Genomic DNA, 57,671 nt, shown 5'->3' on the forward strand with positions numbered 1-57,671 from the left:
CCGGTATCTTTTGCGCTAAAGCGATCTGACGCCATCTTCCATTGCCCCAAGTTTGCCCCAAGTTTTACCGAAAGTATCACAACCATATGCAGGTGAAAAAAGTAAAATAACAGAGGTATTTTAACAATGTTCAGCATTTCTATTTCAAACATCGACTGTTCATGTTTCTCACCAGAATTAGTGCGGTTCAGAAAATCTGACGGACGTGGACATCGGCGAAACTTCAACAGAGGTTGATTTAAATAATTCCACTCGATGGTCAATGAGCCGGCAAAATACTTCATCAGACGCATTCGGAAGGTCAAGTCACTGCGGTGGCAAGAGGGGCTTAGCGGCTGTTGCCGCAACCTCCATTAGCCCGACGGTGCATCTGATATGAATGATCGTCCTCAGCCACGACAATTAATCCAAATCGTTCGTATAGCACCTTTGCTGGGTTTGTCTTCAACACGCCAAGAGAGAGCGTCGCACCTGCGGCAGCCGCCTCGGCGATTGTGCTGGCAAGAAGCTGGCTGCCAACGCCTTGACCTTGTAGGGCTGGACTAAGTTGAATTTGAATTAGTTGCCATTGAACTCCATCGCGCAAGAGCTTGAGCAAACCAACCGGTGTCGCGCCTCGCAGCAATATTTCAGCGCAGTCAAATCGATACAGGATGCGTACGCGATGATCGGCCTCGCTCGTACCAAGGCCGGATGCAGCCAGGTGTTGATCCATCGTCTGACAGCGTAGCGTCAGCAGGAACGGGATGTCATCGAGACGGGCGGGACGGCGGAAGATATGCATGATATCGAAAAGGATGATGATGGAAGCTGAGTTTCCGCTCGATGGAAGAGCCGGGCGCCATTGCATTACGCCAACGACCGACTCGATTTGAGAGCAGAACGCCGGGACAGCGGTATCGGGGGCATGGTATCGAGTTCCAGTTCTGCCTGGATAATGCCAGTGTAACCCCGAGCAAAACGAATAGGCCACCGCTCACACGATGGAGCCATAACGTGACGGCAGGGTTGAGCTTGACGCGAGCGCTGGCACGCCCACCTGATCAATCTAGTGTGGGCGGCCAGAAGGCCTGAGCTATCAAAGTGCGCAAGCGAAATTCTCCGCCTTTTCGGGATCGCCATTACCGCGGTAGCGCGCCACTTCCGGATACGGGCAAAGCGGGCGGGTTCGGCCCGGCCATGGTGTGCCCGGCCCCGCACTGGCTTCGAGACGGTCCGGCGCGCGGCCGTGCTCAACCCAGTCCACCATCGCCGCCAGGGAATCGAACTCCGTCGTGGCCGGACCGCCCGAGCAGTGGCACATTCCCGGCACAGGAAACACCCGCGCGAACTCGCCGGCCCGGCCATGCTCGCGCCGGTTCAACTGGTCGAACCAGTCGAGCGTGTCCGCCAGGGAAAACACCGGATCGGATTCTCCGTGCGGCACCATCAGGCGGCCGTGGCGCGCCTTGAAGCGCGTCAGGTCGGTCGAGCGCGCGGAGATATCTTCCCAGGCAGAGTGCCGGAATGGCGCCGCCACCGCCTGGACCTTTGCCGCCGCGCTGTCGAAGTCAAGTCCGATCTGATAGTCGGCCAGTGCCTGTGGTCCCGGCGGCAACATCACCGGCGGCGTGCTGAACACCGAGGCCAGCGCCTGGCCGCCCAGCACCACGTTAAGCGGCGGCACCTGGCCGTCCTCCGAGCCGATCTTCCATACGCGCCACGCCGGACTGTCGATCCCGGACGGCCAGAACCAGCGGTTGTAGAGGGCCTGGCCTGCGCTGCCCAACGGCCCGCGCATCGATTCGACCAGCGCATCGATCTGCGTCGGACTCAGGCAGTCGGCCGTCGCACCGCTGGCCGGACATATTTTTCCGCGCAGCTGCGCCAGCACCTTCCGGTCGGTGCAGCGATCCAAGTCGGCGACCATGCCATCGCGCAGACCGTCGTCGGCGTCGCAGGCGTCGAGGATCGCCTCGCGCACCAGCTTGAGCTGCACACCGTTGAAGGCAGTATGCAAGCGCGACACGTCGAAGCCGGCGGCGCCGGGCGTCTGGATAACACGGCTGAAGGCGCGCGTGTCCCAGGCCTCCGCCAGGGCCGCCTTGGGCAGCGCGAAGCCCGGTGCAGAAGCGATGATGCCATCGAAGATTTCGGGATAGCGCTGGGCGAACGCCATGCCCTCCTGCCCGCCCTTGGAACAGCCGACGAAATAGTTATAGCGCGGTTTTTGTCCGTAGTACTGACGCACCAGCCAAAGGCCGGCGTCGGCGCTGCGCTTGAGCGACGCGTGGCCGTAGTCGCTGCGCGCGGCCGGATCGGAAGCAAATACCATTTGTCCGCCGCGCAGCGGGTCGTTGTTGCTGGCGTTGTCGTGGCCGGAGTCCTGGCTCAGCACCGCGTAATGCCGTTCGATGGCGGTGTCGTCGGCGCCATATAGCTTGCCGGTGGCGTCGCCGATGTCGCCGTTGCTGCCGCCGCCGCCCTGGAACAGGAAACGGTTATTCCAGTCCGACGGCAGCCGCAGGCGGAAACGAATCGCGTAACGCTGGCCGTCGGCCTGGCGCGCCGGCGTCTCGGCGATCAATTCGCAGTGGGCCGGCAATTTGGCCATGTGCGTGCCGCCCTGCTCCAGGCGGATTTCCTGGGGCTCGCCCTCGGCGTGATAGATCGCCTGCCGCACGCGGAAGGTGCTGGAGGTGCTGGACGGTGGCGCCTTGTCAGCCATCGCCAGGCAACGTTGCTCGAAGCTAGCGCCGAAGGACGGCGCGGTGGCGATGACGCCCAGGCAGGCGAGCAGCACCGCTGCGGCAGGCGGACGTTGTTTGTATCGAACGAAGCAGCGTGTCATGTTGTCATCCCGATGTGATTAACTTGATAAAAACGAAGCCGGACGGCGGGCGCCCCATTTAGCGCGGCCGCCTCCGTGCCGGCGCAAGTGCGCTTGATGGTGAGGCGTCAGGATTCGACGTGGCCGATTAAAAAAGCTACCGTCTTGGCGATGGCGCGCTGGGCCTCCGGGCTGGTGTCAGCCATCGTCTGGTGCACGTGCGGCATGCCCTCGTAGGCATCGAGCGTCACGGCGACGCCACCGGCGGCCATCGCCTGGTACAAGCGCACCGAGTCCGACAGCAAGACCTCGCGCAAGCCGCATTGCACCAGGGTTGGCGGATAGTTTTTGCTGTAGTTGCCATACACCGGCGAGGCGTACGGATTACGCCGCTCGCCTGCGCCGACATAGGCGTCACGGCTCGGCCGCAACGTCTCCGTCGAGACGATGGGATCGGCGGCGGCCAGGGTGAGCAGGGTGTCGCCCTGAAAGTCGAGATCGGACCAAGGCGACCACAGCGCGGCGGCGGCCGGCAATGGTATCTTGCTGTCGCGCATCCGCAGCAAGGCGCCCGCCAGCAGGCCGCCGCCGGCCGAGTCGCCGAAGCAGCCGATCCGGCGCGGCGCGTAGCCATCGGCATAGAGCGCGGCGAACACCTTGCCCACGTCGTCGGTGGTGCGCTCCCACTTCGCGCGTGGCGCCGTGGTGTAGTCGATCGAGACGACGCAAAAGCCCGTCGCCAGCGCCATTTGCGCTGGCGCCAGCAGCGTCGAACTGGCCGTGCCGAGCGTGTAGGCGCCACCGTGAGCGTAGACGATCAGGCAGTCCCGACGCCGCACATGCGGTGGCTCCAGCCATATCACCGGCACGCCGCCGAGCGTGCCCTTGCGCGATCGCACGCCGGTGGCGGAGACGCGCTCACGGCTCATTTCCTCGAACATCGCCGCCAGGCGCTGGCGCAAGGCGTCCCAGGCTTCCACATCGTCCGGCGACGGCAGCGCCGGTTTGGGGAAGGCCGCCAGGTCGGCGAACATCCTGGGCCAGCCTGGCGACACCGTCGGAGGCAGCGGTATCGGCCCCGGCGCCGCCGAGACGGGAGCCGCCGCCCGGGCTGCCCCGTGTGCCGCGACGGCGGCCGCCAGCGCACCGCACGCGCTTAAAAAGGCGCGCCGTGGCGCGGTGTGCACGGACCTGGAATCGGACTTGAAATTAAACTCGCTCATTCTGTTACTCCTTGACGGTAGGTATGGCGGCGCGCCCGTTTTGCGACCTCTTGTCGGGTAATTGGCCGAGCGCGGATTCCAGTACGCTTTTCATGCGCGCATAGCCCCGGTTGTTCGGATGGACGCCATCGTTCGAAAAGTCCGCGCGGAACGTGCCATCGGGCGCCGCCAGCACCGCATGGTAGTCGACGTAGACCAGGTCCTCGCTGAGCGCTAGCGCCTTGAGCCAGCGGTTCAACGCCTCGATACGCGCCGGTGTGCCGGGGCTGGGCCGCCAGGGCATGCTGGCCGCCGGCGGGATGCTCGCCAGCAGCACGGCTATCCCCTGACGCTTGGCGATCGCCACCATGGCCTCGATGTTGTCCTGATAACGCTGCGCCGAGGTGGGGCCGGTATTGCCGGCGATATCGTTAGTGCCCGCCATGAGATGGACGAAACGGGGACGCAACGCCGCCACGTCGGCGGCAAAGCGCAACAGGATCTGCGGCGAAGTCTGCCCCGCGATGCCGCGATTGAGCCAGTGGTCACCGAACACCCGGGCCGCCGACTCTGACCATAACTCGGTAATCGAGTCGCCCAGGAAGACACCGTCGATGGCGGTGCCGGCCGCCGTCACGGTGGCGTTGGCGGCGGCGTAGCGGCACAGGTCCGGCCAGTCGAGCTGGCGCCGCATTTCCTCGGCCCGCGCCCGCTGCGTCATGATCGGACCGGCGATCAGGCGCTCCAGTTCCGCAGGACGCATGGCGCCGGGCTCGATGAACATGTCGACCAGCGCGCGCGGCACGTCGGGTAGCGCCGGCAAGCCGGTGCAAGGTGCCTCGACCATGCCTTGCGTATTCGGGGATGGCGTCGCGGCGGCCGCCGGCAGCACGCAGCACAGCGCGGCGGCGACAGCGGCGGCAAGGCGCCTACGCGCCAGAATTGCGAAGTGAATCGTCATGATGATCCTTGTTAAATAATGTACCGACAAAATCGATGAAATTGCGCCGCCAGACCGGCCATGCATGCGCGCCGTCGACCACTTGCCAACTGTGCGCGACGCCGCGCGCGGCCAGCCAGTCGACGAAGCCACGGACGTCGTCGATCAAAAAATCGTCGCACCCGCAACTGACGGACAGGCGCGGCATCGCCGCCGGCGACGTCGCCTGCCGCAGGCAGGCCTCGAAATCGCCTTCGAACATGAAGATGGCGGGACTGAACGCGCCGACATGGGCGAACCGGTGCGGCGCGTTCAGACCGACGAACAGCGCCTGCGCACCGCCCATCGACAAGCCGCCGACCGCCCTGCCCCGTCGGTTGGTGTCAACCGAATAGCTACGCTCGACAACCGGCAACACCTCGTCGAGCAGACTGGCGCCCGACAGCTCGATGTTGCGCAGCGCCACCCCGGCGGGCGGCGGCGGCAAGTCGCTGGCCATGCCTGGATCGCAATGCCCGGATGGACACACCACCAGCATGGGCCGGCAACGGCCGTCGTGAATCAGCGCGTCGAGCATGACGTCGGCGCGTCCGGCGCTGAACCATGCGCCCGCTGCATCGCCCAAGCCATGCAGCAAATACAGCACCGGGTAGGCGCGGCCGGAACGCCGGTCGTAACCGGGCGGGGTATAGACGTAGAACTCGCGGTCGCCGCCGATGGTGGCAGAACGGTAACTGTGGCGCACCACCAGCCCGCGCGGCACGTCGCCATACTGCCATGGCAACGCAGCGGCGTCGGACCGGCCGGGCAGCAACACCATGCTCTCCCCCAGGCCCGTGCTGGACGGCTTGATCCACGGGTTGGCGGGATCGAGCACGGACACGCCATCGATGACGAGCCGGTAGCAATACAGGTCTGGCGGCAGCGCAGGGCTGCTACCGCGCCAGATGCCGTCGGCGGCGCGGTCCAGAGGCAGCGGCGCCGCCAGCGCGTCGAGCTCGACCCGTACCTGGCGGGCCGCCGGCGCCTCCACCCGGAAAATCAGCGAGCCGTCGCCGCCCACCTCGGGCGAACGGATGGCTGGCCGAAAGACTTTACCTAGCATGCGCTGGACTCCGTTGGTTGGATATTGTTGAATGCGCGGTCATGTTCAATAGAAGGTGTAGCCGACACGCAGGCCGAAGGTGCGCCGCGGCATGTACGACGCGATACTGAGCGCCAGGATCTGCGTGTTGCTGGTGTAGACCTGGCGGTCCTCGGCGTTATAGACGTGGGCGTTGACGTTCCAGCGCCTGTCCTGGCTTTGCCAGTCGAGGTTGAGGTCGGTCTTGCTGTAGGCCTTGCGGTAGCCGAGCAGCGGATCGGTGCTGCTCAGGCTATCGATGACCGAATGGCTGCCGCTCTGCCAATACGTCTGGATCGACGGCGTCCACTGCCCGTTGGCACCCAGCTCAACGGTATGGGCGTAGCGCAGGCGCGCGCTGACCTTGGGCGCGTTGGGTAAGCGCCGACCGCTGTTGTCGAGCGGTGCGGTGTTGATCGGCGTGGGTGCGAAGTTGTTGTACAGCGCGTCGACGGCGTTGGCGTTGTCGATGCCCGGCGCGACGCTGCCGAACTTGGCGTCGAGCAGAGTAAGGAAGCCCTGCAGATGGTCCTGGCGCGTGACCCTCCAGTCGAGCTCGGCCTCGATGCCGCGCACGCGCGCAGTGGCGGCGTTACCGGTCACGACGGTGTTGTTGCCCGACAGATTCTTGCCGATGGTGCTCACCTGCAGGTCCTTGTAATCCATGCTGAAGGCCGTCAGGTTCAGGCCCAACGTGTCGCCGCGCAGCCGGCCACGCCAGCCCGCCTCGAAGCTGGTCAGGGTCTCCGGCTTGTAGGTCAGGTACGGGGTCGCCACGTTCGGCGTGACGCCGCCGCCGCGATATCCGGTCGACACGGTGGCGTACAACATGTCGGTTTTGCTCAGGTCGAACTCGGACGTCACCTTGTAGCTGGTGTTGCGCGAGCTGGTGGTGCCGGAGGCGTTGACCGCAGGGCCGAACGGTACGCCGCACGGCAGGTTGGCCGCCAGCGCATGCATGGTCCCGTACAGGCAAGCCTGGGTATCGGTGTCGGTCAGCGCCGTGTCCCGCGTGCCTCGCAGGCCCAGGGTCATGCGCCAGACATCGGAAACGCTGTAGGTGGCCTGGCCGAAGGCCGCCCTGGAGGTGTTCTTCAACGCGTTGTTGCGCACCGCCGCGTCGAGGTTGCCATAGCCGGACGGCAGGTTGCCGGCGCCGGGAGCGAAGGCGAGGCCCAGCGGCAGCACGCTAGCCAGCGGTGCCGGCAGTGCGTTGGCGATACGTACCCCGTAGAGTCCGGTCTGCTCGTCGCGATAGTCGTACAGGCCGCCGACCAGTTTGAGGCGGTCGCTCTCGTAATTGACGTTCAACTCGTGGCTCCGGGTGATGGTCTTGTTGTCCTTGTTGTAGAGGCTGAAGATGCCGGAGTTGAGGTCGACGCCGTTGTTGACCAGCTTGGTCAAGCCGGCCAGGTAGGTCACCGTCCAATCGTCGTTGACGGCCCACACCAGCGACGAGCGCAGCCCCGTCTGGGCCAGATCCTTGCGGATGTTGGTGCCGGCGCCGCCACCGCCGATGCCGCCGACGTTGGTGTCGACCGGCACGGTGACACGCTTGCCCAGAGTGCCGGCGGCAATGCTGGCGTCGGGGAAGTAGTTATAGGCGACGCTGTGAACCGCCGCAATCGTACCCTTGTCCTCTAGCTTGCTCAACGACACATTCCATTTCAGGCTGTCGCCCAGTTGCCAGGCCGCCGCCAGGCGCACGCTTGACAGGTCGACCTCGCCGTAGCGGCTGGAGACCGCCCTGCCCGGCTCGTCACCGTCGCTGGTGCGCCGCAATACGGAGGCGCGCAGAAGCAGCGTCTCGGATACCGGTACGTTCACTACGGCGCGCGCGGTCACGTCATTGTGGTCGCCATAGCTGACGTCGCCGAACAGTTGCTGGCGCGCGGTCGGGCGCGCGGTGATTACATTGACCACGCCGACGGTGGCGTTGCGGCCGTACACCGTGCCCTGCGGGCCGCGCAGCGCCTCGATGCGGCCGACGTCGTACAGCCCGAGACTCAGCACTTGATAGTTCGGTTCGTAGATGCCGTCGACGTGGACCGCGACCGTCGAGTAACCGCCGAAGGAGGCGTTGCTGCCGATGCCGCGCATGGAGAAGCCGTTGCTGGCGACGGCCATGTTAGGCACCGACGAGGCGATGTCGGTCAGCGAAGTGATGCCTTGCGCGTCCAGCGCCTTCTGGCTGACCACGCTGACCGCGAGTGGCGCCTTCGACAGTACTTCCGAACGGCGCTGGGCGGTGATGGTCACCGCTTCGAGTGTGCCCGTGTCGGCTGCCTTGGCGGCGGCCTCCTGCGCGTGGACGCCAGCAGCGTGCATCAGCATGGCGCACGCCAGGGAAAGGGGGGTGAGTTGAAACTTCATCTGGTCTCCTTGATTTTTTAGGTTCCGAGCTTGTCCTCATACTCGATGCGCCGTCGCCTCGGTCGTACCGGGCTTTGATGACTAGCAATCTGAACGTCGCTTTTGCGCAATCGATTGCTCACTATCGCATTTCTGTGGATTGACTGCAATAACTTAATTATTTTTTGCCGAAAACTGACATTTTTAAGCGTGGAAAGCTTTTCGAATGACATTTGCGCTGCGAACGTGTATATAGACAGAGCCATTTTGCGCAATCGGTTGCTTATTCGCCGCCTGCGTGCGACGTGAAGGTTGGTGATGCCCGGTGTAAGATGCCCGGCGAGTAACCATCGCAATTTTTAAATAGTTATCGGGATTCACAATGACTGAGAAGAAGCAGCCGGACGACAGCGTGGCCTCACCTTTCCAGCGGCCGTCGCGCACACAGATGGAAGACATCGCACGGATGGCCGGTGTGTCGCGCTCGACCGTGTCTCGGGTGCTGTCCGGGACCGGGCGCATCGGTGAGGAAACCCGCAAGCGCATCACCGAACTGGCCAAAACGAGCAATTACAGCATCGACGCCAGCGCCAGGAATCTGCGCTTGAATCAAAACCGCACCATCTCGGTGGTGGTGCCGTACGACCCGGTCGAGCAATTGCCGCTGTCGGAACCGTTCTTTCTCACATTGATCGGCAGCATCGCCGACGCCCTGACCGCGTGCGGCATGGATATGCTGCTGTCGCGGGTGTCGGCCGACCGGCTCGATCTGGCGGCGGAGGCGTACAAGGGTGGGCGGTGCCTCGGCTTCATCCTGATCGGCCAGTGGGGGCATCATGACCAATTGACGGCGATGGCCGTGCAAGGCTTGCCGTTCGTGGTGTGGGGCGCACGGCTGCCCGGGCAATTGTACGGTTCGGTGGGCGGCGACGACGTGCAGGGCGGCTTCCTGGCGACCTCGCACCTGCTCGATGCGGGCGTGCGGCGCATCGCCTTCCTGGGCGACACGGCACTACCCGAGATCAGCCAGCGCCACACCGGCTATCTGCAGGCTCACCACGCGCGCGGGCTGATCCCCGCCGCCGACCTGACCCTGGCGGCCAACCAGTCGCGCGAATCGGTGGTCGCCGCGATCGCCGAGCGCTATCCCCGCGACGGTGGGTTCGACGGAATTTTCGCCTCCACCGACCCGATGGCGATGAACGCGATCGGCGCGCTGGCGGCGCTCGGCAAAAAAGTGCCGGACGACGTGCGCGTGATCGGCTACGACGACATCATCACCGCCTCCAATTTTCAGCCGCCGCTGAGCTCAGTGCGCACGCCGATGATCGACGCAGGCAAGGCGCTGGTCGATAGTCTGCTGGCGCAATTATCGGGCACGCCGCCGCGGCAGTTGCAGCTTGCATCGTCGCTGGTGATACGGGAGAGCAGCGGCAGCGGACCGCGCGCCGCAAGCTAGCCGTTCGCGGCCACTGGCATCACGATTTTCCCACGGGTTCGCCCGCCCTTGTACGCCTCCGCCGCCAGATCGATCCGGTCGCCTGACGCACCGCCCTGCCCTAGTCCTGGCGGCAGATGCCGTTCACTGCTGCCCCGGCACGCCCTTTCGTAGCAGGATGTTACCGTACTTGCGACGTTCGCCGGTGACGACGATGGCGAAGGCAGCGCGCGAGCGCGCCAGAAACTCCTGGCGGCCAATGCGGGCGATCGCCGGCGTGTCCGGCCAGCAGCGGTCGATGGCGGCGCGGAAGTCGCGCTCCAGTTCCGGGTCGCAGCGGTCGTGCGCTTCGGGCTGCATCATCGCCACCGGCGCGGCGACGTAGTCGTCCAGGCACAGCAGCGGCAGCACGCCGGCCAGCAGCTCGGCCGCCGTGCTGCCGTCGCAGCGGATCACCAGGTCGTTGTTGCTGTGGCCCGGATAGTAGGCGTCGACCACGGCGATCTCGTCGCCGTGGCCCATGCGTGCCAAGGCGTAGAGCAGCTCGGGGCTGACGCAGGGATGGATTCCAACAAGCATGTTCGTCTTCCTTATTCGCCGCTGGCGGTTTTTTTCATGTCGAAGTAGACGGCGACGATGATGATGCCGCCCTTGATCACCAGCTGGAAGTAGGAGTCGACGCCGAGGAAGGTCATGCCGTAGTTGATGATCCCCAGCGTCAGCACGCCCAGCACCATGCCGCCGGCGGTGCCGATGCCGCCGCTTTGCGAGACGCTGCCGATGGTCACGGCGGCGATGGCGTCGAGCTCCATGCCCCGTCCGGTGAGGGCGTTGGCCAGGCCGAGCCGGCTCGACAGCAATACGCCAGCGATGCCGTACAGGACGCCCGCGTACAGATACACCATCACTAGTTCCCGCTTGACGTTGATGCCCGACACCCGCGCTGCGGCAGGGTTGCCGCCGATGGCGTATAGGCTGGCGCCCTGGCGCGTGTGGGCCAGCATCAGGTACACGGCGGCGGCGGCCAGCAACGCGAACAGCGCCAGGTGGGGTATGCCGAACAGCGCGCCCTGGCCGATTTCCTTGTAGGCGTCCGTCAGGCTGCCCACCACGTTGGCACGGGTGTAGATCAGCTGGCAGCCGAAGGCCACCGACATCGTGCCCAGCGTGGCGATGAAGGGCGGGATGCGCGCCAGCGCCACCAGCAGGCCGTTGAGCAGGCCGAAGGCGGCGCCGGTCAGCACGCCGGCCACCACCGGCAACCACAGCGGGAACACGACACCCGGATACAAGGCGGCGGCGTAGTCGCTGTTCTGGGCGAACGAGGCGGCCACGCTGCTGACCAGGCACACGACCGCGCCAATGGACAGGTCGATGCCGCGGGTGATGATGATCATGCCTACACCCAGCGCGGCCAGGGCGCGCACCGACTCGGCCACGGCCAGGTTCTTGATCGATTCCGGCGACAGCGAGGCACCGTCGGTGAGCAGCGCCAGCGCCGTGGCCAGCACGACAAAGGTCAGCAGGTTGGTGCGCGCGCGCAGGTAGGCGAGCAGGCGGCGGCCCGGTGCCGGTGCCGGCGCCGGGGTGGGACGGGGCGCGGGCGCGCCGGGGGTGGCGGCCTCGTCGGCCGCCTTGGTCAGGGTATTCATGCTAAATTGTCTCCGTTTGTGGTGTGGGACGGCGCGGGGCGGCGCCGGCGTCAGCGGTATTGCGTGGCCAGGCGCATGATCTCGTGCTGGCTGGCGTGGGCGCGTTCAAGGGTGCCAGTGTGGCGGCCCTCGCACAGCACCATGACGCGGTGCGACATGGCGATCAGCTCGGGCATTTCGGACGACACCATGATGATCGACTTGCCTTGCCGCGCCAGCTCGGCCATGACCGAGTAGATCTCGAACTTGGCGCCGACGTCTATGCCGCGGGTAGGTTCATCCATGATCAGAATGTCCGGATCGGTCATCAGCCAGCGTGCGATCAGCACCTTTTGCTGGTTGCCGCCCGACAGGCTGCCGATCGGCGTCTCCATCGAGGCGCTGCGGGTGCCGAGCTGGCGGTTCAGCCGCGCCGCCTCGGCGCCAGCACGGGCGTGCTGCAGCGTGCGCCAGCGGCCCATATAGCGCCCCAGCGAGCAGATCACCGTGTTGCGGGTGATCGACAACTGCGGGAAGATGCCAGAGCCGCGGCGGTCCTCGGTGACTAGGCCCATGCGCTGGACGATGGCCTCGCCGCTGCTGCCGATGCGCACCGCCCTGCCGTCGATCTCGATGCTGCCGGAGGCCACCCGGCGCAGGCCGAACAGGGCCTCGACAAACTCGCTGCGGCCGGCGCCGATCAGGCCGCCGATACCGAGGATCTCGCCGCGGCGCAATTCCAGGCTGACCTGTTGAAAGGAGCGCGGGTCGGGCGAGCTGAGCGCGTTCACCTTCAGGCGTGTCGCGCCTGGCACACTGTCCAGCGGGGGAAAGCGCTGGCTCGACTCGCGCCCGACCATCAGTTGGATCAATTGCTCCTCGTCGATCGCGCCGGCGTCGTAGGTGCCGAGCATGCGCCCGTCGCGCATCACCGACACCTCGTCGGCGATCTGGAAAATTTCATGCATCTTGTGTGAAATGTAGACCACCGCCACGCCGCGCCGGGTCAGCTCGCCGATGATACGGAACAGCTGCTCGGCCTCCTTGTCGGTGAGCGACGAGGTCGGCTCATCCATGACCACGACGGCGGCATCGCAGGCGACCGCCTTGGCGATCTCGCACGCCTGCTGGTGTGAAATCGAGAGGTCGCCGATGATGGCGTCCGGATCGATGTCCATGCCTAGCTTGCGCATCAGCGCGGCGGTGTCCGAGCGCATCTTGCGGTGGTCCAGCAGGCGCAGCGGCCCGACCCGGCGGGTCGGCTCGCGGCCTAGCCACAGATTGCTGCGCACCGAGCGCGCCGGCGCGTTGGCCAGCTCCTGATGGATCATCGCCACCCCGGCGTCGAGGGCGTCGCGGGAATGCTGGAACTGCCGCACCTGGCCACGCAAGCGCACCTCGCCCTGATCCGGCCGATACATGCCGAACAGGCACTTCATCAGCGTCGACTTGCCGGCGCCGTTCTCCCCCATCAGCGCGTGCACCTTGCCCGGGCGCAGCCGCAGCGTGACGCCGTCGAGCGCCTGCACGCCGGGAAAGCGCTTGCTGATGTTGTTCATTTCAATAACGTAAGGCGTGCCATCCATATTCGTCCCCTCCAGTGACACAGCGCGCGGCCGGCGTCGCGGCGCGCGCTGCTGGTGCGCCTCACTTCTTCGTGAAGCTCTTGTAATTTTCCTGCGTCACGGCCTTGAAGGGCACCAGATAGACCTGCCCGATAACCGCCGCGTTATTGGCAGGGGCTTCTTCGATGGCGACGGCCAGCGGCTTGTAGCCGCGCACCGTGGCGCCGCCGACGGCACCCTTGGTGGCCATCAGGTAGGCAAGTTCAAAGGCCGTCGCCGACTGTTCGCCGGCGTCCTGCAGCACGGTGGCGTAGAGTTTTTTCTCGGCCATCGAGCGCAGCGCCACCGGGGTGGCGTCAACGCCGATCACTGGTACCTTCAGCGAGGTGCCATCGCCGTCGACGTCCACGCCCGGCCGAGCAGGGTCATCGACATACTTGGCGGTGACCAGCGATTCGACCGCGCCCAGCGCCATCGAATCGTTATTGGCCAGCACCAGGTTGAACTTGCCGCGGTAGGCATTGAGCCAGGCGTCCATCTTTTGCTGCGCCTCCTCCGGCTGCCAGTTGGCGGTGTCCTTGGCCAGCACATTGACCTTGTAGCCCTTCTGCTGCAGCGACGCCAGCACCGCCTGGGTGCGGTAGATTTGCGCCGGGTGCCCCAACTGGCCGAGCAGCATCAGCAGGTTGATCGACTTGCCGGGGCCCAGCTTGGCGGGAAACTTCTTGAAGTAGTCGTCGACGATGGCTGCCTGAATCTGCCCAGCCACCGATTCGGGCGAGGATGCGAGGAAGAAGTTGCGCCCCGTCTTGAGCGCCTTCACCGTCGGCGCCGTGTTGGAAAATGCAGCGCCACCGCCCTTGGCCGCGATCGCCTGGGCGATCTGGTCGCTGCCTTCGGTCACCACCGGCACCACCACGAAATACTTGACTCCCTGGCTAAGCAAGGTGTTGAGCTGGTCGAGTTGGGTCGCCATGTCGCCGTGGGCGTCCATCAGTTTCAGCTCGGCACCTTTGGCGGCAGCGATCTTTTTCAGGTTGCTGCCGTAGTCACCGAGGAACTGGTCGTCGAGGTTGCGAATCAGGGCGCCGATCACCGGCTGGCCTGCCGCGGCGTTGCCGCCGAGCACGGCCATTCCGGCCAGCGCCAGGGCGCTAAACAATGTTTTCATCTGTCTTGTCTCCATGTAGGTAGTACTGGTCCGCCAAGTCGGCTGGTGCGGAGGCCGCGTCTGCGCGCGGTGCAATAAAACGGGCTCGCCGCGGTGCCGGCGGCCTTCCTCATTTCAAGCTCCGAATAGATAGTACGATACATACAAGCGCTTGCGCAAGCGCTTGCGCGGTGAAAAAACTACTATTTTTTGACACTTTGCAATTTCCCCCGTCTCTACGCGCAAGCGCTTGCGCCTGGCCGTGCTATCCTGCACGACTGAACACAAAACAATGGAAGGGCTGCTCTTTGGCTAACATGAACGACGTCGCCCGGGTTGCCGGCGTATCCGTGTCCACCGTTTCCCACGTCATCAACGGGACCCGGCGGGTCGACCCGGAGACCGAGCAGGTGGTGCGTCTGGCCATCGCCTCGGCCGGCTACATCCCCAACTCGCTGGCGCGCTCGCTAGCGCGCTCGACCACGAGCACGATAGGCGTGGCCATCTCGACGTTCGCCAACCACTATTTTTCGGAAATCGTCCGGGCCATCGACACCGCCTGCGGCAAGGCCGGCCTGATGATGCTGTTTGCAGACACCCACGACGACCCCGAGCAGGAACTGCGCGTGGTCCAGGCCTTCCACCAGCGCCGGGTCGACGGCATCCTGATGGCACCGACCAATGACGGCGCGCTGCGCTCGCTGAAGTATTTGGAGGCCAACCAGATCCCGGCGGTGCTGGTCGACCATCTGCTGCCGACACCATTCGACCAGGTCGGCGTCGAGAACACCGAGGCGATGCAGTCGCTGGTGGCGCACCTGATCGGACACGGCCACACCCGCATCGGCTACCTGTCCGGGGCGCAGTGGAACTCGACCAGTGGCGAGCGGCTGGCGGGCTACCGCAGGGCGCTGGCGGCGGCCGGCGTGGCCATTGACGAGCGCCTGGTGGCGTGCGGCGAATCGAGCGTCGAACCGGCGCGCCTGGCCGTGCACGCGCTGCTGGCCCTGCCCGACCGGCCCAGCGCCATCGTCTCCGGCAACAACCTGATGACGCTTGGCGCGATGCGCGCGCTGAAGGAGGCTGGCGTGGCGATACCGGGGGAAATAGCTTTCGCCGGTTTCGATGACCTCGACTGGGCCGACCTGTTCAGCCCCAGCCTGACCGTCACCGCCCAGCCACTGGAAGACATCGGTGCGCGCGCGGTGAGCTTGCTGATCCGGCGCATCAGGGAGCCGGATGCGGCGCGCAGCGTGGTTCGCATGCCCGCGACCATGCGCATCCGCCGCTCCTGCGGCTGTCCTTAGGGTGCGGCTGTAGCGGGACGGCGGCAGGCATCAGCACGCCGGCATCGCCCGTACGCTCATCGCACAACTCCGATGTGCGACTGATGGACGAGGTCTTTTCCGCGCTCGGCCTGTTGAGCCTGCGCTACGCCGACGCCGAGCATGTACTGCGCCAGGACGTCTTCGGTCAGCAACGGCCGCCCCACCTGCCGCTGACCGCGCGCATCCGTCAACAGCTAGAGCAGGAGCCCACCGGTACCGCGCCGGAGGAGCCATTCGTCGAATTGATGGAGGGTGTCTTCAGGACCGACGAGACCAAGCGCGTGCGCGAGGTGGCGGTCGACCGGGGACGCTACGGCGAGGTCCAGGAATAGATTCCACACCGACCGGTTCGAACTGCCGGACCCAGAGGAGGAATAGCCCGGCGCCGGCGCAAAAAAATCACCCCTCCCCCCGCCGCGGTGGTAATGCCGTTCACTTAAGCAGGTTTTCGTAGAATGCGAGTGGCGTAGTGTTATGGTGTTGTCTTAACGACCCGGTCGAATTTTCGATCGGGCCGTTCGTCATTCAGAATGCTAGCCGTCAAGTCGGTGGAGATCTGCGATGACTTGTCTGTTGCTCGACGATATTTGGCGCGTGGTGCAAGAGCGAAGCTCAAACGGTTAGGATATTAGCTTATCGATTTTCACTATACGCATATGTATCGACTACACGACATCTTGGCTGAACTCGACGCTTCATTCGTCACCATTGAAGCAGGAAATATTCTGCTAAAGAACGAGGCCAAGAACAGCTTCTGGAAAGAGGAGCTCCGTGCGTTTGCCATTTGCCGTTTTCCAGTGACAGAACAGCTTTACCGTGAGATGACTGGAGGTGAACTCTGCCCCGATACCGCAACCTGCCCGGTGGTCGATGTCTCCTGGCTCGACGCGATCGCTTTTTGCAATCACCTATCGCACCTTGCCGGCTTGGCGCCCTGTTATGACATCGATGGCGAAAGCGTAACTTGGGACCCGACCGCTCAGGGCTACCGACTGCCTACAGAGGCTGAATGGGAGTATGCCTGCAGGGCAGGCAGCCAGGAAGTGCGTTACGGTGACCTCGACACTATCGGCTGGCATGCGGGAAATTCCAGTGGCAGCCGGCATCCGGTCGGAGAAAAAGTGGAGAATGCACTGGACCTCCATGACATGATCGGTAACGTCTGGGAGTGGTGCTGGGATCGCTTTGACCCGGAGGTCTACGGAGAATATCGTGTATTTCGCGGCGGCGGCTGGCTCGATGTCCCCAACGCCTGCCGCGCCTCATGTCGGCGCAAAAGCCATCCTACCTACCGTATCGACGACCTGGGCTTTCGGATTGTAAGGAGTTGCATTCAGTGAGGTGGGATGAGGCCGAACGCGAACAGGACGGCGTCGCGACCGGCAACACAGCACTATAGGCGACCTCTCACCCGTCGAGCTACGCAATGGCTCGCAATGCTCGCCACGCGAATAATGACCCACGCGCCCCTATGCCGGATAGAATTGGCTTTCACAACAGATGCCGGTCAGCTCTTGCATATGTGCCAACTCCAGGCCATGATGCGGCTCGACCAGGAGCCGCCCCGCTGTCCAGTACCAGACTATGAGCACCCAGGAAGGTCACGCGTCAGTGCTGCTTGCTTACCTTCGGTGATTTCGGAGCGTACGCTATAAAATCTTCTGTGAGCGATATCACCAATATCAGACTGGAGAGCATACCAGGTGGTGCGGCCGGATCGGTACCGCGTTTGGCGGCACGGCACCCACCCAGTTCGCCAGCGACCCTGTGGGATCGCGATTCGCTGCGCGGCTTCTTCCAGCTTTAGCCCTTGGGCCAGCACCAGTTGATTGCCTAGGCCCGCAACTTCGGTGTATATGTCGTTGATTTCATGTTTTCACTCCCTTTCACAAGCCTATCAAATGACAGTGTCCGACAATGCCAGGCTCGCTCAATAGTGAGGCGTCTCGCGGCCGGAGACGCCATGCGGTGTCTACATTGGCACAGTCCTTCAGAGGCGGTACAGACTGCCGGAGCCAACGCAGTCCACCGGCGTGCCGTCCGTGCAGCCGGCCATCGGCAAACCCTGCGCCCATCCTGCTGCCAGGGCATGCACGTCACGCAAGGGATCGGACGCCTTGGCGCGCTCATTGCGAATGCGGCAGGTTTCAGGATCAGTGGCAAACAGACCGCGCGCGAAAACTCGACCCTGCTCGGCCAGCTTCGCGGTCTTCGGCCCGCGGATCTCCGCGAAGCGCAGCAAGGCTTCATCGAGGCAGCCGTCCGTCCCAACCAGACACCTTGCCAGATGCCAGGCGTCTTCCAGCGCCTGACAGGCGCCCTGGCCAGATGTCGGCAACGGCGCGTGCGCCGCATCCCCCACGAGCAGCACATTCGCCCGGCTCCACGTGTGCAGCGGCTCCAAGTCGTGCACGGCAATCAGTCGGATGGCATGCACCGGTGTCGCCTGGATGATGCGGGTGACAGGCTCCGGCCATCCCGCGAACATATCCTCAATCTCCTTACGCATATCCGCTGCGGGCGCCGCCCCCGGCAATGGCCGTGCCTGCGCCGCCGCCCAGTAGACCAAATCCGGCCGGACCGCCACGCAACCGAAGCGATCACCCGCCCCCCAATAATCCTGAATCGCGATATCGCCCACTAATGCACTCTCCCCCTGCGCCACACCCACCCAGTTCACAAAGCCCTGATAAACTGGTGTGTTGTCCCCCGCGACGAACCTGCGTGCCACCGAGTCCATGCGACCATCGGCGCCGATCAGCAGATCTGGACGAATGCTTACCCCGTTTTCGAACCGCGCCACGGCTTTACCGCTAGCCTCGAGGTCGATCGCCACCGCCCGATGCCCGAATTCTACCGGGATCCCGGCCTGTGCCGCATGATCCAGCAGTACCGCCTGCAAGTCCCTGCGCAAAATCGTATGGGTCGGATGTCCCATGATCTGGTCTAGCAGCGCAATATCGATGCCCCCCAAAGAATTGCCCGCAGCATCCTGACGGTGCATTGCCACCGGCCGGCCTCCCACTGCAGCTATGTCTTGCAGCAACCCTAGTTCCTCTAGCACAAAGCCAGCGTTGGGCCAGAGCGTAACGCCGGCCCCCATAGTCGCAGGCCCCGCCCGGCGCTCATATACCCGGGGACTGTACCCCTGCTTGCTCAAGGCCAGCGCCACGCTCAACCCTGCAATACCGCCGCCAAGTATTCCGATTTCCATGCTGAAGCTCTCCTATTCAATTCGTCCCGACGCGCCGCCGACGGCGATCCATCGGACGAGACGGCATCTTAAATTCCGCCACTGTGGAGTACTAGTATGTGAAAATGGGCAGCTTTCATACCTTAATCGGGATAATAATGCGCAATGCCCTCGACCTCAATACAGTCCGTGTCTACGTGGCGGTCGTCGATGAGCAAAGCTTTGCCGGCGCGGCACGCCTGCTGACCCTGCCATCTTCCAACGTCAGCCGCCACGTCGCCTCGCTGGAACGCGTGCTGGGCGTCCGCTTGCTGGAACGCAGCACCCGCCACCTGCGCATGACAGAAGCTGGCAGGCTACTCTACGAACGCGCAAAACCCTTGCTCGGCGCCTTGCTCTCCACCGCGGAAGAGCTTGGCGCAGTGCAACGCGAACTGCGTGGTCCCCTAAGGATGTGCATGCCAGGCGAAGCGCCAAGGCTGCTAGCTCCTATCCTGGCCGAATTCTGTAGCCTCCATCCCGGCGTCGAACTGGAATGCGACACGCGCCTGACCGGTCTGGAAGCTCTCCGAGAAGACATGGACCTGTCCATCGTCTTCCATCGTGGGCGCCAGGATGACAGTACCTTCATCACCCGCGAACTCGCTACGCTGCCCAGCATCGTCGTCGCGGCGCCCGCCCTGCTAGCCAAAACTGGAATACCGCGTCACGTGCGCGAACTTAGGTCATTGCCTTGCATTACCACCTTGAGCGCGTTAAAGGGCCAGCCCTGGCAGTTTCTCGACGCCGCAGGCGAAATCGTGAAGGTATCTGTGCGTAGCCGCTATCGTGTTAACAGCGGAGAACTGGCATTGGCGGGCGCGCGGCAAGGCATCGGCTTCGCGATCGTGGCGGCCTATCCATGCCAGGAAGATCTTGCCGCGGGCCGATTGCAGGAAGTGCCGCTGGACCTGTGCCCTGCGCCGCTGCAATTGCTTGGCGTGTACAGCCATCGGCATTCCGTGACTGCACGGGTTCGGGCTTTACTGGAATTGATACAGGTGCGGTTGGAGGGAGTCGGGAGCGGCGCAAGATGAAAATCGAATTGAGGAACGCGCCCGAATAGCCGAATGTCTGCTCCGGGGCCGCGGTTTCCATCGTTGGCATATTCCGCCCCAACGCTTGATCATGCCTGCGCTCTTTGTAGTCAAGTCCTCGATTGAATGGCTGACTGTCAACTTTTGGCCGACAACCGAAGCACTACGAATCCCTCCAAACTGATTCGAACTCTCGATGGGAGATCGCAATGTATCCTGGCTCTGATAAATCGAGTGGAATTCCTGCTATCCCGCCAAATTCGTCACCCTCATGCTCGGCACTATAGCAAAGCAGCATGCCAGAAACATACTGCTCAATTTGTCGGGTAACCCATCCGGCGCTATCGACTTCAAAGTACCACCACGATGTTCCCCATGAATCGTACTGATCACCCCGATTCTCATTCCAGTGTCTCTTAGCGTAGGTGCTCATATTTGGATCGAATCAAGCAGGGTGAGAAGCGTCCGCTTTAGACCGGTTACGCCGTTCATGCGCAACAGATTCTGACCTGAAGCGGTCATAGAACTACCGAAGCAGGCGGATCAATGAAGTGAATTCACAGCGTCTTGGATATCGTTGATCAACAAGGCGAGATCAGACTGATCGCCGTACATGTCGAGTTCGCGAGTGCCAATCAATCCCATGGACAGCGGCCCTGGCGCTGGGTCGGAAGAATATCCAGACACAAATCCTGCGCACCAACCTAGTTGTCGTAGGATAGATTGCCCAGGCGGCCAGCCTTTCGCTTCCAGAGGCTGAAACTGCTGAATAGCTGATTGAATCTTCCGCAAGAGCATTGCTTTGTCTTCCAATGTTTCTTGCTCGCACGAGTGACCGCTTGTGGCCGTATGCTGTCGTCGCCGGGAGCGCAAGAGCGGTTGAGTCGAGCCAATCAATCGGGAACCCAAATTTTTTTCGGCATGGCTCGCACGTAAAGAAAAAGTAGGCCTAAGCAGACCCAAAAGCCATTTCTATAGATGCTCTCTTCCGGAAAAGTGAAGTTCAACATCACACATAACAAAATCAAACTTGCGATCAACGACGCTCCAACGAAGGCAAGTCGTCGTGCATTATGCTCAGTCATCATCTTCTCCCGGGGCACTTCGTTCAGTGCAGTATATGCGAAAGCGTGAATACCCAGTCTATCGCCTCGGCCACTTCGGGCGGAGCGGTGTGGGCGTTCTCGGTTGGTTTGCATGCCGCCGAGTTGCTCGGTTCGTTACAATGGGGATGAAACGGCCGGTCGAAATTGCCTTGGCGTCACGCCTATCACTTTGCGCATCAGGCGCCTGAGTGCCGTCGTATCGACATAGCCCACGCGTTCAGCCACTTGCTCAACCGTCAACTTGCTCGTTTCGAGCAGCATGCGTGCCTTGTTGAGCCGTACGCTCTGCAGCAATGCCGACGTACTGCGCCCCGTGGCGACTCTGACGTGCCGCGAGAGCGTACGCTCGGACATGCAAAATTCCGCCGCCAACGCTGCAACGCCGGGCGGATTGGGTAAGGCGGACTCGAAACGTTCCACCAGTTTCGCGATCAGTGTATTGCCATTGGCAAACATGGCGGGAACGATGAATTGTGCCTGGGATTGCCGGCCATCGATTAACAGCGCGCGCGATACGGCGTCGGCAAGCGCCGGGCTGAACTGGGTGCTCAACAGGTGCAGCATCAAATCGGTCTGGGCGAGCGCCGCTCCGGCGGTCACGAGCGTTCCATCGCGTATCACCATGCGGTCGGCATCGACCGCGCAGTGCGGCTCCAGTTGCTGCAATAGCGGCGCCAGCCACCATGAGGTGGTGGCCCGTCGTCCCGCCAGGAGACCGGCGGATTGCAGCAAAAAAACGGCCCAGCACGACGCAGCCACGGTACCGCCCGCTTGCCCATGCGCTTGCAAGGCCTGCATGGCGCGCAGCGCATCGGGCCGCGCCAGGCGCTCCGCGATGGCGGGCGGACTCTCCAGGCCAAGGCCGGGAATGACCCAGGTGGAAGCATCCGGACGAGCGGTTTTCGGCAAAATTGTGGCGTCGATGGTCATGCCATGGTTAAGCTGGACGGCGCCCTGCGGGGTGACCACGCGCCATCGCGGTGTGGCGCAAGCGACCGTTGCGGCCAGCGACGCCGCGGCCGATAAAATATCGAGAGTCAGCGCGACACTCGACGCAAAAGCGCCTGGCAAGACAAGAACCGTGAAATCATTCATTGGCTGAAAAAGCTCGAAATATGTCAAAACAGACACTGTCATTCTGAATCAATCGAGGTTGTAATACAAGCTCCGATTCATACACAGAAAAGCCGACCATGCCTAACATTCTCGTCAAGATACCGAAAGGTGTATTTCCAACCGAACATCGCGCCGCCTTGGTAAAAAAGCTGAACGACGCCGCCGCCGCCGCGGAGCAAATTCCCGACGACCCGCGGAAGCGGTCGATGTGCTGGGTGATCCTCGACGAAGTGGAGCCAGGATCGTGGACCTGCGGCGCAAACGACATGAGCGCACGATTGCTGCCCTGCCTTGCTGTCATCTACGTTCCGGCTGGCGTCCTGGACGACGCGTCCCAGACCATGTATGTCGATTTGGTCCACGCGGCGTTCAAGCAGTCTCTGCCATCGACCGAGAAACGCCAGTTGGCGACGTCCGTCATACTGCATCATGTGGCCGATGGCAGCTGGGGTGTCAACGGCGCCAACTGGCGGCTTCCCGACTTCGCGCAGGCAGCAGGCTATGCGCACCTTCAGGCATTGCTTCCCCGCGCCTGACGCGGTCAAAAGGCGGCCTGACTGCGCCGACACCATCCTGACGGCAGCTAGCTGCCTCAGCGCGTGCCGGCTATCTGCCAGACATGCAATACTATCCACCCGATCGATCACGGTTCACTCAAGATGCGTTTACTTTCCTTGTCCGGCAGCTTGCGCGCTGCATCGTCCAACACGCACACACTCATCGCAGCTGGCCTGCTGGCTCCGCCAGGCGTCGTCATCGAACATTACGATGCGATTGGCGAGCTGCCTCACTTTACTCCGGATCTCGATGCCAACCTTCCGCAGAGCATCGTTGACTTGCGCAGCCGCGTATGTCAGGCGGACGGCCTCCTGATTGCCTGCCCCGAATACGCGCGCGGGATACCAGGGTCTTTCAAGAACATGCTCGATTGGCTCGTAGGCAGCCCGGATTTTCCGGGCAAGCCCGTCGCGCTGTTCAATACCTCGCCCAGAGCATCCGCTGCGCAAGCCGCCTTGAAGTTGGTCCTGGAAACGATGTCGGCAACGATCATCCACGATGCTTGCGCCACGCTTCACTTGCCGGGCAAGCAGGCAGACCCGCTTACCATCGCACATGATCCCGTGAGCGGCGCAATACTGCGGCATGCGATTCAGGCACTCGTAGAACATCTCGAGGTCGAGGCGGCGCCAACTTGTAGTCCACTGGCAGAGCAATAATACGCCACGTCAATTTTTCACTTTTGATGGGTAGATCTCATACTGCCTGCATTCACGCGTCAACTTCGTTGGCGTCCACTTCAGGTTCGACAGACGGGGGGGGAACAAGTATGAAAAAGACCGAACAGCGTTCCACGATGCAGACTATCCAATATGGAGCGTCCGCCGACCAGCAAGGGGATCTGTACCTTCCCGCAACACCACGGCCGCCCGTTGTTTGCCTGCTGCACGGTGGGTTTTGGCGGATGCCTTATGGTCGTGATCAGATGAACGCCATCGCCAACGACTTGGTAGCCCACGGTCTTGCCGTCTGGAATATGGAATACCGTCGGCTGGGTGCGCCTCAGACCGCATGGCCAGTAACAATGGACGATGTTGCCGCTGGCATCGGCCACCTGGCGGACCTTTGTACCGGAGGTATTGACGTCGATCTTGACCGCGTCATCGTGGTCGGCCACTCTGCCGGTGGCCATCTCGCATTGTGGGCGGCCGGGCGCAGTCACGCTCGAAACACCTCATTGGCAGGCGTTCGTATACAGGCTGTCGTCGGGTTGGCACCTGTTGCTGACCTTGCCGAGGCTTACGTCCGAAAGGTTGGCGGTGAAGTAGTGGTAGAACTGCTTGGTGGCACCCCGGCTCAGTATCCGGACCGACTTCGTGCAGCATCGCCGATGGAGATGCTCCCCTTGCGCGTCAGACAGTTCATTCTTCATGGTATCGCCGATGGTGTGGTCCCCATCGACCTTTCACTAGGCTATGTAAGGGCGGCAGAGGCAGCAGGTGACACTGTAGAGCTCATTGAATTGCCGGGTACGGGTCACATGGAATACCTCGATCCAGACAGCGAGGCCCATGCGATCCTTCGTCGTTGGCTACTGGAGTCCATGAGCGAGGCCGGATCGCGGGTAAGCGCTGTCGAACAACAGCTTGCAGCGGACGGTGCCCACGCCTCCACAGAGCAGGAGCATTAGGCCTCCTCTACGGATTTCCCGCCACTCTAGATTTATCCCCTGCGCTCGGAAGGGAAACGACGCAGCTTTGTGTTAGACCCTACGACCCACAGTTTTCGTTTGACGCCGTCTCTTTTGCCAACCCGTCAAGGTGGAACTATTCGGCAAGAGGACCGTGGACGCCATATTGGCCGCCATGGTACACGCCGCGCTGCTGAGGTAACGCGATTCCTTCTCTTTGCGGCTCGCTGATCAGCGTCCGCTCGAATTCGGCGAACACCCCATACCCAAGTTTAACGTACTTTAGAATCCGAATGCCGAGACGCGCCCTGCCTAAATTGCTCGGTTATGCGGCGTGGCGAGGCAGTATCATGCCTCACCTTTCAGGACGAAATCGACTGCAGCGAGTGCATGTAGTTGGGTGCTGTCGAGCAAGGACAGGTCGCTGTGCTCCTGCTGTAGCAGCAGGCTGATTTCCGTGCAGCCGAGGACGACGGCTTGTGCGCCGCGCGCGGCCAGCGCATCGATAGCGCGCAGGAAGACGGCACGTGAGCAAGTTCGCACAATGCCGGCGCACAGTTCGGTATAAATGATGCCGTGCAAGGCAGTTTGCTGTGCCTCGGGTGGTACGAGGACTTCCAGGCCGTGCCGTTCCAACCGATCGCGCAGAAAGCGTTGCTGCATGGTGAACGCGGTGCCGAGCAGGCCGACCGTACACAATCCTAGCGCCTGTGCTGCGCTGCCAACGGGATCGGCGATGTGCAGGAATGGCAATGGCGATGCCGAAGCAATTTCGTCGGCGAGCACATGCATTGTGTTGGTGCACAGCACGATGCCATCGGCGCCCCCAGCATGCAGACGTACCGTCGCATCGCGCAGGATGCTCCCGGCATCTTGCCAGCGGCCTGCATGCTGCGCTTGCGCGACGGGGCCGAAATCAACGCTGTATAGCAACACGGGCGCAGAGCGAAGCGGCCCCAGGCGGGCGCGCACGCCCTGATTGATGATGCGGTAATATTCAGCACTGGATTCCCAGCTCATGCCGCCGATCAATCCGATTGTTCGCATATGCTTTCCTGACGTGTGTGGTAGATGTACTACTGTGAGCCCGGCTAGTATCTCCATTACCAACATTTTTATCTATCAGGAAATTTCACATGGCAGGGCCACTTATCAAGGAGAGTACAGGCGGCGCAATGCCTGTCGTCACGCACGCAGCAGGCGGACTGTGCCTGCAGCTTTTGCCGGGCGCACCTTACAGCGCGCGCGATCCGGTGCAATCACAAAGCATGGGAGTGTCGCTGCAGCGTCAGCGGGGCGTGCATGCGATAGGTTCCGACCGGCGCGTCGATTTCGATACATGGCCTGGCGTGCTCGCTTGCACGCCAGCCGGGATTGATGTTTTTTCCGAATCTGCGCAAGGTGGCGAGTACCTCGTCCTGCGCTGGCGTGGCGCCGCGTTGACCGACGCGCCGGAGGCGAATCCTCTTGAGAGGCGCGTGGAAACGGCCGGACACCGGCAGGCTCTCGCTCTGGCGCTACGCCTGCGACGGCTAATGCTGGATACACAGGCGGACCCACTGGCGCTGGAACACTCGGCGTTGGCATTACTGTCGCTGCGTCCGGTATGCAAAGAGGCACCCCGAGACACGGCGCGGGTCGACATGGCGCGGGTGTTAGAGCGGATCGCTTGCCAGTTCGGCCAGGGACTGACGCTGGAACAGCTGGCCGCAGATGAAGGCTTGCCGGTCCTGCGTTTCCTGCGCGACTTTACTCAGGCGACAGGCATGACGCCGCATGCATACATTGTGGAAACGCGCGTGCAGGCGGCGCGGAGCATGCTACAGGAGGCGGATAGGCCGCTGGCGGACATTGCCTGCGCCAGCGGCTTTGCACATCAGTCGCACATGGGCAGTGCCATGCGCGCGTCCCTGGGCATGACGCCAACCCAGTATCGCCAGTTGCTGGGGACTTAAATATCTGCAAGCGGTTCGTCCACCGCCTGTGGCAGGAACCCCTCCAGATAATTTATCGCCACGACTGACGGGTCAACGGGAACTAGAAGTTTCATGACTAGCGCATGCTTCAATTTCGATTTGATGCTGCCGAGTGCCATATGGGACTGATCGTGATAGCCAATCCACAGGCAGCGCGTTACAAATCCAGAGTCCCATTGAGCGCCTCAAGCAAGTGATGGGCGGTCAGTAATAGCGCGGTATGCAGCTCTAGCGCTTCACGTTGGCATTCTGCTGCAATTGCTTCAGATCAGTACAGGCGATGCTCTGCAACTCTTCAAGGGTTCTTCGCCAGGACTGTACCGGCAGTACACAGCGTCAAGTTGACATCGGCAATATTGGAATCGGCATACGGCTGCGCTTCAACTGGAAATCCAACCCCCATTGCTGCGGCAATGATTTGCATGTCGTGATCGCTGATGGGAAAAACGCCAAACCGAAATTGATAACCCCAGTTTCGTTTACCAGCAGCGAACTCTAACATGCCAAGGAGTGGTTGGATCGATACCTCGTGAGCGGGAAGCCATACTACATCTCGGCGAAATGGGCAAAATCCTCCACCCATATTAAGCTGGTATGGGTCTCCAATTTTTACGATGCCGATTGCAGTGAACGCTTGGAGTTTGTTTTTGCCGCGGAATTCAAGTGTAGGCGAATAATAGACGACGCGGTCACCAGGTTTCAAACGTCGTAGCGGCGCTGCTTTGCCATGACACACCTGCATGAATCCCCCCTCCCGCCCGACCCGTACATGCTCAGCTGATGCCACAGCAACCCAGTTTCGACTCACGATGCTGACGGTGCAAATACGCGCAGGCGATGACCATCCGGATCGGACGCAACAAAGGTATAGCCGAAATCCATCTTGGTCGGTGCTTGAGCGATGACAAGTCCACGCCGCACCCAATCGCTATACAGAATATGAACTGCATTGTTGTCGGCAACTGAGAAAGCCAACTCTCCAGCACCACAGGTCGCTGTAGCTGCAGGCACTACAGTGTGCTTCGACCATAGTCCAAGCAGGGCACCCGATTTCAAGGCGAACAGGGCAAAGGTGGGTGACAATTCGAGAGCAGATTTTCCCAGCAACTCGGCGTAAAAGTCGGCGCTAGCCACAGGGCTGTCGACGTATAGGATAATAAAGTTTGGATCGGTCATGCCAGTGCTCCTTGATAGTCGATGGATCGATTTGAACAGGAATGGATTCCTGTTCAACACGACGTCATCCTAAAGGTTGCTACTGACAGTTTCTGTCAGCATCGGTGAAATGTTGCCAACGAATAGAGCATCAGAATGCGCGACCGCTGATGTGTGATGTAGCTCCGCCAGACTAATAAAATGGCTGGGGGACTTGGCGATTCGCTGTCTGCTCTGGTGTAGTAACTCAGACTTGCCCCGACACTGCACGGCAGAGGAACGGCGGCTTCCGCCCCACAAGAGACATACGATTTTCTCCATATGTAACGTTCAGCGCCGACTTAAACGACTGGTCAAGTGGCTGTACTGAATTGCATGCCAGGCGAATCTTCCTGCCGTGAGGAAAATCCAAGTTTTTCGTAGAATATCGACTTGCCTCTGGCGCTGAAAAGCTGGACATCCGAAGTTCCAGCGTCGCGACAATCGTGAAGAATTTACCTGACCAAAGCCGCTCCAATTCCTTGATATTGAAATTCGGGGGTGAACAAACGTCCCATTGATAAACGCGTGCAAGCGACCATCCGAAATGACACGCACAAAACCAATAGGTTGGCTACCAAAATAGGCAGAGCGCGAACAGCAGGAGTCGTTAAGTGAATCTTGATAAAACGTAGTCCCCCGTGCTCTCCCCGCCCTGTCAGTCGTGTCGCACAGTACCTTAATGCCCAGTCCCGTTTGATCATAAACACGCTTGACGAATAGATCAGGCTTCTTTTTCTGCCATTCTTTGAGCGCCTGGATGGGTGTTTTTGCACGATGGTCCAATGAGGAATGTGGTGGTTGTAAAGCTTTAAATAGTTGAGCAAGGTCGCCTCCAGATCGGCCCGGCTGTCGAATCGGGTCTGCTGCAATAGCTCCCTGATACGGCCGTTGAATCGTTCGACAATGCCACTCGTTTGCGGATGTCGGAGTGGTGCCAGAGACAGTCGATGTGCTGCAACCGGTGGGACGATTTCGATGGCAAGCCGCCGATCAACTCGTCCAGCACGGCTCTGGCGCGGAACAGGGCCATGTTGCGACGAGCAATACGATCATACGGAAGTAAACAGCCACCCTCGTAGGGCGGTCATGCTGCAACAAGGGCAATGGCACACAGTAACGCCAGTGTGGACAATTTGCGCAAAATGGGGTGACTTTAAAAACCATTCATCCAAATTCCACAGATTCTCCATGATGCATCGCTATAGTCCATCGCTGATCCACCTCTCGTCAGAGTGTTCGTCCCATATGCAAGCCATGACAGTCATCGAGAGGCACGATGCATTCTGGATGCACCGGACAGTACCTGAGAAATAGAGAAGACATGAAATCAGAAGCGATCACCGCATCGGAATCCCTAGACGAAACCACCCCCTTCACACTGAAGAAAATTTTCTCAATTGCCGTTTTGGCCCATGTGACCATCTGGATCATATTGCCGTTATTATTTCAACGCAATATTGCGCTCGACATGGCGGAGGGTTTGGCCTGGGGGAAAGAATGGCAACTTGGCTATGAGAAAGATCCACCATTATTTCCGTGGGTGATACAGACCATTACCTCCTGGTCAAATAGAGGGATATGGATAAGCTATCTTGCAGGACAATTGTGCGTTGCCACTGTTTTCTTTGCTGTGTGGCAACTTGGGCGGCGGGTTGCCACTGAAATGCAGGCACTGGTCGGTGCGTTGTTACTGGAAGGCATTTATTATCTCAGCCTTCCTGTTTTGGAATTGAATGACATCGTATTGCAGATGCCATTTTCCGCCCTGTTTGCCTGGTTTCTACATAAGGCGATCCAGGATAATCAGCTGAGATACTGGATGCTGGCAGGACTGGTTTCCAGCTTGGGCTTGTTGTCGCGCTATTCCATGGGGGCCTATATTGTACCCATCGCGATATTTGTTCTTATTCACCCAACTTCCCGCGGCCGTCTACGCTCGAAAGGACCGTGGCTGTTGATATTGATATCCGCACTGGTGTTTTTTCCACATTTATGCTGGATCATTGAAAGCGACTTTATTTCAATAAAATATGTCGGGAACCGGGCGCCTGAAATTTCACATGCATTTACTTTTATCAAAGAATACTTTTCATTCATCGGTGCGCAGTTTTTGGCACTGTTACCCATGCTGCTAGTGGCATCATTTTTGTGGAGGTGGCGCTCGTCCCGTATTTGGTTAAGGGCACGATGGAACGACTTTGACTTTTGCTATATTGCTGTTCTAGCTCTGGGACCGGCTATTTTTTCCTTGTTGCTGTCATTGCTTGCACAGCGACCATTGCGGGCCATGTGGGGTGCACCGCTGTGGTTTTTTATTGGAATTTTTATCGTTATTATTTTTCAGCCAATTTTGACAAAAAAACGTTTTCGCCATTTTATCCGTGCCTGGATTGTGCTACTGATATTTCCCGCATCGTTCTTTGTCGCCGAGAAAATTTATGGAACTGATATTACCGGGAATGAGCAGGCCGTTAACTTTCCTGGTGAAAATTTTGGCAATTCGATAAATAACAGGTGGAGCGCGATGACGAAAAAACCATTGAAATATGTGGTAGGAAGTACATGGAATGCAGGAAATGTCGCATTTTACGCAAAGGACCGCCCTTCCGTCATTTTCTCTCATGCCGATCTCCATGTAAGCCCCTGGGCAAAAGCCGAGGAAATCAAAAGGGCCGGAGCTGTCATCGTGTGGAATATGCGCGAGGAAGGTTTTGCGCTGCCGCACTATCTTGCCAGCAGATTTCCAGATGCAATTGTTCAACCAGCGGTGACTGTGAAAGGAAAACGTTACCATCATTTTGGAGTCGCCTACATTTTGCCACAGTGACCTCTGACAGGCTTGCGTACGCTGACCAGCTGGCAGGGTTCGTCCTTGACCTCCTTGCATGATGGTCAGAGTGCGGAATTTGCTGTCGCTGGCAAGTTGGCCAGCGACAAAGAGCGTAGCGTACAGGCCCGCCGTAGAGTGCGGCTGCAGTGTTCGATAATGTACCGCACTACTTCGCGCTTCAGTGCGGGCCGCCCCCACTTTTCAAGGTGCGCAAGCAAAATTCTCTGCCTTCTCGGGATCGCCATTGCCGCGATAGCGCGCCACTTGCGGATAGGGGCAAAGCGGGCGGGTTCGGCCCGGCCATGGTGTGCCCGGCCCCGCACTGGCTTCGAGACGGTCCGGCGCGCGGCCGTGCTCAACCCAGTCCACCATCGCCGCCAGGGAATCGAACTCCGTCGTGGCCGGACCGCCCGAGCAATGGCACATTCCCGGCACAGGAAACACCCGCGCGAACTCGCCGGCCCGGCCATGCTCGCGCCGGTTCAACTGGTCGAACCAGTCGAGCGTGTCCGCCAGGGAAAACACCGGATCGGATTCTCCGTGCGGCACCATCAGGCGGCCGTGGCGCGCCTTGAAGCGCGTCAGGTCGGTCGAGCGCGCGGAGATATCTTCCCAGGCAGAATGCCGGAATGGCGCCACCACCGCCTGAACCTTTGCCGCAGCACTGTCGAAGTCAAGTCCCATCTGAAAGTCCGCCAGCGCCTGCGGTCCCGGCGGCAACATCACGGGCAGCGTGCTGAACACCGAGGCCAGCGCCTGGCCGCCCAGCACCACGTTAAGCGGCGGCACCTGGCCATCCTCCGAGCCGATCTTCCATACGCGCCACGCCGGACTGTCGATCCCGGATGGCCAGAACCAGCGGTTGTAGAGCGCCTGGCCGGCGCTGCCCAACGGCCCGCGCATCGATTCGACCAGCGCGTCGATCTGCGTCAGGCTCAGGCAGCCGGCCGTCGCGCCGCCGGCCGGACAGATCTTTCCGCGCAGCTGCGCCAGCACCTTCGGATCGGTGCAGCGGTCCACGTCGGCGACCATGCCGTCGCGCAGGCCATCGTCGGCGTCGCAGGCGTCGAGGATCGCTTCGTGCACCAGCTTGAGCTGCACACCGTTGAAGGCGGTGTGCAAACGCGATACGTCGAAGCCGGCGGCGCCGGGCGTCTGGATAACACGGCTGAAGGCGCGCGTGTCCCAAGCCTCCGCCAGGGCGGCCTTGGGCAGCGCGAAGCCCGGCGCGGAAGCGATGATGCCGTCGAAGATTTCAGGGTAGCGCTGGGCGAACGCCATGCCCTCCTGCCCGCCCTTGGAACAGCCGACGAAATAGTTATAGCGCGGTTTTTGTCCGTAGTACTAGCGCACCAGCCAAAGGCCGGCGTCGGCGCTGCGCTTGAGCGACGCGTGGCCGTAGTCGCTGCGCGCGATCGGTTCGAAACCGAACACCATTGGTCCGCCGCGCAGCGGGTCGTCGTCGTAGCCAAGGACAGCGGTAGCACGGCCTTGGTCAATTAGGAAACTAGCAGATAAGGCCGGCGCAACCTTCACGCTTTGGTCGGTACCATATTTTTTAAGGATGCGCTGGAAGTTCGCTTTGGATGTTGGCACGCCATGCCTTGGGCGTCATTTCGAAATGTTTCTGGAATGTTCGAATGAAGTAGCTCTGCGTGGCAAAGCCGCAGGCCCAAGCTACTTCCTTGCCGGCCAAGGTGCTTTCGCGCAATAGTCGTGCTGCGCGCACCATGCGCTGGCGGTTGATATAGGCTGTCAGATGCTCACTGGTGCTCTGACGGAATATATACGACAAATAATCGGCGGTGCAGCCCAATTGCTCGGCCAAATTGCGTACGCTCAACTGCTGATCACTCAGTTTTTTTTGGACTAACACGCGCGCATGCGTCACCAGCGAAGGTTCCGCTTGAGTATCGCTTGGTGTACCGTCCAGCGCTAGCAGTACACCAGCGACAGCGGTTACGACCAAAGCCCTGATCTGGGTCGCAACCAAGGCCTGCTCGTCTCCCTCCACAAGGTTACCGGCTTGGACCGAGCTGCCCAGCAAGGCTGCATCGTTTAACCAGTCATGTATGCGTTGCACCTGCACATGGCGGGACGCTGCTAGATACGCTATGCTCGACGTCCCTTGCGTCACTTCTTGTGCAACATGGCAAGTCAGCAGGGAGTCGTCCGCATAGATCACGATGTTACTGAACGCCGAACCGTCATCGCCCCCGCCGACGCGCTCGGCGTGCAGCAGTTTAGGCGGCAACAGCAGCGCTTCACCAGGCCCTAATAATAACTCGGCATGTGGAAAATGGAACCGTGTCCAGCCCGACACTTGCAAGAACAATTCCGACGCCAGATGAAAGTGCCCCTCGCCACGCACAGCCCAATCACGGGCCGGACCGGGCCAGCGGAGCGACAGCGTGCCAGCGGCCAAGTGTCCGAGGAAATTTTTTAAGTGCTGACGCATGTATTGCGCCTGCTCGGGCGCAACCATGGGTGTCCCGAAGTATTCGAAGCCGGGTCTGGTGGGTTTTAAATGTTGATTCATGTTTCTTAGCATTTCTTGCGGTTTTTTGGCAGCGATTCAGATTGAAGGCGCATTCGACTTGCGGCTATGATCTATTCCGCCAACCCGTGCCACGAGTTTTCTTTCCCTGCCAGGGTACCCACCGCTGAGCATAAACCACCGGAGAATCATTCTTCCAAAAAATCAAGATTCATGTCATTTCCACGGAGGAATTTCAATGCGCGCGAGCGTCCTGCGCAGTCGGGGTCGTGATTGCACTCGGGGTTCATTTTACCCCTGCTGTGAAGCGCGGCTCAAATTCTGAGCGCACCATGCATTCCATAGACGCGATGATCATGCCGCCCAACGCTTGGCCGAACAGCACGCCCAGGTTCGCCGCCGAGATGTACTGGTTGGTGGCGAAACGAAAACTTGCGGCTCGCCATAGGCACCCGACTGCACTATCGGGTGAAGTAGCAGCGTGCGTGCGTGCGCGGGAGTGGACGACGGTGACCGCTGCGCATGAGACGGCGTTATGCCGTCAATTTCCATTGGCGGCGCTCCCGACGGGGTATGACGATCAGGTGCCGGCCATGAGTTTCTTTTCCAATATGGCGGACACGCCCAGGAAAGCCGGGTATTCGGCAGTGATGACATAAGTGGCAATCTGCGCCGTACGATCTTCGGCACCAGGAGAGCTTCTGCAGACTGGCCGGCCCGATCAGCCAATGCGCGATACATCAATTGCAGCCTGATGCCAGACAACAAGCGCTCCCTGGAAACGTGCGTATATCAGGCCGATTGGACTTGCGATTGGGTTTGAATGGTCTTGATTTAACCTAATTGCAGAAGGAAATGGACTAGCAAAGGGCTCACCCGCGTTCGGGTGAGCCCTCCTGTCATGTCGATCAGAACCAAACCTCTACTTGGGTAGCGAAACTGATACCTCTCGTGGCGGTGCCAAACACTCCAGTTGAGGACAAGGTGGAACCGGGTGCTGACGCTGCCTGCGCTGCGTGATTCCATTTGGCATAGGTCACGATGGCGCGCAACTCCGGCCGATCCCAGAAGCCCCTGCCTGTGCTTAACACTGGCCCAAATGAAATCTTCGTCAATTCCATCGCGCGGCCAACTTGCTGCGTCAACCGATCATGGCCTATATCCAGGACCAACTTGACGTTGTCAGCCAAAGAATAGGTCGGACGGGTGCCAATTGACGTCCAGGTCGTGCTCCCGCCAGGTTGTTGGTTGCGTTGATAGATGAAGTTCAGCGAGCCGGTGAAATTTGAATCAAGTCTCCATATCAGTTGATCGGCGATACGTGCTTGCGTGGTGGCCGATCCGGCCATGATGCGTCCCACCTGTCCAGGCTTTTGCGCGCCGGCGCCAGCCCCGTACTGTAGCCAAAGCGTGTTGTCGCCTCCGAAAATTTGAGCCTGCTTATGCGCTATCGAAAGAGAATATCCACCCGTCGCATTGGGGAGCATCGAGTTCGCGGTGATGAGGGTCGCATCGAAATTCACAAAGCCATTCGCATTCACCGGCACATCGTGATACAGGAATTGGTGACGTGTCGCCGACGAGCTGCCGGTGACGACCGTCGTGCTACCAGGATCCAGGTTATCGTCGCGCATGAATGCGTAGCTGAATTTCCCTGGCCCTACCGGGATACCATCTATACCGGCACCGACACCATCCATGCCGACCATTTGTGTATCGATCACATGGACATCCGGGCGGTTGTAATAGCGTTTGCCGACCCAGACAGTTCCGCCATGCATGAAGTCCAAGTTTTTGGCTTCCACCATCATTTGGGTCAACCCCCAATTTTTCCCATTACCAACCGAATCGGCAGCATAGTAATTGCTCATTACCGTCGCGACAAAGCTGGTGCCATTAGCGGATCTCGCTAGCTCTTTAGCGTAGCCGAATTCGCCATAGGTGTCGCATTCGTTCCCAAAGCGGTATTTTGGGACGCCGGGCAGGCCGAAGCAGGCCTGTCCACCAACATGTTCCGAATTGGCGCCGACGCCGGCGCGAAAGTAGCCAAAATACTGACCCGTAGTATCATCGGCCCAAACTTGATTCACTGCGAGAAGCATCATAGCTGTGACCGGCAGGATCTTGAAAAAGCACTTATTCACGTCTGTCTCCAAATTATTTTTCTGATGACTATTTAAGGATGCTGAGTACCGCTCCCGGCCTTGCATGGGGTACAACTTAAAAACCTCTGTTCCTGCAACAGCTGTTGAACGCGTTGCAGAACGGCGCTTTAAAAGCGCGCAGGTTCCCAACGGGCAGCACTGCTGCTGCCCGACGTCGGGTACACTCTTCAGCGTTTTTTAGAATATGGCGGTGTCAGGCGCCACTATTTGGAAGGCGGTCTCCGTAGACCGCGCGCATCAGCTCAATGCGGCGGACTGCAAACGCCTGCTCGCGCGGCCATCGGCGTCGAACAAGTGGGCGTTACCGGCCGGTGCGGCCAGACAGATTGGGCTGCCTGCCAAGCCGTGGAAGGTGCCGGCATGTTTGACCACGACGGGTGCGGACATGTCCGGCAGGTCGACATACAGGTAGCTGAGCTCGCCCATATGTTCAACGTGTCGAACCCTACCCTTCAGGTTTCCTGTATCGTCGACCATCAGGTGTTCCGGACGGATGCCAAAACTGACCGGCTCCCCGTGCGCCAAGCCATTCCCGGTCACCTGCGCTGCCAGTCGAGCGCCTCCGGGCAGCGCCAGCGTCACGCCGTCCGAGCCGACCTCCTGTACTGTAGCGGGCAGGAAATTCATGGCTGGTGAGCCGATGAAGCCAGCTACAAAGCGGTTGACCGGATGATGGTATAACTCCAGCGGCGAGCCGACCTGGGCGACGCTGCCATCTTCGACCATTGCACGGCCGGCGTTGAGCAGCACAATCTTATCGGCCAGGGTCATCGCCTCGACCTGGTCGTGAGTGACATAAATCATGCTGGAGGTCCCGATGTCAGTGTGAAGCTTGGCGATTTCCAATCGGGTTTGCACGCGCAGCGCGGCATCGAGGTTCGATAGCGGTTCGTCAAACAAGAAGATTTGCGGCTGGCGCACGATGGCGCGGCCGATGGCCACCCGTTGGCGTTGGCCGCCCGACAATTCTTTGGGCAGGCGCTTAAGCAACGGTTCCAGTTGCAGGATACGAGCCGCTTCACGGACTTTCTTGTCAACCGTATCGCTGCTCGTCTTGAGGACTTTCAGGCCAAACGCCATGTTGTCGTAGACGTTCATGTGCGGATACAGGGCATAGCTCTGAAATACCATCGCCACCCCGCGCTCGGTGGGCGCCTTTTCATTCATGCGCTTACCGCCCAGCAGCAATTCGCCTTCCGATATGTCTTCCAGTCCTGCCACCATGCGCAGCAGAGTCGATTTTCCGCAGCCGGATGGGCCTACAAAAACACAAAACTCGCCTTGCTTGATAGTTAAATTGACATCGCGAATGACATCCGGACTAGCGCCGTAGCGCTTGTGGATACCTTTGAAAATTAAGTCAGCCATGACATTCTTCTTCCTGTAGACCGGGATGAAATCCCAGCAATTTTTCGACGCGACTGGGGAGGCCCAGCCGACTTGCATCCCAGCCAGTTCGCTGTTTTCTTTTTTTCGGGCAGTAATGTTTGATGCCTAGCCCTTCACCGCACCCGATGTCAATCCCGAGACAATTTTCCGCTGAAGGCCCAGCACCATCAGGATCAGAGGTAACGTCACCAGTACCGATGCCGCCATCAGCTTGCCCCAAGGGAGCTCCTGTGAACTGGTGCCACCGCCGATCAGCGAAATTGCCACCGGCACGGTACGCCCGATATCCGTGGTTACAAAAGTGAGCGCAAACAGAAATTCGTTCCAGGCTGCGACAAAGGCGAGCAAACCAGTCGATACCAGCGCCGGCCACAACAGCGGCATGAAGACATCTTTGATGATGCGCCATGAGGTACAACCGTCCATGATGGCCGCTTCTTCCAATTCCTTCGGCAGATCGCGCATAAAGGTTGTCAATACCCAGACCGTGAACGGCAGGGTGAACAACATGTAAGGCAGCACCAACCCCAGAGACTTGTTATACAGACCGAGTGTCTGCATCATTTCATACATGCCCGCCAGCACCGCCACCTGCGGAAACATCGACACCGCCAGGATTGCTAGCAGCAACATGCTGCGCCCACGGAATTTGACACGCCCCAGTGCGAACGCCGCGGTCACTCCCAGAAACAGCGACACCGCCACAACCGACACCGCGACCATGATCGAGTTGAGGATGCTTTGGCCGAAGTTCTGGGTGCCGTCAAAAATTGAAGCGTAGTTCTTGATGCTAAAACCGCTGTCCACCACTTCGGTCACGTCATACAGCGCGCTACCACTCAGGAATGAGGTCAGAATTGCGTAAAACAGGGGAAACAGCGAAAACACCACTATTGCTCCCACCAGCATCCAGAACGCGATGCGCCATCCCAAATTTCTTATCACGATTATTCTCCTTAATCGTTGGCATTACTTCTGCTGAATTTCATATAAATCAACGTGCATAAGGCAATGATCAAAAACAGCACGGTTGAAGCGGCTGACCCCTGGCCTACATAGCCGTTTGCTATCATGCTTTCGCGCACGAAGCCAGACATGCTGATGGTGCTTTCATTGGTGCCGGTCAGGACGTAGATCACATCGAATACCCGCAAAGCATCGAGCAGGCGGAAAATAATGGCGACCATCAGCGCAGGTTTGATCAGCGGCAGGGTGACTTTGAAAAACACCCTGACTGGATGAATACCGTCGACCTGGGCCGCTTCGTAGCAATCCTTGGGCAGCATTTGCAACGCCGCCAATATCAGCAAGGACATGAAGGGTGTCGTTTTCCAGATATCAACCAACAGCACGGCGAACATCGGAAAATCGGTGGTGAAGGCGATTTTGTCGAAATGCATGAATGCCAGCACGGAGTTGATGACCCCATATTGCTGTTGAAGCATCCAGTCCCACATCTTGGCTGACACAATGGTCGGAATTGCCCACGGCACCAGCACTGCTGTGCGCACCAGCCCGCGACCTTTGAACTGAACATTCAGTACCAGTGCCACCACCGTTCCGAACACAGTTTCCAGTGTTACTGAACAGAGTGCGAAAAACAGGGTGTTCTTTATTGCCCCGGCCCAAGCCGGATCGATCAGATTGCCGCGAGTGAAGAACAGGCCGTAGTCGCCGAAATAATTCTCCAGGCCGACAAACTTGACGTCTGCGCCGCTCAGTCGATCGAGGCTAGCGTTCGTCAGGCTGAGCCAAATGCTGCGCCCCAAAGGCTCCACCGCGACTAGTGCCAGAATAATCAACATCGGCGTTAAAAAAATCCAGGCACTGCGAACGCGTTGTTTGGTGAGAGCGCTTTGCCGTATTTTCCCCGGGGCCGCACTGGCGACGTGCTGGGGCATGCTAATTGGTATGGAATTCATGGGATGTCTCCTCCCTTTTTGGATTAAGGTGATCAGACCAATCGAATCACATGGTCTGCTTGATCAAGCTACGTCAGGTTTTCCTACCACTTATCGCCGCGGCGGATATGCGCCAAGTCGCCGCTCAGCTTTTTGACGCTGTCCGTGCCCTTGTTCTTACCTGACAATGTGGCGTAAGCGGCATTCCAGAACGCGCCTGAGGCTTCGTTATATTTTTCGCCGGTAACGGTCGATGGACGCGCCACTGTGTGAGTGAACACTTCATACAGCGATGAGGCGAACGGCACTGCCTTCAGCACCTCAGCATCGCTATACAACTCAGGAATGGTTGGGTTGTATGAGCCCTGGATGGCACGCCGCTTTTGCCCTTCCTTACTGGTCAGGTACAGCAGCAGATCGGCCGCTTCAGCCGGATGCTTCGAATACTTCGAGATTGCCAACGACCAGCCACCAAGGGATGCCGCACTCTGGCCATCAACCCCACCTTTCGGCAAGGCGGCCACACCGACTTTCCCTTTCACCTTGCTGTCGTCTTTTTGCGCCAGCGACCAGGCATAAGGCCAGTTGCGCATGAATATCGAATTGCCGTTCTGAAATACACCGCGCGCTTCTTCCTCGGTGTAGCTCAACACGTTCCTGGGCGAAATTGTGCCGATCCAACTGGCGGCCATATCCAGTGCCTTGACGGCTTGCGGGTTGTCGATAGTGATTTTGCCGTTGCCTTCGATAACACTGCCGCCTTTATAGCTCGACACCCATTCCAACGCATTGCAGGTTAAGCCCTCATAGGTCTTGCCTTGGAATACATAGCCTTGCATTTCCTTGTTGCCAGCTTTGCGCTCAGCGTCCTGGATTTTTTGTGCGGTGGCGCGCATTTCTTCCCAAGTTGCCGGGACTGGCTTCTTATATTTGTCGAGCAGGTCCTTGCGGTAGTACAGTAAGCCCGCATCGATGTACCAAGGCATCGCCAGCAATTTTCCATTGATCGTGTTATTGGCAACGATAGCGGGGAAATGATTTTTTTCACTCCCCTTGGTATATGGCTTCAGGTCCATCAAATGTTGCTTGATCACGCCTGGCCATATGACGTCCACCATGAGGACATCGATTTCGCTCGATTTCGCACCAAATTGTTGACGCAGCAATGCCAACGTGTCGGTGGTGGAATTTGGGGTATTGAACAGCTTTACGGTGTTGCCGGTTTTGGCCGACCATTCATTGATTAACTTTTTAAATATTTCAAAATCCTGTCCTGCCGAGCCGCTGGTAATGGTGATCTCGGCAGCTGCGGCCGTTTCCACGCCACCGACAAACAACAGGGCCGCTACAGCAGCACCGAACACGTGGCGTTTCAATATTTTTTTCAAGGCAATCATCAGGTGTCTCCTTAGGCTTCAGCCTACTGTATTTTTAAATACCCAAGCCGCATCTCTCCTGCGACGCAGGTGAAAACTCTCAGCAAAAAAAATTTAATAAAGCAAAATGGTTAAAAATAAAATCTGAGAATGTTTTTTATAAAAAAGAAATCATACTAATAGTAAAAATTTCGCATTTTGCCCGGCCCGATCTCAGATTGAAGTAATACAAAACCCGACCCACAAAGTAAGAAAATAACGAGAGAAATTACGCTTTTGCATGACATAGATGATAGCCACCAAGGCGGCGCCTCTCAATCTGAATCACTGCAACAAAACCGCAAAACATACTAAAAAACCCGGGTAGCCATCTACAGCCCATCGCAGCTCTTCGCGCAGACCGGGTTATTGCACAACAACGCTTTACCCGCGCCCTGCGTCACATACATAAGCGATAGCAAACGATTCGTATGGCTGCAGGCTGAGGTGGTCGGTCCAGCTGTCACGCTGGGCATAGTTACTGATCAAGCCTTGCCCGGCAATGCCGTGCAGCATTGCCGGCAGATCCAGTTCGACGTGTTCGCCGGAGAAGTTGTTGACGACAACCAGCTGTTGGCTTCCCAAGCTGCGCCGGTAGGCGAATACCTGCGGGTGCTGCTCCAGCAATGGCAGGTATTGTCCGTAAACCATGACGTCCCAGTGCTTGCGCAGCTCGATCAGCTTCTGGTAGTGGAAGAAGACCGAATCGGGTTGTTCCAACGCGGCCGCGACGTTGATCTCAGGGTAGTTGGGATTCAGCTTTAGCCATGGCGTGCCAGTACTGAAGCCGGCGTTGTGTGTGCTGTTCCAGTGCATTGGGGTGCGTGCATTGTCCCGTCCGTTGGCGTGGATGCCGGCCATCATCGTCTCCGGTGACACGCCGGCGGCCGTGCGTTCGTGGTAGAGGTTGAGCGATTCGATGTCGCGATAGTCGTCGATGGAATCGAAACGTACATTGGTCATGCCTATTTCCTCGCCTTGATAGACGTAGGGGGTGCCCTTGAGAAAATGTAGCGCGGTGGCCAGCATCTTGGCCGACTCGACCCGGTAACGGCCGGGGTCGCCGTATTTGGATACGGCGCGCGGCAGGTCGTGGTTATCCCAGAACAGCGAGTTCCAGCCGGCATCGGCCAGCTCGGTCTGCCACTTACTGATGATCTGCTTGAATTCGATCAGATCGAACGGCCGCGGCTTCCATTTCCCCTCCTTGGTATCGTGGGTCATTGTGATGTGCTCAAACTGGAAGACCATCGACAGTTCCTGGCGCGCCGGGTCGGAATACAGCTTGGCGGTCTCCGGGGTGGCGCTCCAAGTCTCGCCCACCGTCAATACATCGCGTGCCGCCAAGGTCGCTTGGTGCATTTGCTGCAGCAGCGCGTGCAATTGTGAGCCGTTGGCGATAACCTGCTGGTCGACCTGTTTGCCGATGAGATCGATCACATCCATGCGGAAGCCGCCGATGCCCTTGTCCAGCCACCAGTTCATCATACGATGCACCTCTTCCTGCACCAGGGGATTTTCCCAGTTCAGGTCCGGCTGTCGTTTCGAGAACAGATGGAAGTAATATTCACCGCTGGCGGCATCGTATTCCCATGCACTGCCACCAAAAAACGAACGTTGCTGGTCGGGCGGGGAGCCATCGGCGCTTGCATTGCGCCAGATGTAGTAGTCACGGTAGGGGCTATCCTTGGATTTCTTCGCCTCGACGAACCAAGCGTGCTCGTCAGAGGTGTGGTTGACCACAAGATCCATCAGGATACGGATGTCGCGCTTGGCCGCCTCTGCGATCAACTGCTCCATCTCGGCCAAGGTGCCGAATTCAGCGGCGATATCCTGATAGTCGGAGATGTCATAGCCGTTATCGTCCATCGGCGACCGGTACACTGGCGACAGCCAGATCAGGTTGATTCCCAGATGTTGCAGGTAGTCCAGTCTGCTGATGATGCCGGCCAGATCACCGACCCCATCGTGATTGCTGTCTTGAAAACTACGTGGGTAAATTTGATACACGACGGCGTTATGCCACCATTTCTTATCCGACATGATTATCTTTCTCGCTTATTGATTGGCGGCACTGTCTTGCAACGTGCCAAGGGATCGCCATCGGGTGCAAATAGGCAGCCAAGTTGGATCGCACTGTCGCTCCAACACCTAATTGACTGTTCGGCACTAGCGTGGCGGAGTACCCGGCCCCTTGCATTCAAGCTTGCATTTCATTCGGGCAATGATAAAAATCATGGTTTTAGACACGTTCGTTCTCAGGTAACATTTAGCGCCAAACGGTGACAAGCGCGGACGGATAGAGCAAGCAGATACAATGGTTTTGACGGACCGGATTGAAAGATGATAGATGCCACGCAAATCCTACTCAATCCGAATCGCTGCTATAAAACCGTTAAAAATGCTAAAAAACATGGATTTATGGCCGAAAGCCGTCGCCCCCTTCATTCAAAACACCCGCTCTCCTCTGGAGGAGCCGGATCAATCGCAGTACATACGCCATCATCTGAAGGAATTTCTGGAGTGTATGGTTAGCGGCACTCTGCCGTTACACTTAACTGTGCGGCCATAACGCTCAGACGCAGGTGTACTAATGCTGACTTGGCGGAATTGTTGCTTATTTGGGAAAAGTGATAATTGAATAGAAACTAACCAATCTTATTAATTAGCATCGTAAGAATATTCCTACATCTTAATGGAGGCCCAGATGCTAAACATCTTGTCCGCTACGACATTCATGTACTTTGCCACAACGATGGTTCAAGGCGCGGCATTTTCTCAAGAAGTGGAAAGTCGCCGCCAACAATCTTAAGCGGGCCAACTGAGACCTCTGAAGCTGTTGTAGGAACACCATCCCTACTAGGTATGCAGGAGGCTTCGGCCACACAGAATGCTGCGCCAGTTCAACCGCAGTTGGGGGCAACACCGGCAAGTGGTAGCGTAACAAGTGATGCAGGCCATTCAAAGCTATCACCACAAGCAGTGAAAACCGATGTGGCGCGAGACCAGCTATCTATCACCGTCATTAAAAATGCCGGCAAGGGATCGCTAAACATCGCGGAGAGACAGGAAGTTGAGTCAAAAGTGATCGTCTTTTACCGCGAAGTGCAAAAGGACTGTTGGAGCAAGCTCATCGAGCTAAAAACAGAAAGTTCAAGCAGCACAAAGAAACAAGCTTATTTCAATGCAATCGGAGCTTTCGTAGCACTGATAGGCGGGGTCATCGCGTATGCGCCGGCAAAGACTGTATTGATGGGGATCGGCATATCCTCTGCTGGCGGTTCTAATTCTGTGATAGGCGAACTCTCGAATAGAGAGGGCACAAATAAAACACTGTCACAGCAAAACATTGACGACTTAACTGCGCAGTACTCCAGGTCGATTACAGAATATAAGAGCATTGTTAAGGATGAAGACTCGACGGGAGCAAAACGCCTTGACGCACTCATCGATGCACAGTCTGGCTGTATGGGGCTACTGACGGCTATGAAAGCTCGGGGATCATGAAGCTACCGCTTCGTGAATTTCGCTTTTTCTCGTTCAGTGCGCTTACGTTATGCATACGGCCATTGGTCGTTTAGAAGTGATCCAGGAGCTTACCTGGATGTTTAGTTTCGTGTGATCATATTCCTCGTCGTAGCATAGCCCTGTTCCGTGCCAGAGCCGTGCTTGACGAGTTGATCGGCGGTTTTCCACTGAGATCGCCCCACTGGTCGCAGCACATCGCATAAACCAATCCATGATCTCACGCCTTCATCCCCAAGCTCGCGCCACCCCAAATATCCGCCTGGAAATCTAGGACTACGGCCTGTCCGACCGCGAGGCCGCCAAGATTTTCAATATCAGCCGCGCTACGGCCGCCCAGTGACTCAAGCGGGACGATATACAAGACCGTTCACACCGGGCTCTACGCTGCATACCCCGCTTAGCGCGACTCAGGAAGCCATCCTGCGCCAGTCGCTCTATCTGCCACTCGACGACCTGCTGTAATTACTAGGCAATACATGCATTCCGACGTCTCGCGCTCGGGCATTGCCCGGTTGCTCAAACGCGAAGGCAGGGCCCGCCTGGAAGACGTCATTACCAAGGCCGAGGGAGAAACTATCTGGACCAAGAAGACCTTCAAGGACTACGAGCCCGGCTTTGTAGCGGTACCCGAACACTAAAGATCTGGTTGTGCTGAATTGAGACGTGCCTATTACGGCTGCAGTTGGTGGCCAACTATGCAGCCCGTCACTTTGAGCATCGATAGTGCTTGAAACACTACATTTAGTAGGCCGCGAGAAAAAGTGTCAAAAATTACGGGGTTGAGACCGTTGGAATTGCCGACAAACACTACATCTAGTAGGTCGCAGTGAAGAAAAACTGCAATTTCTAATCGTCCAACTCAGCGCGCCCGATACCTCGTTCAGTATTTTCAAATCCGCTGAGCAATCGCTGGTCAGTTCTTACGGCCTACTGAGGAGGCTGCATAGTCGCCATCCTCACAACTTTAAATACGGATTCCATCAAGGGTTTGATGCGCCTCTAACCATGATTTTACCCACAGCGGCTGGCGGCCTCGACCGCTCCACTGCTGCTCTCGATTGTCAGGGTTGCGATACAGAGCAGCCACAACTTTTTTCTCTCCCTTTGCTGCATTTTTTGGTACGCCTGCGATCAACTGGGTCAGCGGCACGCCGACCCGCTGTGCAATCGCCAGCATTTCCGCACGGGCTCTTTCCAGCTCGTCTTTTTGTCGGGTCTTGATTTCTTGAATTGCTTGCGCTTCGAGCTTTTTTAACTCGGCCAGTGATAATGATGAGATATCCATACGAATTCCTTGAAAGTAGGACAAATTTTGGGTGACACCTATATGTGACTTGAGCACGCATGCCAAGTGAAAGCCATTCTAAAACAATTCATACATGCTTTTGCAATCTTCTTTCTCCTTGTACCATCGAAACACCTTGTTTAAAGGGGTAATTTCGACTGGAGCTATGCAACTGGCCCGACAACAATAGTGGAAATCACCGTTGCCACTAAAGCCGAAATATGGAACCACGATACCCTTCTTTGGCATCGACCTGGCTTCGGGCCATGCTTCAAGGACAGACCTATGACCGGATCGCAGAGCAGTTTCGTGTCACTAAGTCGACGGTGTCCAAATCGGTTACCGATTTAGCGCGAGATCTACAATCCGTTGTAGGTGTGATCGGCATCGACGAAGACAGTGCCCCCACCGCCCACGTGATCCGAGCGCATGCACAAGATTACCTAGAGGCATTGGAACATTTCGTGCCGCTGGCGAAACCTGCGGCCACAACCTCACCTCCGATCATTGCCCATACGCACATTGAGCGGCTGGTGCTGCACACGGCACGGCATAGTCGCTGCAAACAGCGCGATATCGCCCTTCTCCTCATGCTTATCCATACCGGGGCACGTCCGAATGAGATCGCCAGGATGACCGTTGCCGACTACATCGATGCATCGGGCCAGCGCCGCTCACCACTATATCTGCCAGCGCATGCCGCGGCGAATGGCATAGCACGTCCGCTTCTGCTTCGCGATGCAACAGCGTTGTACTGGCTCGACGCGTATTTGGCGTGGCGTCTGGCTGCTGGATATGGTGTCAGCGATCCGAGCGAATATCGAGGACTCCAGGGTGAAAGTAGCCTATTTCTCAGACGGACCGGTGAGTCGTTTAGTTCGTCATCAACGAAAGCCACTGCCGAAAAAGGGTTACATGATGTCCTGCAGCGTATCTTCCGCTACGCCAATCAGCCTGGTCTGGGCGTGCTGGGCGCGCGCCGTTCTGTGGCGCATCGGTTGCAAACCGAGGGCTGCACACATGAGGAGATTGCGTTTTATCTCGGGACGCGGACCGGTAGCGTGCGTCGTCTGTTGTCGAAGAGTACCCAGAAGCCATCACATTCGCGTATGGCGTCCCTACCTTTCCGCACCTGAACGCATTCAGTCTTGCCGTTGGCTGGACCAACTACGTGCGTTCGCGCCACGGGAAAAAGTCTGGACGAGGATAACGGGGTTGACTCACTAATGGTCGATGAGAGGATGGTTCATAGCTCATTTTCACGTAAAGGAGACCATCATGGACAAGGAAATCGTCAATCGCTCGCTTGCGCAAGGCGCTCCGCCAACGGTCCTGGGTGAACGGCCGGCCCGCATTCCCACTGGCGGCACTATCCGCGCCGGCATCAAAGTGCTGACCAAGGCGGCAGCGAGCAATCCGCAAGCGAAAGCGATCTACGAGCAGGGGCTGGCCTCAAACTGTTCGTTTGAGGAGATCGGACAAAAGATTGCCGAGGCATTCCCGGATATCAAGACACCGCTGGTTCCCAAAAATGTGGCGTGGTTCACCGTGCGGCCCAATGACTTTCCCAACCCGGCCCTGGCAGCGCAGATTTTGGCGGCCTTTGGCGAGGATCGCGGCGACGGCGTCATCCGGCTGTATCGTTTTCCGGTTATTTTCCCGGCCGACACCTGGCAATTGGTCATGCCACATGAACTGGCCGCCTGGGCACGCAATGACAAGCGCTACTGGAGCGAATATGCGTCGGATGGCCATACGCGCTACTGCAAAATGTATGCGCCCGTCCGTTTTGATGAGCGCAGCCAACGCGTGGTTCGCACCTTTGGCGGGCGCCCAGTGCAGCTACGACCAGAAAACAATGGCGTCTGCGATCCAGAAAACTGCCCGGAATTTCAGAACCGGCAATGCAACCTGACCGGGAAGTTCATTTTCTACATTCCCGGCATTGCCTCGATCGATGCTTTCGTCCTGCACACGAACAGTTTTTATGCCATGAGCCGCGCCATCGAGCGCTTTGAAACCATCTCGTTCATGCGCGGTGGCCGCCTCGCCGGCTTCCTCGATCAGCACCGCACGCCCTTCTATTTCAGTAAAAAGCTACGCGATGTCTCCCATATCGATCCCAAAACCGGGCAATCCGTGCGCAGCGCACACTGGATCATCGAACTGGAAGCACCAATCGATGTCTCTTCCCTCCTGATCCAGCATGACGATGAAAGCGCTTTACACCTGGCCGATCAGGCCGCCCATATCCTGCAGGGGCAAAAGGAACAACAAGACATTGCCTCAGTGCAGCTCCGCCCCGATGAGGCACTTGAGGTGCCACTGGAGCAACCGGCACAGAGTGAAGCATCCATGCAGCAGAAAGCGGCCACTGACGCCACGGCATTGGCGCCACCTCAGCAGGCCAACAACTGCGGCGAAGATGACGCAATCCGCACCCTGTTTGACCTGGCAGCGGCCTATGGTGTAGACCAGGATCAGTTTGGCCTCTTTGCTGACCGCCAGTGGGGAGCGGGCTGGCGACGCAACCCGAACGGCCGTCAACGCGTGCTGGCGGAACTGGAACGCTATCAGAATGATCCGGAAGGCTTCTGTGAAAAGGTCAACGCCCGCCTGCGCGCGTCGGACACGCCGTCATCCCGGCCACGCGCTCCAACAGCGCCAGCCAAGGGAGAATAGAAATGCGCATCGCTCATTTTTCGGATTTGCACTATGCAGTATCGACCTTGCCCGAGGTCGATACGTGCTTCACCTATGCCGTAGACCAGGCAATCGAAAAACAGGCGGAGGTCGCCGTTATTACGGGCGACACCACCGATCATGCCCTGGATGCCCATTCGCCGGCGTTGATGGCGCTCGCGCGCCAGATCCGGCGCCTGGCCGATCATTGCCCAGTCCTGATGCTGCAAGGGACGTTTTCACACGAACCGCCCGGTACGCTGGATCTGTTTTCCCTGCTAGGTGGACGTTATCCCATACACGTGGCCAACCGCTTGCAGCAGGTCATCCTCAACAGCCGGCGTGAATGGATGGCCTCCACACACTCGCGCTTCAATGGCAATGACTGGTGCGACACGGACTGCGCCCTCCTCTGCTCGTGCGTTCCGACCATGAACAAGGCGAATTTGGCTGCCAGTGTCGGTGCGGACCAAGCCGGACAGGCCATGGGGCACTATCTGGCCGACCTCCTGGCCGGCTACGCGCCAGGCAATCTGCTGGCGCGCCAGCGGGGCATACCCACCATCGCGCTCTCCCACGGTACCGTGATTGGCTGTATGACAGAGCATGGGGTGCCGATGGCGGGAATGGACCATGAATTTACCGCAGGGGTACTCTTTCAGGCACAGGCCAATGCATTCATGTTGGGGCATATTCACCTGCATCAGGCGTGGGACCTCAATGGACAGGTGATCGCCTACCCTGGCTCCGTCGGACGCTTGCATTACGGCGAACAAGGCAATAAGGGTTTCCTGATGTGGGAAGTCACCGCCGACAGCGCTAGCTGCGAACTCGTCGCAACGCCGGCTCGCCGCACGCTGGAGCTGGCGTTTGCCGGGGCGCCGGAGATGGATGCACTGCACCAATACGTCGCTAGCCACCCCATCGACGGTGCCTGGGTGCGTATCCGCTGGCAGTGCCTTGAAGAGGAACGCGCCACCATCGACCGCGAAGCGATCACGGCACTGTTTCGTGGCGCGGCAGGCATCAAGCTTGAAGGCCGTGTGATTCCGATCACCCGTGCCAGAGCGGAGGGAATGGCACGCTGCCATCAACTTGAAGAGCAAGTACGTACCTGGGCACACCAGGTCGATAGGCCAGCCGCACCTCTATTGGCTTGTTTGGCCCAGTTAGCTATCCACTCACCCGCCGACATTGCTATGGCTGCGCTGTCAACAGAAACAGTTGCTGGCGACGCTTAGACCAGCGGATGCAATGCTTTGCGAAACGGGGCTGTGCAGCCTTGAGGTGCGCATGCTCTGCCTCATACTAAAGATCAACAGACACTTTGATCAGGAGAGATCACCATGCGCCCCCTTTCCCTCACCTTAACGGGCTTCATCGGCATTCGGGATGGGATGAACAGAGAGACATTGACGCTCGATTTCGAGCGCCTCACGGCCGGCGCCCAGCTGGTGGCCATCGTCGGCCCGAACGGACGCGGCAAAACCACCGTATTAGACAATATGACGCCCTATGCGACCATGCCGTCCAAGGCAGGGGCTGACGGCCTTGGCAACTTTTCCTACTATGACGAGGTGTATTTGCCGCTCAACCGCAAGGAACTCCTGTGGGAAATGTGGGGACAGCGATACCGCACCCAGATCATCATTCGCCTCAACGGCAAACGCAGAAGCGAGGCCTACCTGCACCAGCTCTGCGCTGACACATGGCAGCCAGTGCAACTCCCAGACGGTACCGTGTCCGATGGCCGGATGGAGTCGTACCAACGCTGCGTCGAGGATATCGTCGGACCAGCCGCCACTTTTTTTTCTACGGCATTTTCAGCACAAAACAGGCGCCAACTGGCCCATTACCGCAACGCGGAAATCAAAGTACTATTGGCTGACCTGCTTGGACTGGAGCGCGTGCGTACAAAGGGTCTACAGGCTGCGGAGACGGCGAAACTGCTGCGCTGCGGGCTTTGCGGATTGCAGCAGGAGCGGCGCCTACTACAGCAACAGATCGATGATCATCACGCGCTTTCACGGCAATTGGCCATGCCCGACGGTGCGCTGGATACCCTACAATGCCGTAGGCAGGCAGCACTGGCAGCGCTGGATGAGGCCAAAAACTACCTGGCAACACTCAAGGCGAAACAAGCCGTCGCTGCAACCTACGTGAACCAGCGCCAGCAGCTTAATCAAACACTTCAGTATCTGAGCGATCGCGTGCTGGCAGCCAATCAGCAGATGGACGAGCGCGAACATGACCTCATCGCGGCTCGCGAGTCCATGACCCAACACATCCTGCAACGGCGGCAAACCCATGCACAGGAGCATCAGGCGGCAACACGCAGGCATGCGAGGCTGCTGTTGCTCACCGCCGATCACCTGCGCGTGACCCGCGCCGTTCGGCGGCTGCCGATCCTGGCCCGCCTCGTGGAATACCGCAGCAATCAGGCCGCAACCTGCCGCCAATCCCATGATCGGTATATGCAGGTAACATCACAGCGTGCGCTGGCCCTGCAAAAGATCGATGGGATCAACAGAGAAATCGGTGAGGCGGTGTGTCAAACCCGAGCATTGCACCAGCGCCTCTCGCTCACCTCACTCGTTCCCTGCGCGGGAACCGCGCTACAGGGACAATGCCAGCTCCTCGAACACGCCCGTTCAGCACGCCCCATCATTCCACAGTACGAACACTCCCTGCGCCGACTGGAACACGCACGGCGCCAGCAAGCCGAGGTGCTGTCGCAGCTGGACGCGCACATTGCTGCGATGCCGGCCACGGCAGAACGTTTACTAAGGGCAGAGCGCCGCCTGGATCGAACTCGCGCAAAATGCTCAGTCAATCAACAGGTCGCTGCACGCGCCGGCGAGATCGAACAGGCACGCACCAGCATCGATGACGTGACGCAGCGCATTCACCTGCTCGCGCAGACAGTCGACGACGAAACAGAAGTCGAAAAGCAGGAAAAAGCACGCATCGACAGGGAATTGGCAGCTATTACAGGCGAGCGCGCCCGGGTCGCACGGAGTGCGGGCCTGGAACGCGAGTGTATCGAACAGCAACTCTCCGCTCTTCCGATGCCGTTCGATCCGCTTCGCCTCGTGCAGGCCGATCAGGAAATCGCTCACTTCATGGACCAGTTCGCAGATTGCGAAGCACAACTGCACGAAGCGACCGGGCGGCAGCACCGCCTTATTGAACTTCAACGCCAGCTGCTGGGGCAACGTCAAACGCTGGCATTGCTGGATGCCCGGATCGCTCATATTGAAGAGCAGACAACAATCTGGTCTCTGTTCGCCACATGCCTGGGGAACGACGGGGTCATCGCCCTGGCCATCGACGACGCGGGGCCCGCCCTGTCCATGCTCACGAATGATTTATTGATGGCGTGCTATGGGCCACGCTTTACGGTATCGATTCGCACGCTGCTCGAATCGGTCAAAGGACAATCCAGGGAAGGATTTGACGTCATCGTGCACGACGCCAACACCGGCTTCGCCAAGAGCGCTTCCAAGATGAGCGGAGGCGAACGCGTCTGGATCAACGAATGCCTCACGCGCGCCATGGCCTTGTATCTGGCCCAGTCCAACTGCCGGCGCAGCGAAACGCTTTTCTCGGACGAAGCAGATGGCGCCTTTGATGCCGAACATAAACGCATGTTCCTTGCCATGAAGCGACAGGTCATACAACTGGGTGGCTATCAACAAGAGTTTTTTATCTCACACACGCCAGAGCTGGCCGCATTGGCTGACGCCACCATCGATCTCCTCTAGTCTCTTGCCTGCACACCGGGCACCATCACGCCGCCCGGCAACCAGCCTGCCAGCGTGGTTTCATTTTCAAGAAATACGGCATCTCACCGGCAGGCAATTCTTGTGCAACGCCTACTGCCAATCGCCGTCAACTCTCACGCCCACTCGACTTCACTGCACTAGAATACGTCGGGAAATTTTACAGCTCGGCGTTTTATTCGTCTCACAACTATATAAACCGTTGATTAGTCGAGGAAAACTCGGGCGGCACGCAAATTGCTGAGTTCTGCTGCTGCCAGACGATGTCATGCGTTGTCGTCTCCTTTCCACTTCTCGGACGAGGTACCTGTGAAAAGATTGCACATCCTGTCACGCCACATCGGGCATGGCTTGCTGCTCCTGGCATTGTCTGCGGGTATCCTCATCCCCGCGCCAGCTGCAGTCATCAATGTATCAACCACCAGCGCCCATGTTAGCGTCGGACAATCGTTCAACGTGCTGTTCGACGTACGAGGCCTCTCCAGTGCCGCCAATGACTCATTGAGTGGCTTTGACCTGGATATCGTCTTCGATCCGCTCACCGTGCGCTTGCTCAATGCCAGCTTCTTCGATCCCGCCAGTGGCACCAACCAGCTCGCATTCAGTGAAGCCGGGAGCTTCGGCTTTATTGGCCAAACCGCAATATCGGGCGGTGTCATTGACCTGTTCGGCATTTCTGGTAACAGTGCCGGGTTACTTGACGCCCGCCAGAACGATGTTTTTCGCTTTGTAACCCTGACCTTCGAGACGCTGGCAAGCAGCCCAGGCACTTTCATCGGCGTCAATCTTGCCGATCCGGCACTGCTGTTTACCGACAGCGGTGCTGGCGGGCTGCCCATTGCCTTCGATAACAGCAGCGTTGGGATAGCGATCGGTCCCACGGCGGTTCCAGCACCATCCAGTTTTGCCCTCTGCATGGCTGGGATGATTGCCATCCTAGCAACAATAAGGCGCATCCGTGTGGCCATCCTGCGGGCAGGCGGGATCAGCATCGCTCTGCTCACTTCGCTCGCCATGCCTGCGCAGGCGCAGGCGCAGACCAGCACCAGCACCAGCACCAATACAACGCAACAACAAACGACACCGGTCAACCAGGAAGCCATCGATGGCGTCATCACGGCCATCCAAGGCCAGCGGCTCCAGGTACGCCTGAACAGTGGGAAATTAGTGTGGATGACAAGTACGACTTCCTTATCCTCTTCCCATGTCGGAAAGCGGCTCACTGGTATCGCTGTCCCTGCCGGCGATGGTCTCGTGCTCACCCAGGCCAGGTTCTTCAACTGAGCGATCTACTTCAACGGAGACAGCAATGCGATCCAACCTGACCATGTTAGTACTGAGTTTGTCGCTCGGGCTTTCCGGCCGTTCCTCGCTCGCTCAGAACAGCTCGCCATTCCCACCGCCAACGGAAACACTGGGCACCTATGTCGTCAATAGCGGTCCAGGACTTGATACCGGCTGCACCTTTCGGGGAGCGGGACCACTGCGCATTACCATTCCAGTGCCCAAGCTGATCAACGATCGGGAATTGAACGCCGATGGCACCTTGCGCGACCCGTCCCGATTGGTTGCCAACGGCGTGGTCTCGGCCCAGGCAACCATACGCTTTCCCGTGTACGACATTGATGACCAGGCCGCTCCCGGAGGCGGTATCGCACCGGAGGTTGACCGCGTGTCGTTCAATGCACGATTTAAAAAAGTACTGGCCGGATTTAACAATACTTGGACGGACGACACGATCTTTGTCCCGATCGAGGAAATCAAATTTGGGCAAAACAACACGCTGCAGATCGATATCGATACTGCGAACGCCGGTGGAGGAGAATACTGGTGCATGGCGGTCGACTGGGTATCGATCGAATTCGAAGCCACGCCCCCGTATATCCTGCAACACGGTATCAGCGCCAATCTGTCCACGTGGGACGAAGCCAGTGCAGCTGGTGTGCTCCGAGCACTCAATGAGCGCGGCGTGCTCTTTACGCGCTTCTCACTTGGCGCCGGCGCGGCAGGCAATGGCTCCGCCGCGGCCAACGCTATCGAACTGAACAATCTCATCACCACCTTTCTGGCGCCATTGAAGGCAGATAAGGTCCATGTGATCGCCCACAGCAAGGGAGGACTGGATACACAAGCGCTGCAGGCGCTTGGACCGGAATTTACCCTCGTTTCGTTGTCGACGTTATCCACTCCGCATTTAGGAAGCGTCGCGGCCGATCTGTCCGTCGTTCAGAAGACCGCTGCAGATGAGAAACGCAATAGTGGCGCGGATCCTGATGGCTACGTTGCACAATACGTCGATACCTGGACCTTTGGCAAGGGACCTCAGTTTCCAGGCTTGTCCGACTTGACGACGTATGCCGCGACCGCCGCACTGAGTACCGGCCAGCGCGACAATATTCCCAACACCTACACCATTGGCGCCGACGCTGACCTCAATCATGACAATCTGTTGACATTCAATGAGTCGACGCCATTATTTCCCTATGAGCAGGTGCACTATGCAGCGATCCGCACCTGGCAAGTACTGCGTGACTTTACCTCTGCGCACATGACGTTATCCACCATCCCGGGCAAATACTGGGGTACCAGAACCGTCCTGACCTATGTCGCGGTCGTCGCTCCGGCACCACAGCTGAACGACATTGTCGTCACGGAAGATTCCGCCAATCCCGGCTACGGCACGCCGGTAATCAACGTGGGCGCTAACCATTCCACCGTCAAGAGCGGCGCGAACATCGAGCGCATTCTGGACCTCACCATCCCGCTTAAATAACCTGGAGCTGCAATGAAGACGATCATACAAGCGTTGGTGCATGCAATGCGATGCCGGACAGGTACCTGGCACCTATGGGGGGTATCGTTCCTGCTTGCCGCAAGCATGTCACTGTCGTATGCCCAGAATGTCCCGGTCGCACTCAATCTGCCCACCAGCGTAAGTGGCGATATCGTTCCCGGCATGACTGCGCTCGATTTGCCATTTGTCGTACAGGGCGCGGATGGTTTGGCGCTCGATGTCATCGTGCCTGTCAACGGTGCCAGAATGAGTCTGATTGACCCCACCGGCGCCGCCGTACTGGTTCCCAATGATTCCCGCCTCACGTACCATCCTGGCAGCCAACTCACACCACCCTTGCCCGGTGGCGTCTTCACCCTAGCCGAACTTCCCGCCCCGTCAAACGGCACCTGGATTCTACGCCTGACATTCCCGGCCGCGCACAACAGAACCGTGGCCATGGCAACGGTGCGCGCCCGCTCGCGCTACCAGGTCGGCATCGCAATCGAACGTACGACCTTGCTGGCCGGCGAGGATGTCGCCATTGGCATGATCGCACTCGATAACGGCACACCAATCCGCGGTCTGCTCTCCTCAATCAGTGTTGGCCAGGGCACGCCGGGCCAAGCCATTGCCGCGCACGACAATGGACAGCAGCCTGACGGGCTCGCCGACGATGGGGTCTACACCATCGACTATACCTTTGCCACTGCCGGTACCTACGATATTCTTGGTTCAGTTGAAATCCAGACACCGGAAGGGCCGATACAGCGTACGGCAGTTTCGCAGGTTCGCGTCATCAATCCACTGCTCAGTGCGGGCAGCAGTGCCTTTAACGTCGTGCGTAGTGCTGGCAACTGCGTCAGCGGACTGCAAGTATCGCAAAATTTCAATGTGCTGGAAGCAGCCACGTATGCCACCTTGATACGGCTACGCGCGCCGAACGGCAAAACCATCGACATCCGTAAATCCAGACTGCTCCCACTAGGGGCCGCCAGCGTCACGGCGCTGTTCGATGCCAAAACAATTCGACAAACGCTGGCCAGCGACGGCCCGTACAGCGTCGCGCTAATTGAAAGCCTGCGGGTCGGCGCATCCGAATTGACCCTGGGTTTTCGCAAGCGCGATGCCGGGATCTTCAATGTCACGCTGGAGGATCTGTGCACGGAACCAATTGTCTTGCAACAGCAGCTGACCATGACACCAGTCATCGAGCAAGGCTACATTGCGTCGTTCGACGTCGCCTTCCCGATACAAGTGAGTTCTCCCGGCTTTTATCAGATATCCTTCAAAGTTGTGGGACAACATGGAGAAGATATCGCCCTCTTCAATGCTTCGCGCTCGCTTGCAGCTGGCGTCAACACGGTTGTCGTCAACATTCGCTCCGAGAAATTCCTTGCCGTTGATGGGCCGTACCGGGCGCTCTCGCTCGTCGTGGTAGGGGGAGGCAATAGCGCGCGGCTCACGTCGATAGGAACCAGCGACACCTATTCCCGCTGGCAATTTTTGCCTAGTAAAAATGGCGATCTCAATAACGATGGCAGCGTTGACGGTGCCGACATGGCATTGGTGACACAGTATCGGGGATTGCGGGCCGCTATTCCCGGCGATCGCAGGGATATCAACCGCGATGGCATCATTGATATCAGGGATGCAAGGGCGCTCCAGACCTTGCGCTAAGCGTGCACTTATTAGCTTCTGGACGTGCCATCGCTTGACGGCCGGTGCCTGGACGATCAGGGATGGTGAGCGACCTGCAGCTCACCATCCCCAATACGTCCCCAATACGCCTATGCGCCACCACCGCTGCAGGTATCTTGTGCAAATGATTTTCCCAGTCTACCTACATGCTCAAGACGCACCCGCAAATCGTGTGACAAGGTGAGCCACCCTGTTTCGCCGCTCGCACATCCGCCTTTGACGAAGCTGATTTCTCCAACACATACCATCTACGGTTTTGGCACAATCACACGTCCATCCGCCATGAGCACGGCATAACCGCATTTCGGCTGCCGTCTTGGCGAGACGGATACCTTCCAGCCACAGTTCCTGCAGCGACTCATTGAATAGAAACACCAGCGGCATTTCCTCCCTTCCGTCGAAGTAGTCTTCGTAGCCTAAGTGCAGAGCTGCCCGAAATGCTTCCAGGTGCACAAGCTCACCGCTACCGGGTCGCCATTTTTCAGTTGCTTCGATATATTTCTGAACTACGGCCAGGCCGTGCACCTCATCAGCACCGTCCATCATCGCCTCCATGGTGTTCTACCGCTTCGGCAGGGTCCTGCTGACGCTTCCTTCGCAATTCCATCAACTGTTCAACACTGTCGCGTATCGCTGCCTGCGCAAAACCCATCAACCAGGCGTCCCGCAAGCCGACCTCCCTATTAAACAAGCGCGGTACTTTCTCATTGCCGCGCTTGTAATCGTCATACCCCATCTCCTCAGCGCGATATAACATCACGCTCATCAGCTCGTGCCGCCGCCGTTCATCGCAACGGATGTCCAGTGCACGGCAATACTCGTAATAAATCAAACCAATCGTTATATTGATCATTTCGTTCATGACAATGCTCCTTAGTGCAAATGCCCTACCCCGCCGCCCGTGGAACCTCCATGTACATAGCAAAGATCCTTTGCTGAGCACAGGTGTCCGGTCGCCAGGTCGCAAAAACAAATGCACGTCCTGTTTGTTCGAATAAACTGCGCGCCGTCCCGGGTCACAACGCGCGTACCCGGAGACAACGCCTCTAACTGCTCAATGAGCGGATCGACCTCTCCAGCTGCGTTGGCGCGTGTTGCCCCACTCCTCTTCCAGTGTGAATATTGATGTTTCATGATGTCCTCCATACTTGAGGGAATTGAATAATCCTGGGCAATCGATGCCAGCACACTGCACGACCCTGGACCATGCCAGCCTTATCCATGCTGGCGACTTGAAATCTGCTCGATGGATGCCTATCCTGAGCAACTGGCATATACGGAAAACGATCTGTGCTGGATGACGGATCTGATGAGGGCCGCAATCGGAAAAAATATGTTGCAACTTGGCGTACATATCCGCCTGACGTCGAGAGACGTCGAGCGCCTGCGCTACATCACCGGCTTCGAACCTGTCGGGATCAGAAGGCTCGCCGATCTCGACGCCTACGTCGAGCAATGCAAACAGCATTTACAGGGACGAGCTGACGAAACGCGGCTACTGCATAAGCTCATCGACGAGACGGTGGCATCGTGCAGCACGTCGGCCTGCTCAATACTTCACCGATAGCCAGTGTGCTGGTATTCCGTCCCGGCATCAGACGGTGCCTTGGACCAGAATCCCGGCACCATCAGCAACACCACATATCCGCGAAGGGCGACGTGGTCGTCGCCCTCCCAAACGCGATCGTGCATTACCTCGCTCTTGCACTAGCGCGCTTTTCCGAACGCTGAGATACATCGATACTGGCCTGTTGCCCAGTGTCAGTCGCAGCTTGTTCACGCATTGGACGAGCAATTTCTGACGGCGATACCCCCTGACCCGAATCCACCGGATTGGCATCTCCAGTGGTCAACCTGCGTAGCTGAGCGCCAGCCCTGTCCTCGCGTTCCGGCAAACAGGCCAGGAAGATGGTTCCTGTCGACCTGAACAGCCTTGTAGCAAAGCCAAGGGGAGCAGCGATCGCTATATGGATTGCCCAACGGATCCCAGCGCCCATCTTTCGAAGGCGCAACTGGCGCGCTTTTTCCCTTCGCAGCACATGTTTGCAGCGCAGGTACAGGCCACTATGCTGAAATCGCAATTCACTGCTCTTTTCCAGATGTGCCACCAACTCCGCGGCAATTATCGGATCTGCCGCGCGCCGATATAGACTCGCCCAAACCCGTTCTTCTTCAACTTCGACCAAGGAGCGCCGACGCTTTCCGGTCCTCATCTCTCCATCGTTTTGCATGATGTCCTCCACCATAAACAAAAGGGAACGCCAGCATCCCATCGGATGCTGGTGCTCCCTCATCGACACACGCCTCGCTCCTTTAACAAGCAAACGAGACAA

The 57,671-nt window shown here is 58.8% G+C and carries 47 protein-coding genes and 3 pseudogenes; 21 read left to right on the plus strand and 29 right to left on the minus strand.

Features of this window, described 5'->3' with window-relative positions:
* Positions 1-328 precede the first annotated feature (328 nt).
* The 6 genes from FJQ89_RS06560 to FJQ89_RS06585 form a co-directional block, all read right to left on the minus strand.
* Positions 329-784: a GNAT family N-acetyltransferase gene (locus FJQ89_RS06560; protein ID WP_141169552.1), complete on the minus strand. Its 456-nt coding sequence runs from the start codon at positions 782-784 to the stop codon at positions 329-331.
* Positions 785-1,078: 294 nt separating this feature from the next.
* Positions 1,079-2,830 (minus strand): tannase/feruloyl esterase family alpha/beta hydrolase, encoded by a 1,752-nt coding sequence (locus FJQ89_RS06565; RefSeq protein WP_141169553.1) that lies wholly within the window; start codon positions 2,828-2,830, stop codon positions 1,079-1,081.
* 107 nt (positions 2,831-2,937) lie between these two features.
* Positions 2,938-3,864 carry an alpha/beta hydrolase fold domain-containing protein gene (locus FJQ89_RS06570; protein ID WP_168208381.1) on the minus strand — a complete coding sequence of 309 codons (927 nt, stop codon included), beginning with the start codon at positions 3,862-3,864 and terminating at the stop codon, positions 2,938-2,940.
* Positions 3,865-4,036: 172 nt separating this feature from the next.
* Positions 4,037-4,972, minus strand: a complete 936-nt coding sequence (locus FJQ89_RS06575) for a GDSL-type esterase/lipase family protein (RefSeq protein WP_168208382.1) — start codon at positions 4,970-4,972, stop codon at positions 4,037-4,039.
* Positions 4,941-6,056, minus strand: coding sequence for an alpha/beta hydrolase (locus FJQ89_RS06580; protein ID WP_141169556.1), 1,116 nt, complete (start codon positions 6,054-6,056; stop codon positions 4,941-4,943). Before FJQ89_RS06580 ends, FJQ89_RS06575 begins: the two co-directional genes overlap by 32 nt.
* Before the next feature lie 45 nt (positions 6,057-6,101).
* Positions 6,102-8,447, minus strand: a complete 2,346-nt coding sequence (locus FJQ89_RS06585) for a TonB-dependent receptor (protein ID WP_141169557.1) — start codon at positions 8,445-8,447, stop codon at positions 6,102-6,104.
* 361 nt (positions 8,448-8,808) lie between these two features.
* Here FJQ89_RS06585 and FJQ89_RS06590 point away from each other — a divergent pair, with 361 nt between their 5' ends.
* Entirely contained in the window at positions 8,809-9,885 is a 1,077-nt protein-coding gene (locus tag FJQ89_RS06590) for a LacI family DNA-binding transcriptional regulator (RefSeq protein WP_243136447.1), read from the plus strand.
* Between the two features lie 123 nt (positions 9,886-10,008).
* Here the strand turns inward: FJQ89_RS06590 and FJQ89_RS06595 are convergent, their stop codons facing one another.
* From FJQ89_RS06595 to FJQ89_RS06610, 4 genes are all read right to left on the minus strand, one after another.
* Positions 10,009-10,443: an RbsD/FucU family protein gene (locus tag FJQ89_RS06595; RefSeq protein WP_092710474.1), complete on the minus strand. Its 435-nt coding sequence runs from the start codon at positions 10,441-10,443 to the stop codon at positions 10,009-10,011.
* Between the two features lie 11 nt (positions 10,444-10,454).
* Entirely contained in the window at positions 10,455-11,516 is a 1,062-nt protein-coding gene (locus FJQ89_RS06600) for an ABC transporter permease (RefSeq protein ID WP_141169558.1), read from the minus strand.
* A gap of 50 nt (positions 11,517-11,566) precedes the next feature.
* A complete protein-coding gene (locus FJQ89_RS06605; RefSeq protein ID WP_141169559.1) occupies positions 11,567-13,081 on the minus strand; it encodes a sugar ABC transporter ATP-binding protein in 1,515 nt (504 codons plus the stop codon).
* Between the two features lie 61 nt (positions 13,082-13,142).
* Positions 13,143-14,231, minus strand: coding sequence for a substrate-binding domain-containing protein (locus FJQ89_RS06610; protein WP_205704579.1), 1,089 nt, complete (start codon positions 14,229-14,231; stop codon positions 13,143-13,145).
* 296 nt (positions 14,232-14,527) lie between these two features.
* Here FJQ89_RS06610 and FJQ89_RS06615 point away from each other — a divergent pair, with 296 nt between their 5' ends.
* The 3 genes from FJQ89_RS06615 to FJQ89_RS06625 all read left to right on the plus strand — a co-directional run bounded on the left by FJQ89_RS06615 (position 14,528) and on the right by FJQ89_RS06625 (position 16,878).
* Positions 14,528-15,517 carry a LacI family DNA-binding transcriptional regulator gene (locus FJQ89_RS06615; RefSeq protein WP_141169561.1) on the plus strand — a complete coding sequence of 330 codons (990 nt, stop codon included), beginning with the start codon at positions 14,528-14,530 and terminating at the stop codon, positions 15,515-15,517.
* A gap of 83 nt (positions 15,518-15,600) precedes the next feature.
* Positions 15,601-15,870 (plus strand): AAA-associated domain-containing protein, encoded by a 270-nt coding sequence (locus tag FJQ89_RS06620; protein WP_141169562.1) that lies wholly within the window; start codon positions 15,601-15,603, stop codon positions 15,868-15,870.
* 345 nt (positions 15,871-16,215) lie between these two features.
* Entirely contained in the window at positions 16,216-16,878 is a 663-nt protein-coding gene (locus FJQ89_RS06625) for a formylglycine-generating enzyme family protein (RefSeq protein ID WP_243136448.1), read from the plus strand.
* Between the two features lie 650 nt (positions 16,879-17,528).
* Here the strand turns inward: FJQ89_RS06625 and FJQ89_RS06630 are convergent.
* Complete coding sequence (locus FJQ89_RS06630) at positions 17,529-18,752, minus strand: FAD-dependent monooxygenase (RefSeq protein WP_141169564.1); 1,224 nt, start codon at positions 18,750-18,752, stop codon at positions 17,529-17,531.
* 137 nt (positions 18,753-18,889) lie between these two features.
* On the opposite strand from FJQ89_RS06630, the gene FJQ89_RS06635 reads away from it, so the two are divergent.
* Positions 18,890-19,807 carry a LysR family transcriptional regulator gene (locus FJQ89_RS06635; protein ID WP_141169565.1) on the plus strand — a complete coding sequence of 306 codons (918 nt, stop codon included), beginning with the start codon at positions 18,890-18,892 and terminating at the stop codon, positions 19,805-19,807.
* A 1,220-nt stretch (positions 19,808-21,027) separates the two neighbouring features.
* Here the strand turns inward: FJQ89_RS06635 and FJQ89_RS06640 are convergent.
* Positions 21,028-22,050, minus strand: coding sequence for a GlxA family transcriptional regulator (locus FJQ89_RS06640; RefSeq protein WP_341474480.1), 1,023 nt, complete (start codon positions 22,048-22,050; stop codon positions 21,028-21,030).
* 56 nt (positions 22,051-22,106) lie between these two features.
* Here FJQ89_RS06640 and FJQ89_RS06645 point away from each other — a divergent pair, with 56 nt between their 5' ends.
* The 3 genes from FJQ89_RS06645 (at position 22,107) to FJQ89_RS06655 (ending at position 24,217) form a co-directional block, all read left to right on the plus strand.
* Positions 22,107-22,565, plus strand: coding sequence for a tautomerase family protein (locus tag FJQ89_RS06645; RefSeq protein ID WP_141169566.1), 459 nt, complete (start codon positions 22,107-22,109; stop codon positions 22,563-22,565).
* 123 nt (positions 22,566-22,688) lie between these two features.
* The gene (locus FJQ89_RS06650) at positions 22,689-23,246 is read left to right on the plus strand and encodes an NADPH-dependent FMN reductase (RefSeq protein ID WP_141169567.1); all 558 of its coding nucleotides are present in this window, start codon (positions 22,689-22,691) and stop codon (positions 23,244-23,246) included.
* A 110-nt stretch (positions 23,247-23,356) separates the two neighbouring features.
* Entirely contained in the window at positions 23,357-24,217 is an 861-nt protein-coding gene (locus FJQ89_RS06655) for an alpha/beta hydrolase family protein (protein WP_168208383.1), read from the plus strand.
* 348 nt (positions 24,218-24,565) lie between these two features.
* Here the strand turns inward: FJQ89_RS06655 and FJQ89_RS06665 are convergent, their stop codons facing one another.
* The gene (locus FJQ89_RS06665; RefSeq protein ID WP_141169569.1) at positions 24,566-25,264 is read right to left on the minus strand and encodes an aspartate/glutamate racemase family protein; all 699 of its coding nucleotides are present in this window, start codon (positions 25,262-25,264) and stop codon (positions 24,566-24,568) included.
* A gap of 89 nt (positions 25,265-25,353) precedes the next feature.
* Here FJQ89_RS06665 and FJQ89_RS06670 point away from each other — a divergent pair, with 89 nt between their 5' ends.
* On the plus strand, positions 25,354-26,172 hold the full coding sequence (locus tag FJQ89_RS06670; RefSeq protein ID WP_141169570.1) for a helix-turn-helix domain-containing protein: 819 nt from the start codon (positions 25,354-25,356) through the stop codon (positions 26,170-26,172).
* Between the two features lie 316 nt (positions 26,173-26,488).
* On the opposite strand, the gene FJQ89_RS06675 is transcribed toward FJQ89_RS06670, so the two are convergent.
* The 3 genes and pseudogenes from FJQ89_RS06675 to FJQ89_RS06685 form a co-directional block, all read right to left on the minus strand.
* Positions 26,489-27,001, minus strand: coding sequence for an EVE domain-containing protein (locus FJQ89_RS06675; RefSeq protein ID WP_141169571.1), 513 nt, complete (start codon positions 26,999-27,001; stop codon positions 26,489-26,491).
* Positions 26,998-27,369: a VOC family protein gene (locus FJQ89_RS06680; protein ID WP_141169572.1), complete on the minus strand. Its 372-nt coding sequence runs from the start codon at positions 27,367-27,369 to the stop codon at positions 26,998-27,000. Before FJQ89_RS06680 ends, FJQ89_RS06675 begins: the two co-directional genes overlap by 4 nt.
* Positions 27,370-28,068: 699 nt before the next feature.
* Positions 28,069-28,328, minus strand: a pseudogene (locus tag FJQ89_RS06685) (integrase core domain-containing protein); the annotation flags it as partial.
* Positions 28,329-28,711: 383 nt separating this feature from the next.
* Between FJQ89_RS06685 and FJQ89_RS06690 the strand changes: the two are divergent.
* A complete protein-coding gene (locus FJQ89_RS06690; RefSeq protein WP_168208384.1) occupies positions 28,712-30,217 on the plus strand; it encodes a glycosyltransferase family 39 protein in 1,506 nt (501 codons plus the stop codon).
* 204 nt (positions 30,218-30,421) lie between these two features.
* Here FJQ89_RS06690 and FJQ89_RS06695 read toward each other — a convergent pair.
* The 3 genes and pseudogenes from FJQ89_RS06695 to FJQ89_RS06705 form a co-directional block, all read right to left on the minus strand.
* A pseudogene (locus FJQ89_RS06695) lies at positions 30,422-31,504 on the minus strand (tannase/feruloyl esterase family alpha/beta hydrolase); the annotation flags it as partial.
* A 60-nt stretch (positions 31,505-31,564) separates the two neighbouring features.
* Positions 31,565-31,816 carry a hypothetical protein gene (locus FJQ89_RS06700; protein ID WP_141169575.1) on the minus strand — a complete coding sequence of 84 codons (252 nt, stop codon included), beginning with the start codon at positions 31,814-31,816 and terminating at the stop codon, positions 31,565-31,567.
* On the minus strand, positions 31,779-32,759 hold the full coding sequence (locus tag FJQ89_RS06705) for a helix-turn-helix transcriptional regulator (protein WP_205704581.1): 981 nt from the start codon (positions 32,757-32,759) through the stop codon (positions 31,779-31,781). Before FJQ89_RS06705 ends, FJQ89_RS06700 begins: the two co-directional genes overlap by 38 nt.
* A 290-nt stretch (positions 32,760-33,049) precedes the next feature.
* Between FJQ89_RS06705 and FJQ89_RS06710 the strand changes: the two genes are divergently transcribed.
* The gene (locus FJQ89_RS06710) at positions 33,050-33,376 is read left to right on the plus strand and encodes a hypothetical protein (protein ID WP_141169576.1); all 327 of its coding nucleotides are present in this window, start codon (positions 33,050-33,052) and stop codon (positions 33,374-33,376) included.
* 249 nt (positions 33,377-33,625) lie between these two features.
* Here the strand turns inward: FJQ89_RS06710 and FJQ89_RS06715 are convergent, their stop codons facing one another.
* From FJQ89_RS06715 to FJQ89_RS06740, 6 genes are all read right to left on the minus strand, one after another.
* Positions 33,626-34,861, minus strand: coding sequence for a maltoporin (locus FJQ89_RS06715; RefSeq protein WP_243136449.1), 1,236 nt, complete (start codon positions 34,859-34,861; stop codon positions 33,626-33,628).
* Positions 34,862-35,119: 258 nt separating this feature from the next.
* A complete protein-coding gene (locus FJQ89_RS06720; RefSeq protein WP_141169577.1) occupies positions 35,120-36,250 on the minus strand; it encodes an ABC transporter ATP-binding protein in 1,131 nt (376 codons plus the stop codon).
* 126 nt (positions 36,251-36,376) lie between these two features.
* Positions 36,377-37,216: a carbohydrate ABC transporter permease gene (locus FJQ89_RS06725; protein WP_243136450.1), complete on the minus strand. Its 840-nt coding sequence runs from the start codon at positions 37,214-37,216 to the stop codon at positions 36,377-36,379.
* A gap of 11 nt (positions 37,217-37,227) precedes the next feature.
* Entirely contained in the window at positions 37,228-38,193 is a 966-nt protein-coding gene (locus FJQ89_RS06730; protein WP_141169578.1) for a carbohydrate ABC transporter permease, read from the minus strand.
* 83 nt (positions 38,194-38,276) lie between these two features.
* Positions 38,277-39,569 (minus strand): ABC transporter substrate-binding protein, encoded by a 1,293-nt coding sequence (locus FJQ89_RS06735; protein WP_205704582.1) that lies wholly within the window; start codon positions 39,567-39,569, stop codon positions 38,277-38,279.
* A 402-nt stretch (positions 39,570-39,971) separates the two neighbouring features.
* Entirely contained in the window at positions 39,972-41,630 is a 1,659-nt protein-coding gene (locus tag FJQ89_RS06740; RefSeq protein WP_168208385.1) for a glycoside hydrolase family 13 protein, read from the minus strand.
* An 822-nt stretch (positions 41,631-42,452) separates the two neighbouring features.
* Between FJQ89_RS06740 and FJQ89_RS06745 the strand changes: the two genes are divergently transcribed.
* Both FJQ89_RS06745 and FJQ89_RS28700 read left to right on the plus strand, forming a co-directional pair.
* Complete coding sequence (locus FJQ89_RS06745; RefSeq protein ID WP_141169580.1) at positions 42,453-43,094, plus strand: hypothetical protein; 642 nt, start codon at positions 42,453-42,455, stop codon at positions 43,092-43,094.
* 232 nt (positions 43,095-43,326) lie between these two features.
* A pseudogene (locus tag FJQ89_RS28700) lies at positions 43,327-43,741 on the plus strand (IS481 family transposase); the annotation flags it as partial.
* A 338-nt stretch (positions 43,742-44,079) separates the two neighbouring features.
* Here FJQ89_RS28700 and FJQ89_RS06755 read toward each other — a convergent pair.
* Complete coding sequence (locus FJQ89_RS06755) at positions 44,080-44,400, minus strand: H-NS histone family protein (RefSeq protein ID WP_243136452.1); 321 nt, start codon at positions 44,398-44,400, stop codon at positions 44,080-44,082.
* A gap of 266 nt (positions 44,401-44,666) precedes the next feature.
* On the opposite strand from FJQ89_RS06755, the gene FJQ89_RS06760 reads away from it, so the two are divergent.
* The 7 genes from FJQ89_RS06760 to FJQ89_RS06790 all read left to right on the plus strand — a co-directional run bounded on the left by FJQ89_RS06760 (position 44,667) and on the right by FJQ89_RS06790 (position 55,317).
* Positions 44,667-45,536 carry a site-specific integrase gene (locus tag FJQ89_RS06760; RefSeq protein WP_141169581.1) on the plus strand — a complete coding sequence of 290 codons (870 nt, stop codon included), beginning with the start codon at positions 44,667-44,669 and terminating at the stop codon, positions 45,534-45,536.
* Positions 45,537-45,678: 142 nt separating this feature from the next.
* Positions 45,679-47,082, plus strand: a complete 1,404-nt coding sequence (locus tag FJQ89_RS06765; RefSeq protein WP_141169582.1) for a recombination directionality factor — start codon at positions 45,679-45,681, stop codon at positions 47,080-47,082.
* Between the two features lie 2 nt (positions 47,083-47,084).
* The gene (locus FJQ89_RS06770) at positions 47,085-48,323 is read left to right on the plus strand and encodes a metallophosphoesterase family protein (protein WP_141169583.1); all 1,239 of its coding nucleotides are present in this window, start codon (positions 47,085-47,087) and stop codon (positions 48,321-48,323) included.
* Between the two features lie 105 nt (positions 48,324-48,428).
* On the plus strand, positions 48,429-50,846 hold the full coding sequence (locus FJQ89_RS06775; RefSeq protein WP_141169584.1) for a sbcc family protein: 2,418 nt from the start codon (positions 48,429-48,431) through the stop codon (positions 50,844-50,846).
* 327 nt (positions 50,847-51,173) lie between these two features.
* Complete coding sequence (locus FJQ89_RS06780; RefSeq protein ID WP_141169585.1) at positions 51,174-52,148, plus strand: hypothetical protein; 975 nt, start codon at positions 51,174-51,176, stop codon at positions 52,146-52,148.
* A 25-nt stretch (positions 52,149-52,173) separates the two neighbouring features.
* On the plus strand, positions 52,174-53,637 hold the full coding sequence (locus FJQ89_RS06785; RefSeq protein ID WP_141169586.1) for an esterase/lipase family protein: 1,464 nt from the start codon (positions 52,174-52,176) through the stop codon (positions 53,635-53,637).
* 12 nt (positions 53,638-53,649) lie between these two features.
* Positions 53,650-55,317: a choice-of-anchor X domain-containing protein gene (locus FJQ89_RS06790; RefSeq protein ID WP_141169587.1), complete on the plus strand. Its 1,668-nt coding sequence runs from the start codon at positions 53,650-53,652 to the stop codon at positions 55,315-55,317.
* Between the two features lie 171 nt (positions 55,318-55,488).
* On the opposite strand, the gene FJQ89_RS06795 is transcribed toward FJQ89_RS06790, so the two are convergent.
* Both FJQ89_RS06795 and FJQ89_RS06800 read right to left on the minus strand, forming a co-directional pair.
* Entirely contained in the window at positions 55,489-55,893 is a 405-nt protein-coding gene (locus tag FJQ89_RS06795; protein WP_141169588.1) for a hypothetical protein, read from the minus strand.
* Entirely contained in the window at positions 55,868-56,200 is a 333-nt protein-coding gene (locus FJQ89_RS06800; RefSeq protein WP_141169589.1) for a hypothetical protein, read from the minus strand. The genes FJQ89_RS06795 and FJQ89_RS06800 overlap by 26 nt, the downstream gene beginning before the upstream one ends.
* 384 nt (positions 56,201-56,584) lie before the next feature.
* Here FJQ89_RS06800 and FJQ89_RS06805 point away from each other — a divergent pair, with 384 nt between their 5' ends.
* Entirely contained in the window at positions 56,585-56,905 is a 321-nt protein-coding gene (locus FJQ89_RS06805) for a hypothetical protein (RefSeq protein WP_243136453.1), read from the plus strand.
* Positions 56,906-57,029: 124 nt separating this feature from the next.
* Here FJQ89_RS06805 and FJQ89_RS06810 read toward each other — a convergent pair whose 3' ends face one another.
* The gene (locus tag FJQ89_RS06810) at positions 57,030-57,569 is read right to left on the minus strand and encodes a hypothetical protein (protein ID WP_141169590.1); all 540 of its coding nucleotides are present in this window, start codon (positions 57,567-57,569) and stop codon (positions 57,030-57,032) included.
* Positions 57,570-57,671 lie beyond the last annotated feature (102 nt).

It is taken from the genome of Janthinobacterium tructae, assembly GCF_006517255.1.
Classification (GTDB): Bacteria; Pseudomonadota; Gammaproteobacteria; order Burkholderiales; family Burkholderiaceae_D; genus Janthinobacterium; species Janthinobacterium tructae.

Excerpts from the sequence above, each read along its gene's own strand:
- FJQ89_RS06650 (WP_141169567.1), top strand. The coding sequence starts at position 22,689 with ATGCGTTTACTTTCCTTGTCCGGCAGCTTGCGCGCTGCATCGTCCAAC.
- FJQ89_RS06630 (WP_141169564.1), bottom strand. The coding sequence starts at position 18,752 with ATGGAAATCGGAATACTTGGCGGCGGTATTGCAGGGTTGAGCGTGGCG.
- FJQ89_RS06730 (WP_141169578.1), bottom strand. The coding sequence starts at position 38,193 with ATGAATTCCATACCAATTAGCATGCCCCAGCACGTCGCCAGTGCGGCC.
- FJQ89_RS06615 (WP_141169561.1), top strand. The coding sequence starts at position 14,528 with ATGAACGACGTCGCCCGGGTTGCCGGCGTATCCGTGTCCACCGTTTCC.
- FJQ89_RS06605 (WP_141169559.1), bottom strand. The coding sequence starts at position 13,081 with ATGGATGGCACGCCTTACGTTATTGAAATGAACAACATCAGCAAGCGC.
- FJQ89_RS06585 (WP_141169557.1), bottom strand. The coding sequence starts at position 8,447 with ATGAAGTTTCAACTCACCCCCCTTTCCCTGGCGTGCGCCATGCTGATG.
- FJQ89_RS06665 (WP_141169569.1), bottom strand. The coding sequence starts at position 25,264 with ATGCGAACAATCGGATTGATCGGCGGCATGAGCTGGGAATCCAGTGCT.
- FJQ89_RS06575 (WP_168208382.1), bottom strand. The coding sequence starts at position 4,972 with ATGACGATTCACTTCGCAATTCTGGCGCGTAGGCGCCTTGCCGCCGCT.
- FJQ89_RS06810 (WP_141169590.1), bottom strand. The coding sequence starts at position 57,569 with ATGCAAAACGATGGAGAGATGAGGACCGGAAAGCGTCGGCGCTCCTTG.
- FJQ89_RS06710 (WP_141169576.1), top strand. The coding sequence starts at position 33,050 with ATGCATTCCATAGACGCGATGATCATGCCGCCCAACGCTTGGCCGAAC.
- FJQ89_RS06800 (WP_141169589.1), bottom strand. The coding sequence starts at position 56,200 with ATGAACGAAATGATCAATATAACGATTGGTTTGATTTATTACGAGTAT.
- FJQ89_RS06690 (WP_168208384.1), top strand. The coding sequence starts at position 28,712 with ATGAAATCAGAAGCGATCACCGCATCGGAATCCCTAGACGAAACCACC.
- FJQ89_RS06565 (WP_141169553.1), bottom strand. The coding sequence starts at position 2,830 with ATGACACGCTGCTTCGTTCGATACAAACAACGTCCGCCTGCCGCAGCG.
- FJQ89_RS06645 (WP_141169566.1), top strand. The coding sequence starts at position 22,107 with ATGCCTAACATTCTCGTCAAGATACCGAAAGGTGTATTTCCAACCGAA.
- FJQ89_RS06705 (WP_205704581.1), bottom strand. The coding sequence starts at position 32,759 with ATGAATCAACATTTAAAACCCACCAGACCCGGCTTCGAATACTTCGGG.
- FJQ89_RS06600 (WP_141169558.1), bottom strand. The coding sequence starts at position 11,516 with ATGAATACCCTGACCAAGGCGGCCGACGAGGCCGCCACCCCCGGCGCG.
- FJQ89_RS06790 (WP_141169587.1), top strand. The coding sequence starts at position 53,650 with ATGAAGACGATCATACAAGCGTTGGTGCATGCAATGCGATGCCGGACA.
- FJQ89_RS06670 (WP_141169570.1), top strand. The coding sequence starts at position 25,354 with ATGGCAGGGCCACTTATCAAGGAGAGTACAGGCGGCGCAATGCCTGTC.
- FJQ89_RS06640 (WP_341474480.1), bottom strand. The coding sequence starts at position 22,050 with ATGACAGTGTCTGTTTTGACATATTTCGAGCTTTTTCAGCCAATGAAT.
- FJQ89_RS06560 (WP_141169552.1), bottom strand. The coding sequence starts at position 784 with ATGCATATCTTCCGCCGTCCCGCCCGTCTCGATGACATCCCGTTCCTG.
- FJQ89_RS06755 (WP_243136452.1), bottom strand. The coding sequence starts at position 44,400 with ATGGATATCTCATCATTATCACTGGCCGAGTTAAAAAAGCTCGAAGCG.
- FJQ89_RS06610 (WP_205704579.1), bottom strand. The coding sequence starts at position 14,231 with ATGAAAACATTGTTTAGCGCCCTGGCGCTGGCCGGAATGGCCGTGCTC.
- FJQ89_RS06740 (WP_168208385.1), bottom strand. The coding sequence starts at position 41,630 with ATGTCGGATAAGAAATGGTGGCATAACGCCGTCGTGTATCAAATTTAC.
- FJQ89_RS06785 (WP_141169586.1), top strand. The coding sequence starts at position 52,174 with ATGCGATCCAACCTGACCATGTTAGTACTGAGTTTGTCGCTCGGGCTT.
- FJQ89_RS06635 (WP_141169565.1), top strand. The coding sequence starts at position 18,890 with ATGCGCAATGCCCTCGACCTCAATACAGTCCGTGTCTACGTGGCGGTC.
- FJQ89_RS06595 (WP_092710474.1), bottom strand. The coding sequence starts at position 10,443 with ATGCTTGTTGGAATCCATCCCTGCGTCAGCCCCGAGCTGCTCTACGCC.
- FJQ89_RS06680 (WP_141169572.1), bottom strand. The coding sequence starts at position 27,369 with ATGACCGATCCAAACTTTATTATCCTATACGTCGACAGCCCTGTGGCT.
- FJQ89_RS06805 (WP_243136453.1), top strand. The coding sequence starts at position 56,585 with ATGGATGCCTATCCTGAGCAACTGGCATATACGGAAAACGATCTGTGC.
- FJQ89_RS06590 (WP_243136447.1), top strand. The coding sequence starts at position 8,809 with ATGACTGAGAAGAAGCAGCCGGACGACAGCGTGGCCTCACCTTTCCAG.
- FJQ89_RS06765 (WP_141169582.1), top strand. The coding sequence starts at position 45,679 with ATGGACAAGGAAATCGTCAATCGCTCGCTTGCGCAAGGCGCTCCGCCA.
- FJQ89_RS06745 (WP_141169580.1), top strand. The coding sequence starts at position 42,453 with ATGCAGGAGGCTTCGGCCACACAGAATGCTGCGCCAGTTCAACCGCAG.
- FJQ89_RS06620 (WP_141169562.1), top strand. The coding sequence starts at position 15,601 with ATGGACGAGGTCTTTTCCGCGCTCGGCCTGTTGAGCCTGCGCTACGCC.
- FJQ89_RS06720 (WP_141169577.1), bottom strand. The coding sequence starts at position 36,250 with ATGGCTGACTTAATTTTCAAAGGTATCCACAAGCGCTACGGCGCTAGT.
- FJQ89_RS06770 (WP_141169583.1), top strand. The coding sequence starts at position 47,085 with ATGCGCATCGCTCATTTTTCGGATTTGCACTATGCAGTATCGACCTTG.
- FJQ89_RS06735 (WP_205704582.1), bottom strand. The coding sequence starts at position 39,569 with ATGATTGCCTTGAAAAAAATATTGAAACGCCACGTGTTCGGTGCTGCT.
- FJQ89_RS06655 (WP_168208383.1), top strand. The coding sequence starts at position 23,357 with ATGAAAAAGACCGAACAGCGTTCCACGATGCAGACTATCCAATATGGA.
- FJQ89_RS06580 (WP_141169556.1), bottom strand. The coding sequence starts at position 6,056 with ATGCTAGGTAAAGTCTTTCGGCCAGCCATCCGTTCGCCCGAGGTGGGC.
- FJQ89_RS06760 (WP_141169581.1), top strand. The coding sequence starts at position 44,667 with ATGCTTCAAGGACAGACCTATGACCGGATCGCAGAGCAGTTTCGTGTC.
- FJQ89_RS06775 (WP_141169584.1), top strand. The coding sequence starts at position 48,429 with ATGCGCCCCCTTTCCCTCACCTTAACGGGCTTCATCGGCATTCGGGAT.
- FJQ89_RS06795 (WP_141169588.1), bottom strand. The coding sequence starts at position 55,893 with ATGGAGGCGATGATGGACGGTGCTGATGAGGTGCACGGCCTGGCCGTA.